We start from the raw sequence: 47,432 nt of genomic DNA, 5'->3' as shown, positions 1-47,432 counted from the left end.
TCAGCCGCAGCGCCTCTTCCACCGAGATCTCGTCGAACGGGTTCATCGACATCTTCACGTTGGCAAGCTCGACACCCGAGCCGTCAGCCTTCACCCGGATCTTGACGTTGTAGTCAACCACCCGCTTGACCGTCACAAGTATTTTCATGGATTCTTCCCTCCAAGAGCTTTCGCAGGAAAATGCGCCTTAACGGAGCCGCCTGATTGTCGGTTGGCGACATCGATACGCGTTTTTTCTCCAATTACAATCACTGTGCATGACGCTAAATCGATATAATCCCGAGAATTGGAATAACGTTTACGTACACGTAAGAAAGTGAGCTGACAAGACCTCTTCGCAGATGCGGCATGACGGTTCTTTCGCGATCATGCGGCGACGATCAAGCCTTTGAAATGGTGACGAAACCGGGGCGCTGGAAATGCCAAGCCGGCGGTTTCAAACGGTTGGTCGACCCCAGGGTGTCGGCGGCTTCCGCGTTTCCGGCGTGGGTTGCGGCGTGACGACGACGGACTCCACCTTATGCTCGACGGCGCGCGGCGTGACGATCGTCCGGTCGAAGAGCGGCACGCCGCGGCGTCGCAAAATGACCACGAGGACAAGCCCGGCAACGATGCCGCCGACATGGGCGCTCCACGAGACGCCGCTGCCCGGATCGACCACCAGCATGAAGAATTGCTGCCCGATCCAGAAGGCGAGCGGAATGGCCGCCGGCAGGGGCAGGGGGATGCGGAAAAACACCAGCACCCAGACGCGCACCTTCGGATGCAACAGGAAATAGGCGGCGACCACGCCGGAGATCGCACCCGATGCGCCGATTAGAGGCGCTTCCGATGCCGGGTCGAACAGGCCATGGGCCAAGGCCCCGGCAGCGGCACAGGCAAGGTAGAACAGCAGAAAGCGAAAGTGCCCGAGCGCATCTTCGACATTGTCGCCGAACACCCAGAGAAACAGCATGTTCATCGCCAGATGCATGAAGCCGCCATGCAGGAAGGAATAGGTGATGAAGGTGAAACCGTCGGGCACGATGATCAGCGACGGATCGAGCTGGGCATAATCGAAGATGAGCGCCGGGATATAGCCGAAGCCCAGAAGCGTCGCGTTGGCGAACTCTTCCGTGGCGATCGGCCCGGTTATCAGCCAAACAACGATGTTGATGACAATCAGGCTGATCGTCACATACTGAACCTTGATGTGCTTCAGGGTGTTCTTATCGTGAAGCGGTATGAACATGCGGTCTCCCGAAGCGTGATTCTACGGCGCCGCGCCTGTCCAGACGCGCAATGGTCGCCGTAACACTTTGTTTTACTGCACAGTCTCACCTTTTAATCGAGCCCGACTTAAGGGTGAGATTGTGCAGTGGGGAAACGTTATCTGTTTTTGCCGGGAATCCAAAGGACGTCGGCATGGCCCTTGTCGTTTGCCCAACGGGCGGCGACGAACAGGAAATCCGACAGCCGGTTGATATATGCGATCGCCTCGCGGCTGACGATTTCGGCTTCGAGCTGGGCAAGTGCCACCATCTGCCGTTCGGCACGCCGGGCGACGGTTCGCGCCACATGCAGTGCGGCCGATGCGGCGCTGCCGGCCGGCAGAACGAAGGAGCGCAGGGGTTCGAGATCGGCGTTCAGCCGATCGATTTCGGTTTCGAGCCAGGTGACTTGGCTTGCGACGATGCGAAGCGGCTCGTATTCCGGCTTCTCGCCGGTGTCGGGTGTCGCGAGATCGGCGCCGAGATCGAAGAGATCGTTCTGGATCCGCATCAAGGTGGCATCGAGATCGGCGACATCGGCGGTGTGTTGCCGGGCAAGCCCGACAAAGGCGTTGGTCTCGTCGACTGCGCCATAGGCATCGACCCTGAGATCGCTCTTCAGGCGGCGCGGACCGGAGACGAGCCCGGTGGTGCCGTTGTCGCCCGTCCGGGTGTAGATCTTGTTGAGCTTGACCATGGTGTCGTCACGTTCCTTAGGCGGGGCGGCCGCCGCCGGTGATCCATAGCGTCAGCATGATCAATACGATCGCGACTGCCTGCAGCAGTACACGGGCCTGCATCAGCTTGTTGGATTTGCTGCTGCTGCCACCCCTCATCATGTTCAAGAGGCCGCGGATCAGAACGATGACGACCAGCCCCATGACGAACAGGGTCAGGCCGGTGACGAAACTGGACATCGAATGCTCCCTTGCGTTTTCACTCAGCCGAGTCGGCCGATAATGCGGTAAAACAATGCTGCCGGCAGGAGCTTCTTCAGGAACGCGCCCTGCTTGGCGGGCCTTGTTACAATATAGTGCGGTTTCGGTCTCTTTGCCGCCAGCGCGTGCTTTAGGACTGCATATACGGCATCCGGTCCAAGCTTGCCCGCGACCGGTTTGCTCTCGCCTTTCAGGCGACGCATCTGCCGCTCGTACTCGGCGCGGTGGACCGAATTCTTCAGGTCGATGAAGCGCTCGATATAGGTCACGGCATTGGCGGTGAATTTCGAGGCGATCGGCCCCGGCTCGATCAGGCTGACCTTGATGCCACTTCCGGCGAGTTCCATTCTCAGGGTCAGCGACAGCGCCTCGATCGCAAACTTCGATGCGTTATAGGCGCCGCGCCAGCGGTAGGGCACAATGCCGAGGATGGAGGAGCATTGCACGATGCGGCCGCTTCCGCGCGCCCGCATGGCGGGGATCACCCGGCGCGTCAGGTCGTGCCAGCCGATGACATTGGTTTCGAGCTGCAGCCGGAGCGCCTCGGTCGGCAGGTCCTCGACCGCGCCGGCTTGGCCGTAGGCGCCGTTGTTGAACAGCGCATCGATGCGCCCGCCCGAGCGCGCCATCACCGCTTCGACCAGGGCGGCGATCGTTTCCGGCTTGGTATAGTCCATCAGGAAGGTCTCGATGCCTTGGCTTTCAAGGGCGCCTCGATCTTCGTCACGGCGCACGGTCGCAAACACCCGCCAGCCGTCCGCATGCAGCGCGTGGGCGCAATGGGCGCCGATCCCGGATGAACAACCGGTGACAATGATTGTGGGACGATCGGACATCCTGTCGATTCCTGTAGCAATCCTGCCCCCGTTTCCCATATTCATCGGCGGGATACAATTGAATTGCGCGAGCCGAAACCCGTGTACGCTGTCGCGGTCGGACGAGCGTCAATGCCATGGAACGGCGCCGCAGGATCCGCATGCGAAGGCACGCGACCGCGGCGCCACTGGGCCGGAGTGGAAATGCCAGCGTTTATTCGCATCACCTGGAAAGTCGTGTTCGATGCGCTATGGCACTTCAGTCTGGACGACGGCTGGGCCATGGCGAGCCATGTGGCGCTTTCGTCCCTGCTTGCTGTCTTCCCCTTCCTGATTTTCGGCACGGCGCTCGGCAGCTTCCTTGGTGCCGATCAGTTTGCCGAGACTGCGGTCCATCTCATTTTCGACGCCTGGCCGGAATCGATCGCTACCCCGATCGCCAACGAGATCGTCCAGGTGTTGACCATTCCGCGTGGCGGCCTGTTGACCGTTTCGGTGCTCGCGGCCGCCTATTTCGCCTCGAATGGGGTCGAGGCCTTGCGGGTCTCGCTCAACCGCGCCTACCGGGTGACGGAAAGCCGCTACTGGTATGTGACGCGCCTTGCCAGCCTCGGGTTTGTGATTGCCGGGGTGCTGATCCTGGCGGCGCTGAGCATCCTGCTCGTCGCCGTGCCGCTGGCGCTTCGTTATGCCGGCGAATGGCTGCCCTGGCTCGACGGCGTGCTGGCAACCGTCGACAACTGGAGTCTGCCACTGGCCCTGGTCGTGGTGACGGGCGGGCTCCTGGTGTCGCATCTCTGGCTACCGGACGGTCACCGCAAAGTGATTGACGTGCTGCCCGGTATTTTCTTGACGCTGCTCTGCTGGACGATCGGCGGCTACACCTTCGCCTATTATCTTTCGACCTTTGCGACCTATGTCTCGACCTATGCCGGTCTCGCTTCGATCATGATCGTACTGGTGTTCCTCTATATGGTCGCGGCGATCTTCATCATCGGCGCAGAGATCAATGCGGCGATCCTCAAATACCGGGTCAAGCGCATGGTGCGGCGCAGCTTCCAGAGCCCCCGCACTACCGAGGACTGAATTCCATCAGAGGACCAAAGCACGGATGTCGGCCGGCGAGCGGCCGGCCTCGCGGAAGGCCGAGATGCCAGTGTCACGATTGCTCTTGGAAAGCTTGCGGCCGTCGGCGCCGAGCAGCAGGCGGTGATGGTGGTAGACCGGCTCCGGCAGGTCCAGCAGCCGCTGCAGCAGGCGGTGCACCGCGGTTGCATGATAAAGGTCGCGGCCGCGCACCACGTGCGTTATGCCTTGCAGTGCATCGTCGACGATAACAGACAGATGGTAGCTCGACGGCGCATCGGAGCGCGACAGGATGATGTCGCCCCAGGCCGCCGGATCCGCCGTTATGAGGCCCGTCTCTCCATCTGGCCCGCTGCCGGTTTCCTGCCAGGTCAGCGGCGGTGCGCCCGCCGCAAGCACCGCCTTTTTCATGTCCAGCCGCCAGGCATGGGGCTTGTCGCCGGCAACGATGGCATTGCGCGCATCGGCCCCCAGATCGCGCTCGCGCTCTGGGTAGAGCGGCGCGCCGTCCGGATCGCGCGGCCAGGCATTGCCGCGGGCTTCGGCATCGGCAACCGCCGCCTTGATCTCGCCGCGTGACAGGACCGAGGGATAGACGAGGCCCATGTCGTTCAGCCGCTGGAGTGCGGACGCATATAGGTCGAGGTGGTCCGATTGCCGGCGCACCGGCTGTTCCCATTCAAGCCCGAGCCAGGCGAGATCGCTAGAGATCGCGGCCTCGAATTGCGGATGGCAGCGCGTCCGGTCGATATCCTCGATGCGCAACAGGAACCGTCCGCCCGACGCTTTTGCCATATCGTGGTTGAGGATTGCCGACAGCGCGTGGCCCAGATGCAAAAGGCCGTTCGGGCTCGGTGCGAAACGGAAAACGGGTTGCGTGGATGACGTGTCTGCCATCGTTTCCCTTTGGCATGGAAGCGGTATAAAAATCATCCGCTTTTTGGAGGCGCCATGCGGATCATCCGAACACATGAGGACATCGAGGCGGGGCTTGCCGGCCTGATGATGCTCGACGCCCGTCTCGAACATGTCGTGGCCAGGGCCGGGCCGGTGCCGCTCAGGCGAACCGACCCAGGCTATCGTGGTATCGCCAGCATCATCGTGTCGCAGATGGTATCGAAGGCAAGCGCTGCGGCGATCTGGAAACGCATGGAAGCCTCGCTCGGCGAGATTACCGCACCTGCCGCCCTGACGCTCAGCGACGAGGATTGCCGGGCGATCGGGCTTTCCCGCGCCAAGGCCGATGCGCTGAGGCGGGTTGCGCAGGTGGTCGTTGCCGGCGAAATCGACCTCGACGCGATCTGCAATGTCGAAGCCCCGGAGGCGATCCGCGAGCTGACGACCATCAAGGGCGTCGGCCGCTGGACGGCGGAGGTCTATCTCTTGTTTTGTGCCGGGCATCCGGATGTCTTTCCATCCGGCGATGTCGCGCTTCAGAACGCGATCGGCCACGGGCTCGGTCTCGAACTGCGCCCGACCGCCCGCGAGATTGATTCGCTGGCCGCGTCCTGGGCGCCTTGGCGCAGCGTCGCGGCACGTCTGTTCTGGGCCTATTACGCCCAAGAAATGCGGCGGGATGCTGTTCCTGTGACACCTTGAAGGAAAAAGCGAATCCGTTGTTCGCTTTTTTCTTTCCGGCTTCACAATCCTGTTGCAACGGGCCTAATATAGAAGGTGCAGATGCCGAATCGATCAGGAGAATACGCTTGACGATTGCAGTCTCACCGCAGGCCTTACCAGCGCTCGTCTTGAACGCTGACTATCGGCCGCTGAGTTATTACCCCTTGTCGCTCTGGTCCTGGCAGGACGCGATCAAGGCCGTCTTCCTTGACCGTGTGATTATCCTTGCGGAATACGAGCATTCGGTCTCCTCGCCCAGCTTCTCGATGCGGTTGCCGAGCGTGGTTTGCCTCAAGAGCTACGTGCAGCCGTCGCGTCATCCGGCGTTCACCCGGTTCAACGTCTTCCTGCGCGACAAGTTCGAATGCCAGTATTGCGGCACGCCCGACGACCTGACCTTCGACCACGTGGTGCCCCGCGCCCATGGTGGCCAGACGACCTGGGAAAACGTCGTTGCGGCCTGCTCGCCCTGCAATTTGCGCAAGGGCAGCAAGCTGCCGAAGCAGGCCGGCATGTTCCCGCACCAGAGGCCCTACCAGCCAACGGTGCAGGACCTGCACAACAATGGCCGGCTTTTCCCGCCGAACCACCTGCATGAAAGCTGGATGGACTATCTCTACTGGGATGTCGAACTGCAGCCCTGAGGCATTTGGACCATTGCTTTCTGGACGAAGTCCGGCCCTGAGCTGGGGCATGGAGCACGCCGCGTGATCCTTCATCATGCGGCGTTACTTTTGGGTCGGCCGTTCCGGCCTCGCAGATCAGGCCTTTGCGGCGCCGCGCAAGGCGATCGCTGCAAAGATCAGGCTGGCAATCACGTTCCAACCGGCAAAGGACAAGCCGAGCACCCGAAGCGCCGCCTCGGTGCAGGACGGGCCGTGCTTGGAATCGAGGTCGCCCAGGAGATCGCCGACATTGGACGATACGCCCTGCGCTGTCGTGGCGCAGGTCGACGGACCTTCCCAGAAGCCCCATTCGGCGCCCGAGTGATAGACGCCCATGCCGGCGCCGACGAGCATCAGGATGCCGATCGCCAGAAGCAGGGTGCGCGTCGTCCAGGTCGGCAGCTTCAAGGCGCTGGTGATAACAGCCAGAATGCCGAGCGGAATGCCGTAGTAGTAGGGATCGCGCTGCAGCAGGCAGAGCGCACAGGGGATATATCCGCCGATATGCTCGAAACCGAGCGCACCGCCGACGGTCGCCGCCATGCCGAGCGTCAGGAGAACGGCGATGAACAGGTGGTGGCGGGTAGCGGTGGAAGCGTCGATCATGCGTACCTCATGCTGGAAAGCATAACGGATCAGTATCCGGCATATGCTGCATTGCAACTGAATAAGGCCTTCTTAGGTGCGACGGCGCGTGCTGTAAATCGCGTCCTCTGCGTCATGTTTGCACGCTTTCGTGATTGTCGCTCCGCCAAGCCGTGTCGCGATCTCTTGGGATCGCTTGCCGCACGTTTGCGTTCCTGCTTTTGTGCATGCCGTAGTCGCAAAACCGGTGCACACTTTTGGGCGACGTGCTTTCGTTGAAATTGATGGTTGACCACGGCAAAAACCTTCGTGTAAATCCCAGCCGCTGATATCTTATATCCCTGAGCCCCATTGGCGGAATTGGTAGACGCGCTCGACTCAAAATCGAGTTCCGAAAGGAGTGCTGGTTCGACCCCGGCATGGGGCACCATCACTCAGTTTTTCCCGCACCGGTCGATCCCGCATCCCATCTTTGACGTCCGTGAGTGGCGAATCTGTCTACTGCCCGCTTGATGCGAGCCACTGCAACAGGGGCGCCATCGGCAACATCCTGCTGACCATCCTCGGGCCTGCAATCGTGGCGCTGACATAGACAGTGAGGTCGCCCTCGTCATGCCGGGTCATTGAACAGAGGCGGGCGAAGATGTTAGGTGCAGTGCAGCAGAAGTCTGTTGCGGCGGGGCCATGTTACCGACAATCGAGAATTACGACGAACTCTACGGCGCTTTCCAGTGGCAGATCCCCGAGAAGTTCAACATCGGCGTTGCGGTGAGCGATGCCTGGGCGGCAAAAGAGCCGGAGCGCATCTGCCTTCAGCATTTCAACCCGGATGGCGGCCATCGAACGCTGACTTACGGCGCCTTCTCCCAGCAATCCTCGGCCTTCGCGCGCGGGCTTGAACGCCAGGGGATCAGGCCGGGGGACCGGGTGGCGATATTGCTGCCACAAGGGTTCGAGGCTGCCATCGCGCACGCCGCCATCTACAAGCTCGGCGCGATCGCCCTGCCGCTGGCCCTGCTGTTTGGAGTAGAGGCGTTGGAGTACCGCCTGCTGGACGCAGGTGCTGCGGCAATCGTCACCAATGCTTTCGGTCATGAGCGGGTCGCGGCCATCCGTGACCGGCTGCCGGATCTACGGCTGGTCGTGCTGGCCGGCGCCGAACGCGTTCCCGGCACGCTCGACTTCACCGACCTTGCCTCAGGCGATGCCGATGGTTTTGTTGCCGCCGATACCACGCCCGACGATGCGGCATTGATGATCTACACCTCAGGGACGACAGGGCCGCCCAAGGGCGCGCTGCATGGCCACCGGGTGCTGCTCGGCCATCTGCCGGGGTTTCAGTTTCACCATCATTTCCTGCCGCAACCGGGTGATCGGATGTGGACGCCTGCGGACTGGGCCTGGGCGGGCGGATTGCTGAACGCGCTCTTGCCTTCGCTGCTGCTCGGCGTCCCCGTCGTCTCGTCACCGGCGCAGAAGTTCGATCCGGACACCGCCTTTCGCATTCTGGAAGAGATGGATGTCCGCAACGCCTTCATTCCGCCGACGGCGCTGCGGCTGATGAAGGCGATCGAAATGCCACGCGAGCGATATCGTCTCAACCTCAGAACCATCGGCTCGGCCGGCGAGGCGCTCGGGCGCGAAACCTTCGAATGGGCCAGGGCCGCGCTCGGCCTCGATGTCAGCGAGTTCTATGGCCAGACGGAGTGCAACATCGTCATTTCGTCCGCCGCTGATCTCGGTGTGGTAAAGCCTGGCTCGATGGGCAAGGCGGCGCCGGGGCATCGCGTGGCGATCATCGATGCCGACGGCCGGGAGTTGCCGGCGGGAGCCGTCGGCCAGGTGGCGATCCGACGGCCGGATCCGGTGATGTTTCTCGGCTACTGGAAGAACGACAAGGCCACCGAAGCAAAGTTCATCGGCGACTGGATGACAACCGGCGACCAGGGCGTGATGGACGGCGAAGGTTATTTCACCTTCTTCGGGCGCGATGACGACGTGATCACCTCTTCGGGCTATCGCATCGGTCCTGGAGAGATCGAGGACTGCCTTGCCGGCCATCCGGATGTGCAGCTGGCCGCGGCCGTCGGAAAGCCCGACGCGCTGCGCACGGAAATCGTCAAGGCCTATGTCGTTCTGAGACCGGGTGTGGCTGGCGACGAAAAGACGGCCCAGTCCGTCCGCGACTGGGTGAAGACGCGGCTGTCGATGCACGAATATCCGCGCGAGATCGCCTTCGTAGACAGCCTGCCGCTGACGACATCGGGCAAGGTCATTCGCCGGTTCCTGCGCGAGCGGGCAGCGGCGGAGCCGCCGCACTCACCCTCGGCCTGAACGAGGTCACCGCCCGGCGAGCGCCTTGATCTTTTCGCGCAGCATCCGCGCCATGTTGCGGGTGTTGCGGTAGAGGTGCAGCTGGGCAGCGACCTGGCGGACGTCGCGGTCGCGCGTCTGCTGCAGGCCGATGACGAGTGTTCCCATCTCTTCGCGTTCCTGCCAGAAGCGGCTCATGATCGGGTGGTCGGGAACGGCGCAGGAATCCGAGCGGGCGATGTTGGCGTCATCGAGGTGCCATTCGGTCAGCTCCGCCAGCAGCAGCTTGCCGGGCGAAAACTTCGCGTAACGTTCGTCGTAGGCCGTCTTCCATGTATAGGCCTCGCCCGACATCAGGAACACCACCATCGAGGCGATCGCCTTGCCGTCGAGATCGAGCGTGTGGATGCGGACGCTGTCTGCTTCGGCGAGGTTGGTGATTGCCTCGCGGGCAAAGGCTGCGCGGAACCGGTCCAGCACCATGGCGCTCCGCTCGCGACCCTTCCAGCCGGACGCTTCCAGCGCAAGGAACTCCTCCATGCGAATGCGGATCTCGCTCGGCTGGCGCGCGACCGAATAGGCAAGCTGCCCGCGTTTTTCCAGCTGATTCCATTGGCGTCGCAATTCGCGGAAATGTGCCGGGCTGATCGATTTCTTCAGATAAGTCGGACCGTCGAGCAGGCTTTCGAGCATCGGCCGGCTGAACGTGTCGGTTACCGTCAGCGGCAGGTTCCGGCCGATGGCGACGGCGCGCGCCAGCTGCGCGAACTTGCCCTTGAGGCGTAGATCCGGCAGCACGAGAACCGGGGGGAGGCTTGCCGACGGATTGGTCAGGGCCTCGAACAGGTTGTCGATGGTTTCGGCGGCGTCTTCGGCATCGAGCAGCGGCACGCCAAGCGGACCGAAGGGATTGGACCAGGCGCGGATGATCGAGGCGCCAATCGAAAAACCGGGCTTCTCGATCGAATACGGCATCAGGAAGCGCATGCGGCTGCGGCGCTCGTCATTGTCCCTTATGATGGCCAGCCGGATCACGCGTTCCTCGAGCCTGGGCATCGCCGGCGCCAGGAAATGGCCGGTGAAGAACACGTTCGGCTCAAGCGCCCGGTTCGACAGGAAGTCGAGCTCACGCTGCAATTCGTAGCCGGCCTTGGCCGGGTAGATCGAAAGATGCCGTCCGGGGCGCCCGACCTCGAGCATGTGCTCGGCCTGCGGATGGGAGTGGCCCATCGGTGCCAGCCCGCCAAGAATGCGAGCAGCCCTATCGTCTGCGTCAGCGGGAAGATTGGTATTGCCGATCATGGATGGATCGCCCCGTTGTTGTCATGGCTCGAACGCCCGCTTGCGAAAGCGAAGAGTGCGAAGCCAAAGGTGCGCCTTACGGCGAAATGAAGCAGCATAGCCTCGACGAACATAGCACCGGCGGTTGCAAATGCAGCACCGGTTAGTCCGAAAAGTGGAATGAGGCACAAGTTTAGCGTGATGTTGGCCACCAGTGCGCCGGCGTAAAGGATCACGCAGAGCATCTGCTGGCCGGCCATCGTCAGCAGGATTTCGGCAGGTCCGATGAAGGCCTTGGCCATGATGCCGGCAAAGAGGATGGCCATCAGCGGCAGCCCGCCGAGGAAAGCGGGACCGAAGAGCGAGAGCAGGAAGGGGCCGGCAAGCAGGACCGCTGCGCCGACCATGAGCGACGGCCAGAATGCCCAGCGCGCGCTTTCGACGGCGATGCCTGCCAATTGCCTGCGGTCGCGTGCGGCCATGGCGCCTGCAATCCGTGGGCCGGCGGCCGCCTTGACTGCGAACATGACGAAGTGCACCAGCGCCATCGTCTTGGCGGCGGCGAAATAGACCGCGACATCGTCGGGCTTGAGATAGACGCCGACGATGACGACGTCGGAATTGGTGAGCAGGAAGCCAAAGCCGTCGATCAGGAAGATCGGCACCGCGACCTTGAGCCATCGTCCCATTTCGATGCGAAGCGGGCCGCTGACATAGCGCGAACGCAGGCGCCAGGTGAGGGCGAGGAATTGGCTGACGGTCGTGACATAGGCGGCGGCCATGGCTGCCGCGATGGCGGTCGGCGCCGTATGCGGCTCGCCCATCGTTGTTGCCAGCACCATGAAACCGAGCACAAGCAGCGGGCGAATGATGAATGTCGGGCTCATTGCCGAAAGCGGCCAGCCATGGGCGCGGGCGGTGCCGTCCATCACATCGCCAAGCGCGATCATCGGCAATGTGAACAGGCCGAGATAGAGCGGAACGAGATAGTAGTCCTCGATCCGGTCGGCGAAGAGCCACAACCCCAGGAAGCCGACGATGGCCAGTGTGCTTGCCGACATCAGCGCAAAGATCCGGGCGGTGGTCGTCAGCCCGCGAATTTCAGCGAGCGCGGAGGTTGCCTGATACTCAGGCAGGAAGCGGATGACGGCGGAATGGAAGCCGACGCAGGACAGGTTGCCGAACAGGATCACCAACACCCAGACGAAGACGAAGATGCCGTATTCGAACTCGCCCATCAGGCGTGCAAGAATGATCTGGGAGAGGAATGCGATTGCGGCGCTGAGGATGCGGATGACGAAGGCGACAAGCGCCATACGTCGCGCCGTATTCTTCGGGTCCTGTTCGGTCAGGGCGGCGACCAGCACGCCGATGAGCGGAGACAGGCGGTGTCGCAGCGCCGACGGCAGCATTCGTCCGGCTGTTTGACATACCGCCATGAACACGAGAACACCCTGAGATTACGCAATACAGGGTTTGGTTGTGCCAGATCAGCGTTAACAAACGGTTCAGTCGGGGTCCTTGCCTCAGGGAAAGGGGCCGATCGGATGCTGCTGGATCGCCGGCCGTGAGCACGATGGTCGAACGGCAAAGCGGGCAACTCTGTGCCTGGCGACAGGGCGGTCTGCGCGCTTTGCGGCCCCACAAACAAAAATGCCGCCCGGAGGCGGCATCTTCAGATCAGGCTTCGTAAATTCCGTGGCAATGCTTGTACTTCTTGCCGGAACCGCACGGGCAGGCTTCGTTGCGCGAGACCTTGCCCCAGGTCGACGGATCGGCCGGGTTGCGGTTTGCCGGTGCGACCGCCAGCAGCGAGTCGGAGCCGCGACCGAAATCGTCTTCGCCGGTCAGAGGGTCGATATGGTGACCTTCCATCAGCGGCGGCGCCGGCTGCGGCGCCTCGGCCGCTTCGCGGACCAATTCGACGCGCATGAGCTGGGCCGTCACGGCCTGGCGCAGGTTGCCGAGCAGGGCCTGGAACAGTTCGAAGGCCTCGGACTTGTATTCCTGCAGCGGGTCGCGCTGGGCATAGCCGCGGAAACCGATGACCGAACGCAGATGGTCGAGATTGACGATGTGTTCGCGCCAGAGGTGGTCGAGTGTCTGCAGGATGACCGAGCGCTCGACATATTGCATGATCTCGGGACCGAAACGCTCGGCACGGTCGGCAACCGCCTTGTCGGTGGCCGCCGTCACACGCTCGAGGATGTCCGCCTCGTCGATGCCTTCTTCGGCTGCCCATTCGGCGATCGGCAGGTCGAGGTTGAGGTACTGCTGCACGTCGGCCTTGAGGCCTTCGACGTCCCACTGCTCGGCATAGGCCCGCTCGGGGATGCGCTTGGAAACGATGTCCTCAATGACTTCGGTGCGCATGTCGGTGACGGTTTCGGTGACGCTCTCGGCATCCATCAGCTCGATGCGCTGCTCGAAGATCACCTTGCGCTGGTCGTTGAGCACGTCGTCGTACTTCAGAAGGTTTTTGCGGATGTCGAAGTTGCGGGCTTCGACCTTCTTCTGCGCACGCTCGAGCGCCTTGTTGATCCAGGGGTGGACGATCGACTCGCCTTCCTTGAGGCCGAGCTTCTGTAGCATGCCGTCCATGCGGTCGGAGCCGAAGATGCGCATCAGGTCGTCCTGAAGCGACAGGTAGAACTTGGACCGGCCGGGGTCGCCCTGACGGCCGGAACGGCCGCGCAGCTGATTGTCGATACGGCGGCTTTCGTGGCGTTCGGTGGCGAGAACATAAAGTCCGCCGGCTGCCAGCGCCTTTTCCTTCAGCTGCTGCACCTCGGCGCGGATCGCCTGTTCGCGGTCGTTGCGCTCGGGGCCGGGCTCGACCTCTGCGAGTTCCTGCTGGATGCGCATGTCGACGTTGCCGCCGAGCTGGATGTCGGTACCGCGACCGGCCATGTTGGTGGCGATCGTCACCGCACCCGGTACACCGGCCTGGGCCACGATGAAGGCTTCCTGCTCGTGATAGCGCGCGTTCAGCACCTGGAAGTTGTCGAACCCGGACTTCTTGAGCAGATCGGCAAGCTGTTCGGACTTCTCGATCGACGTGGTGCCGACCAGCATCGGCTGGCCGCGCTCGTGCGCCGACTTGATCTCGTCGATGATCGCCTTGAGCTTCTCGCCCTGCGTACGATAGACTTCGTCGTCCTCGTCGATACGCTTGATCGGCAGGTTGGTCGGAACTTCAATGACTTCCAGGCCGTAGATGTTGCCGAATTCTTCTGCTTCGGTGGAGGCCGTACCGGTCATGCCGCCGAGCTTGGAATACATGCGGAAATAGTTCTGGAAGGTGATCGAGGCGAGCGTCTGGTTCTCGGGCTGGATCTGCACCTTTTCCTTGGCTTCGAGCGCCTGGTGCTGGCCTTCGGAATAGCGGCGGCCCGGCATCATGCGGCCGGTGAACTCGTCGATGATGACGATCTCGTCGTTGCGTACGATGTAGTCCTTGTCGCGCTGGAACAGCTTGTGGGCCTTGAGCGCGTTGTTGACGTGGTGGACGATCGCAACGTTTTCGATGTCGTAGAGCGATTCACCCTTGAGCAGGCCGGCCTGCTTCAAGAGGTTTTCAAGCTTCTCGGTGCCTTCTTCGGAGAAGTTGGCTGAGCGCTGCTTCTCGTCGATCTCGTAGTCTTCCGGCGAGAGCATCGGAATGAACTCGTTGATCGTGTTGTAGAGATCGGAGCGGTCGTCGAGCGGGCCGGAAATGATCAGCGGCGTGCGCGCTTCGTCGACGAGAATCGAGTCCACTTCGTCGACGATGGCGAAGAAGTGGCCGCGCTGGACCATCTGCGCGCGCTCATACTTCATGTTGTCGCGCAGATAGTCGAAGCCGAGCTCGTTATTGGTTGCGTAGGTGATGTCGCAGGCGTAGGCCGCGTGGCGCTGGTCGTCGGTGAGGCCGTGGACGATCACGCCGGTCGACAGGCCGAGGAAGCTGTAGACGCGGCCCATGGTGGCGGCGTCGCGCTGGGCCAGGTAGTCGTTGACGGTGACAACGTGCACGCCCTTGCTGGCAAGCGCGTTGAGATAGACGGGCAGGGTCGCGACGAGTGTCTTGCCTTCGCCGGTCTTCATTTCGGCAATGGCGCGCTCATGCAGGATCATGCCGCCGACCAGCTGCACATCGAAGGGGCGCAGGCCGAGGACGCGGCGGGCCGCCTCGCGGGCAACGGCAAAAGCCGGTACCAGCAGATCGTCGAGCGTCTTGCCGTCTGCGAACTCTTGGCGGAACTCCACGGTCTTGGCGGCGAGTGCCTCATCCGACAAAGCCTTCATATCGGCTTCAAGAGCGTTGATGGCATCCACTCTGGCCTTGTAGCCACGCACACGGCGTTCGTTGGAGGAGCCAAACAACTTGCGGGCTAGGCCGCCGAGACTGACCATATGAATGGTCCTTTCTTTTTTGTTGCCTTGGGTTCCACTGGCCGCACCGTCAAAACCGCGCAATGCCGTGAAACGCCCGGAAACTGTTCTGGACGCGAGGTTGCGTGACAGATAAGAGGGGGGTCGAATTATGTCAACGCACTTGCGTGGCTGGACGGCTACAGAACCGCCACATTCTGGTGGTGTTCAGCCGCTACGAGCCCAATGCAATCGCGTTGACGGCCAAAGGTGAAAGGTTACGAGCATGTCGAAGTTTAAGACCCTGGCCGCTGCGGCCCTGGTTGCGGCGATCGCCGTTCATGGTGTCGCGCGCGCCGAAGATGCGGACCCTGTCATCGCCACGGTCGGTGGCGAAGAAGTGCGCCAGTCCGAGCTCAACCTCGCCCTTGGTGGTCTCGACCCGCAGCTGCAGCAGATGCCGGAAGACCAGAAGCGCGCCGCAGCACTTTCGGCTGTCATCGACGTCAAGCTTCTGTCGAAGACGGCCGAGAAGGAAGGCCTTCAGGACGACGCGGCCTTCAAGCAGCGTCTGGCCTACCTGACCGAGCGCGAACTGCACAACGCCTTCTTCAAGAAGCACGTCGTCGACGCGATCACCAAGGAAGAGGTGAAGGCACGCTACGACAAGGAAATCGCCGCGGTTCCGGTGCAGGAAGAAATCAAGGCACGTCATATCCTCGTCAAGACCGAGGAAGAGGCCAAGGAAATCATCAAGGAACTCGACGCCGGCAAGAGCTTCGTCGAGCTGGCCAAGGCCAAGTCCTCCGATCCGAACAAGGATGACGGCGGTGACCTCGGCTACTTCACCAAGGGCCGCATGGTTCCTGAATTCGACGCCGTCGTGTTCACGCTCGATAAGGGCGCCTACACCAAGACGCCGGTGAAGACGCAATTCGGCTTCCATGTCATCCTGGTCGAGGACAAGCGTCCGCAGGCCCCGCCGGCGCTGGAGCAGGTCGAGCCGCAGGTTCGTCAGCTTGTCATGCGCGACAAATACGTTGAGCTTCTTACTGCTGCCAAGAAGGACGCCGGTGTCGAGATTTCCGATCCGGCTCTGAAGAAGGCCTACGACGAGGCCAACAAGGCGCAGGAAGCCAAGTAATTTCGACCGGCGGGTTGTGCTTTAGGCAAGGCTCGCCGATCTACGTTTCTTGTCGATGCCCGACGGCCCGAAAGCCGCTCGGGCATTTGTCGCAACGCCACCTTGACCCCACGTTCTTCACGCAGGTTTCCCATGTCCGGTTCCGTCTCTCCGCTCGCTCCGAAAACCTTTGCCGAAATGCCCGCCTTGCGCGGTGTTCGCATGGCAACTGCCGCCGCCGGCATCAAGTACAAGAACCGTACCGACGTGCTGATGATGGTTTTCGACAAGCCTGCGGCTGTTGCCGGCGTGTTCACCCGCTCCAAGTGCCCGTCAGCGCCTGTCGACTTCTGCCGCCAGAGCCTTGGCGGCGGCGTTGCGCGTGCGGTTGTCGTCAATTCCGGCAATGCCAATGCCTTCACCGGCAAGAAGGGCCGCGACGCGACGGAACTGACCGCGAAATCGGCGGCGAAGGCTGCCGGTTGCGCCGAGAGTGAGGTGTTTCTGGCCTCGACCGGCGTCATCGGCGAACCGCTGGACGCGACGAAGTTCGCAGGCGTGCTCGACGATCTCGCCGCTGCCGGCCGCGAAGACTTCTGGTTCGAGGCCGCCAAGGCGATCATGACCACGGACACCTATCCGAAGGTCGCCACCCGCAGCGCAGAGATCGACGGCGTGAAGGTGACGATCAATGGCATCGCCAAGGGTGCTGGCATGATTGCGCCTGACATGGCGACGATGCTCTCCTTCGTCGTTACCGACGCCGACATCGCGCCAGCGGCGCTGCAGGCGCTGCTTTCGGCCGGAGTCGGCCCGACGTTCAATTCGGTTACCGTTGATAGCGACACGTCGACGTCCGACACCCTGATGCTGTTTGCGACCGGTGCTGCTGCCGGCGATGGCCAGCGGAAAGTGACGGATGCTTCCGATGCGAAGCTCGACGCCTTCCGGGCGGCCCTCAACGATCTGTTGCGCGATCTGGCTCTCCAGGTCGTTCGCGACGGCGAAGGTGCGCGCAAGATGGTTGCCGTTACGGTGGAGGGTGCCGAGAACGACGCGGCCGCGAAGCGCATCGCGCTTTCGATCGCCAATTCGCCGCTGGTCAAGACCGCGGTTGCGGGTGAGGACGCCAATTGGGGACGCGTTGTCATGGCCGTCGGCAAGTCCGGCGAGATGGCCGAGCGCGACCGGCTGGCCATCTGGTTCGGCGATGTGCGGGTCGCCGTCGAGGGCGAGCGCGATCCTACCTATTCGGAAGCCGCCGCCACGGCGGTCATGAAGGCGCAGGATATCCCGATCCGCGTCGATATCGGGCTTGGTGCCGGACGTGCGACGGTCTTTACCTGCGACCTCACCAAGGAATATGTCGAGATCAACGGCGACTACAGAAGCTGACGTCTTCGCGCGCAGTCTTTTCCCCGGGGCTTGCAGCTCCCCCGGGGCTTGCAGCTCCCAAAGCTGCTCGCATTGTCGGTAATTGGTTTGGCCTGTTGGGGGTAAGCAGATGACATCGATCGAGACCCAGCCGTCCGCAGGCGATGCCGCGGCTGAAGGCAAGGACAAGCGGATGGTTGATCTTCCGAGCGTACGGCGGCTTGAGGCCGTCGGCTTTCGCGCCTGGCCGGCGGCGTCGGTCCATTATGACGGCAGCTGGCTGATCCGGCTGAATGCTGGCCACGATTCCAAGCGTCTCAATTCGGTCAACCCGCTCGATCCCTCCGATTACCGCGACATCCCTGTTCGATTGGAAAAGGCTGCCAGGCGCTTTGCCGACTACGACCGGCCACTGACCGTGCGACAGACGCCGCTGACGCCGCCGCAACTGATCGCCCACATGGATGCCGAAGGCTGGACCGCCTTCTCCCATAGCACCGTGATGATGGCTGATATCGCCGAGCGCGACTTTGGTGATGGCATTGACCATCTGCCGATCAAGGACGTCGGCCGCTTCGTCGACGCACGCATCCGCATCGGCAAGGAAGACCCCAAGACCAAGGCGGCACTGGCCGAGATCATCAATTCGATCAAGCCGGAGAGCGGGCTGTTCCTGTTCGAGGACGTGGAAAGCGGGCCGACGGCGGTATCGCTCGTCGTTCAGGACAACGATCTCGCGGGCATCATGCTGTTTGCCGTTGATGAGCATTTCCGTCGACAGGGGCTGGGCAAAGCCATGCTCGACGTTTCGTTGCGCTGGGCGCGCCTGCGCGGCGCCAAGAAGGCATGGCTACAGGTCGAGGCAACCAGCGAGGCGGCGTTGGCGCTTTATCGCAGCGCCGGTTTCCGCGATGTCTACAGCTATCTCTACCGCACGCCGAAAGCTTGAATGATGGACGCTATCGGAAAGAAGATCGTTCTCGTCGCGGCTTGCGCCTTGGTGGATTCTGATGGCCGCATCCTGCTGGCGCAGCGTCCTGAGGGCAAATCGCTTGCCGGCCTCTGGGAATTTCCCGGCGGCAAGGTGGAGCCCGGCGAGACGCCGGAGGAAACGCTGATCCGCGAACTGGACGAAGAACTCGGCATCCAGACCAAGGTTGCCTGCCTGGCGCCGCTGACCTTTGCCAGCCATACCTACGACGATTTTCACCTGCTGATGCCGCTCTATGTCTGCCGTCGCTATGAAGGCGTGGCGATTGGGCGGGAGGGCCAGGCGATCAAATGGGTGCGCTCCAAGGCACTGCGCGACTACCCGATGCCTCCTGCCGATGAGCCGCTCATCCCATTTCTTATGGATTTGCTCTGAACCTACCCAAAAACCGACCGATTATTAATCGATCGTTTATCTCCCTCCCGCAAAGATAACTTCAATTCAGTTTCGGTGCGTAACGTTCAGCGAGCGGCGTATCGGTTTCGGACAATGTGGCAAACGAAGCTTGGGAAGGATGCTCCCGTTCGCCGCACCTTCTGCGTTTGTGAGGCTTGGATGGTAGACGACGATTTCTGGAGGACGGTTCAGGAGAAGGACATGGCGACGAGCCAGTCCCGCCGGACAGGCGTGCTCAATCTGTCGCTGCTGTTTGGAACAGCGGTGATTGCACTGACGTTGATCCTGACACCGATGCTGTCCTCGAAGACGGACAAGCGCATGCTGGCGAACACGCCGGTGGACTACGACAATATTTCGACCGGCTCTATCCCCTCGAACGGCACCACCAAGCGCTATACCGTGCGCCGCAGCGTGCTTCAGGAAATGCCGGGTGCGGTCTGCATCATCGATGCCGACGGCAGCAAGAGTGGCTGCTGATCCGGGCGGCGCGTCGGACTGGTTCCTTGCGTGTCTGCCGGTCGGGAAGTGAGTTCCAACCGGGCTGGGGACCTATGGACACGTTGAAGCGCCTTATTCGCGATAGAAGCGCGGCCACAGCGATCGAGTACGGTCTCATCGCAGCGATCATTTCTGTCAGCCTGCTTCTCGGAATGGAGCAGATACAGGCAGCGCTTACGGCCATCTTCGAGCTGTTGACAACGACATTCCAGAACGCAATGAGTTGACGTTGATCGGACCGGACGCTTAGCGCGTTTCCGCTTTGGACGAGGTCGCAGAGCGCGCCACCTCTTTGTTTTTACGCATTTCCTGGCGGAAAACCGCTGGCACTTTTCCTGGAAATGCTCCTAGACCGGTCTTTCCTTCGTCCCAAGAGCCTCCGACAGCCGCTGTTTGGCAGAGCCCGGCTTCAGCGGTTTCTGCTGGCTTTCGTGCGGTGCCCAGCCTGAGAGGTAGACGACGGAGAAGGTCGCGCGGATGCGGCCGTCCGGGTCGGAGAAGCGCTCGGCATAGATTTCCGCAGCCCTCAGGAAAAAGCGCCGGGACACGGGTGTCCGGCTGCGCGCTGTAAGCGGGCTGGTCATGCCCATCGCCCGCAAATCCCGGATCAGCGCGAAGAGCGAATCGTAGCGCACCGTATAGGTCTCTGCGTCCGCCACCGGCAGGGCAAAGCCCGCCCGCTGCAGCAATGCGCCCATGTCGCGAACGTCGGCGAAGGGAACGACGCGCGGGCTTGCGCCCCCGGTCAGCTCGGCCTCGGCGGCAAGCAACGCCTCGCGCAACTCGTTCAGCGTTCCATTGCCGGGAATAGCTGCCAGGAACAACCCGTCCGGCTTCAGCGATCGGCGCGCCTGGATGAAGGCGCCGGGCGTGTCGTTGGTGAGATGCAGCGACAGCGGGGAGACGAGAAGATTGAGTGTCTCGGGCTCGGCCGGGATGCGCTCGAGTGGCGCAATCGCGACCGGCATGGCGGTCGTGCCGAAGCCTGGATCCGTTTCCACCCGCTCGACCGTTCCGACCTTGCCGGTTTCCAGAAGCCGAAGGGCTGTTGCGCCAGTGTAGCCGTGCAATTCCATAGCCCTGTCGAACTGTCGCTCGACGACGCTGACACGGTCGGCCAGCTCCTGTGCGACGATATCGAGGAGGAAGGCTGCCTTGGGGTCGGCATTGCGCAGCGCCCGGCGACGGTGGGCCTCGACAAGGCTCTGGTCAAAGATGATTTCCACGGTACTCTGCTCCGGCAGCATGATTGCTTCCCCGGATCGAAACCGATTAAGGGAGTAAACATGCAGAATTTCAAAGTGCTACAGCGTCCTGCAAAGAAACCCACACGACGGCAAAGTCAACCTCATGAACTGGGAAGAGCGGCAATTTGGCCTGGCGGATTGCCTGGCCTTTCTGCGGCGGATCGGCGTTGATCTCATCGACGTCGTATACCCGCCCGTCTGCTGCGGTTGTGGACGCCTGATGGGTCGTCACCGGGCCGTCTGTGCGCCCTGCTGGTCGACGCTTCAACTGCTCGAGCGGCCCTACTGCGAAATCCTCGGCCTGCCGTTTGCCCATGATCACGGCGAGGGAACGGTGTCGCCCGAGGCGATCGCCGATCCGCCGGTGTTCGACCGCCTGCGCTCCGTTGCGATCCACGAAGGCATCGCGCGTGAACTCGTGCATGGGCTGAAATATCGGGACCGCACCGATCTTGCTCCGATGATGGCGGAATGGATGGTCCGGGCGAGCGATGGTGCCGTCGCCTCCGCGGATGCGATCATCCCGGTGCCGCTGCATGCCTTCAGGCTCTGGGGGCGCAAATACAACCTGGCGGCAGAGCTTGCCCGTTCCGTCGCCGCACTGTCCGGGCGGCCCTACCTGCCGACAACGCTTCGCCGGATCAGGCGCACGACCAAGCAGGTCGGGCTCGGCGCCAAGGCGCGTGAAGACAATGTTCGCGGCGCCTTTGCCGTCACCGAAAGCGGCAAGCAAGGTCTCGTCGGAAAACGCATCGTTCTCGTCGATGATGTCTATACCACCGGCGCCACCGTTTCGGCCGCGACCCGCGCGCTGAAGCGGGCGGGGGCCGGCCACGTCACGGTTTTAACCTTTGCAAGAGCCATGTCCGGTCTTATATGACAAATGGAAGTCCGGCATCGTTGCCGGTGAAGGAGCGGTTAGGAAACATGGCTTCGGTCGTTATTTATACGCGTCAGTTCTGCGGCTATTGCTCGGCTGCCAAAAAGCTTCTGGAAACCAAGGGCGTCTCGTTCCTCGAGCATGATGCAACCTACGATCCGCAGGTGCGCCAGAAGATGATCGAGAAATCGCATGGCGGAACCACATTTCCGCAGATCTTCATCAACGATATCCATGTCGGCGGCTGCGACGATCTGCACGCGCTCGAGCGCGCCGGAAAGCTCGACGAAATGCTCGTCGCCTAGACCGTTGCCGCTTTGGATGGAGTGGCGAAGCGCTCCATCTCATAAGCTTTGCGCATTTCCGACGGAGAGCTGCTTCGTGCCTTTCCGGGAAATGCCCTGAGGAGCCAGACTGCGATGACATTCAAGGCTGCCGCCATCCAGATGTGTTCTGGCGTCGATCCGGCACGAAACGCCGAGACGATGGCACGGCTGGTGCGCGAGGCGGCTGGTCACGGGGCGATCTATGTCCAGACGCCGGAGATGACGGGTGCGCTCCAGCGCGATCGTGCCGGCTTGCGGGCCGTACTCAAGGACGAGGCAAACGATATTATCGTTCGCGAAGCGGCAGCGCTTGCTGGCGAACTCGGCATTCATCTGCATGTGGGCTCGACCGCCATTGCCCTTGCCGACGGCAAGATCGCCAATCGCGGTTTCCTCTTCGGTCCGGATGGGGTGAAAATCTGTGACTACGACAAGATCCACATGTTCGACGTCGATCTCGACAATGGCGAAAGCTGGCGCGAGAGCGCTGCTTACACCCCGGGCAGCACGGCACGCCTTGCCGACCTCGATTTCGGCAAATTGGGCTTTGCCATCTGCTACGATGTTCGCTTCCCCGAGCTGTTCCGCCAGCAGGCGGTTGCAGGCGCAGAGGTGATGTCGGTACCGGCCGCCTTCACCCGGCAGACGGGCGAAGCGCATTGGGAAATCCTGCTGCGCGCCCGTGCCATCGAAAACGGCTTCTTCGTCATCGCCGCTGCACAGGGCGGCGTGCATGAGGACGGGCGTGAGACCTTTGGCCATTCGATGATCGTCGACCCCTGGGGCAAGGTGCTCGCCGCAGCGGGTGCTGCCGGCGAGGGGATCGTGCTGGCTGAAATAGACGTGGCCGCCGTGCATGTGGCCCGCGCCAAGATCCCGAACCTCAGGAATGCCCGCAGCTTTGGGCTGGATCATGTCCTGCCGACCGGAAAAGGAGGCGTTGCCGCTTGATTCGCTACACGCTTTCCTGCGATCAGGGCCACGCTTTCGAGGGCTGGTTCTCGTCGAGTGACGATTTCGACCGCCAGATGGAGCGCAAGCTCGTCTCCTGTCCCACCTGCAATTCCACGTCGGTTGCCAAGCAACTGATGGCACCGTCGGTCGCGACCGCCCGCAAGAAGGAAGCGACGCGGGCATTGGTCATGGACCAGGCGCAGAAGGAAACCGTCGCGAAAATCCGCGAACTCGTCAAGGCGGTGCGCGACAATGCCGAGGATGTCGGTGACCGCTTTCCCGAAGAGGCCCGCAAGATCCACTATGGCGAGACGGATGGACGCGGCCTGATCGGCAAGGCGACCGTGGAAGAGGCTGTCGCGCTTCTCGAAGAGGGCATCGCGATCGCGCCACTGCCGGTGTTGCCCGACGAGGTCAACTGACCTGCAGAGCGCAATGCCTGCTCGCGCCACCGACTTTCAGCGCTCTCAGGCGAAATCTAGCAAACACCCTTTAAAAACAGATCGTTGGTTCCCATTTCCGGATCTTTGTAATCCGGGATTTTGAGCGCTATGGATCTTTCCGACCTTCGCATTTCCACCGACCGCCTGACGATCAGGCATTTTGCGCCTGAGGATTTCGACGGGTTCCATGCCTATCACCGGCTGCCGGAGGTTTACCGCTATCTCTATGCCAATCCGCTTGACGAGGACGGCGCGCGCGCAAAATTCGCCAAGGCGAGCGACCCGCGTCTCGATGCGGATGGCGATGTCGCGGTTTTTGCGGTCGAACGGAGGCAGGATGGCGCGCTTGTCGGCGAGGTGCTGTTGAAGCTCGCCAGCAAGGCGGCGCGGCAGGCTGAAGCCGGCTACATCTTCAATCCGGCATTTTCGGGCAAGGGCTATGCCACCGAAGCGATGCGGGCAGTGCTCGACCTGGGTTTCTTCCAATTGAACTTCCACCGGATCTTTGCCCGTCTCGACCCGCTCAACGCCGGTTCCGTCGGGGTCGTCGAGCGGCTCGGCATGCGCCGTGAGGCGCATCTGATCCAGAACGACCTGTTCAACGGCCAATGGGGGGACGAGTTCATCTACGCGCTGCTTCAGCATGAGTGGCAGGCGCGGCCGAAGGTGGCTTGAGGCGCTACAGCGCCGTGCGTCAAATATGACGCACAAAGGACGCTGTAGCGTTTTAAACTTGCTGCATAATTTTGTCCTTAAAATCGGATCCGATTTAAGGAACTATGCAGTAGCGCTAAAAGCAAAGCCCCCCGGCGAACGGCGTCGGCGGAGGGCTTTGCATAGGATTTGATGCGGATGCGAAGGGCCGGCTGCGTTAGAGCGGGCGCTTGGCGACAATCATGTAATTGACGTCCATGTCCTTCGACAGGTTCCACTGGTTGGACAGCGGATTGAAGAATACGCCGGTGCGTTCGGTCAGTTCCAGGCCGCTTGCCACCAGCGGTTTTTCCAATTCCTCGGGGCGCACGAGCTTTTCATATTGATGCGTGCCGCGCGGCAGCCAGCGCAGAACGTTTTCGGCGGCGAAGATGGCCAATGCCGCCGCCTTCATCGTGCGGTTGATGGTGGCGACGAACATCAGGCCGCCGGGGCGAACCATATGGGCGCAGGTGGTCATGAAGAAATCGACATCGGCGACGTGCTCGACCACTTCCATGTTGAGAACGATGTCGAAGCTTTCGCCCGCTTCCGTGAGGGCTTCGGCCGTCACGGCCCGATAATCGACGTTAACGCCGCTGCCGGCCGCATGGGTCTTGGCAATGCCGATATTCTTTTCCGAAGCGTCCGCGCCGACGACGTCAGCGCCCATGCGGGCCATCGGCTCCGACAGCAGCCCGCCACCGCAACCGATATCGAGCAGGCGCAGGCCCTTCAGCGGCTGCGGGCTCTTCGGATCGCGGCCGAAATGCTCGGCAACCCTGTCGCGGATATAGGCAAGGCGCACCGGATTGAACTTGTGCAGCGGCCGGAACTTTCCCGTCGGATCCCACCACTCGGCGGCCATGGCCGAAAAGCGGTCTACTTCGCTCTGGTCGATCGTCGTGCGCGCTGTCTCGCTCATGCTGCCGTCTCCTTCATTCTGCCTGATGAAGTCGGACGATCGGGCAGGGATGTCAAGAGGCGGACCCTGGCCGCAACAGCGCATCGGGAGCGGCCGCGGGGCGAGCGCCCCGATCAGACATCCGGCTGCGGCTGGTAATGCAGGATGACGACGCCGGACTTGAGCGGTCGCGTGTGGGTGAGCTTGAGGGTGGTGCGCGTCGGCAACGATTTGAACAGAGGCACGCCGCCGCCGAGCAGTACCGGATTGATGCCAAGCCGGTATTCGTCGACAAGGCCCTTTTCCACCAGGCCTGCGGCAAAATCGGCGCTGCCGAAAATGAAGATGGTACCACCCCCAAGCGCCTTCAGGTGTTCGACTTCGGCGACCGCGTCGCCGGTAACGAGCGTGGTGTTGTGCCAGTCGGTGCTTTTGAGGGAGCGGGAGAAGACGTATTTCTCGACGCCGTTCATGAAGGTGGCGATATCGCCTTCGGCTTCGGGCCAGTAAGACGCCATCATCTCATAGGTCACCCGGCCGAAGAGCAGCGTATCGGCCTCAAGCTGGGTCTCGCCGATATAGGCTGCGAGTTCGTCCTCGAAGACGAACCAGCTGATGTCATGGCCTGGTGCTTCGAAGAAGCCGTCGACACTGACCATGTCCCACATGATGACCTTGCGCATAGTCGTTCCTCCCATTCTCCCTTGCCGCTATTTGCGGCACGGTTCGTTGATGAGCGGATCATCGCAAAACTGATTTTATATTGCAAGTGGTTTTATTTTGATATCGGAAAGTCCCGGACGACCATCAAGCCGATCATGGTATCGTCCCGCACTCGACGGCGGGCTTGCGTGAGGAGGGGACATGCACGCGGAAGGCAGAATCGGTTGGGCAGTAGAAATGATCGCACCGCAACCATCGGACTGGCTGCTTGAGATCGGCTGCGGTCACGGTGTCGCAGTTACGGGCGTTTGCGAGAAACTGGCCGATGGGCGGATCGTTGCGATCGATCGCTCTGCGAAGATGATCGCGGCGGCGAAACAACGAAACGCCAGCTATGTCGCGGTCGGCAGGGCAGACTTTGAGGCTATTGAGCTGGCGCGAGCGGATTTTGGCGACGCGCGTTTCGATGCTGCTTTCGCCATCCGTGTCTGTGTCTTTGCAAGGGGCGATCCATCGCGCGAACTGGCGGTACTTGCGCAGGTTCTCAAGCCGGACGGGCGGTTGCTGATCTTTGACGACGAGCCGTCGGGCAGTGCCGAAGACATTTCCAGCCGGATCGAAGCCCGCCTTGCCGATAGCCGATGGAGCGTGGCAAACGTCAGGACCCATCGGGTCGACCGCAGCGACGTCGTTTGCGTGATCGCACGACCGGGTCAATCCGAAAACGGTCGCCTCGGATGAAAGTACTGGACGGCATGGGCAAAGCCCGGGTGCGGTTCCGGCCCGGGCTTCTGTCTGCCCTACCGCTGGGCGTCGACGATCAAAATCATCGGCCGTTCCATCTCTTCGGCGAGATCCGGATTGGCGTCGATCTGCGCCGGCGTCGGGCGCCACTCCTCGACGTGACGGATGGCGAAACCGCCGCGCATCAAGGCGTTGAGCGTGGTGCCGATCGTGCGGTGGTACTTGACCACGCCCTTGGCCAGCCAATCCGTCGTGCGCTGGCCCTCGATGGAATAGTGATCGACCGGCCAGCGCTTCTGCCCGTTTTCCCCGACCTGCCAGCCAGGGTTCAGCGAGGCCATGTAGATCGGGTGCTCGATGGTGAACACCAGGTGCGCGCCCGGCACCAGCGCATCGTAGATTGCCTGGACCAGGCGGTCGAAATTCTCGACATAGTGAAACGCGAGCGAGCTGTAGGCGACGTCAAAGGTGCCGGTTTCGAGCGCAAGATGATCGAGATCGGCGATGCCGTATTCGATCGCCGGATCGGGCGTGTCGCGCCGGGCGCGGGCGATCATGTTTTCCGACAGGTCGAGCCCGAGCACGCGGGCCGCACCCTGCTCGCGCGCGAAACGCGAGAACCAGCCGAAGCCGCAGCCGAGATCGACCACGCGCTTGCCCTGCAAATCCGGCAAGGCGGCGCGGATTGCCGGCCATTCGGCGGCGCCGTCGAGGCCATGGACCGATCGTCCGAGCTGGCTGTAGCCTTCGAAAAATTCCGGTTTGTCGTAGATGTTCTGTGCCATTTCATTCTCCATCAAAAATGCCGATGGACGGCGCACCCGTCAAAAGAAGAACCCCGTCCGTTTCCGGCGAGGCTGCAGGTGCGCGAACGCTCTTTCGTTAGCGTGCTTTATCACCCTGCATCCCGCCTATTGGGATGCCGGCCGAACGCGCAACGATATGGACGTCATGTTCGCACATGGGTCCGATATCGCCCGATCGGGCCGCCTAGTCAAGGTTCTCAAGCAATGCAAAGACCTTAGCGCTGGAGACGGGTTATCAATCGAGATATTCCAACGGATATAACGCTGTGCCATAGTCGCGCCGAACCATCGTCCGCACCTCCATCCCGAGGCTTCACCATGATCAGATCTATCGCCGGTGCCTTCGGCGCCCTTCTTACCCTGATGCCGCTTGCGGTTCAGGCGAAACCCTTCACGGATGCGGCCGGTCGCACGGTCGAGCTTCCCGACCATATTGGCAAGGTGCTGGCGGCCGGTCCGCCGGCCTCGGTGCTGGTCTATGCCATCGCGCCGGAGAAGCTGGCCGGCTGGGTGCGCGAGCCGAAGGAAGACGAAAAGCCCTACCTAATGGAGGCCGTACGCGGTTTACCGACCTATGGCCGCCTGACCGGCAAGGGCGGGACGGCGAATATCGAGGCGGTGCTTGCGGCCAAGCCTGACGTCATCATCGATGTCGGCACGGTGGACGCGACCTATGCCTCGCTTGCCGACAAGGTGCAGAGCCAGACCGGCATTCCCTATGTGCTGATCGACGGTTCGTTCGGCAAAAGTGCCGAGACCTTGCGCAGCCTCGGCGCGATGCTCGGAGCCGAAGAGCGTGCCGGCAAACTTGCCGACTATGCCGACGAAACGCTGAAGGAACTCGGCGAGACGATAGCGGCAGTACCGGCCGACGAGCGGCCCAGGGTCTATTACGGACGTGGCCCCGATGGTCTGGAGACGGGCCTGGCAGGCTCGATCAATCTTGAGATCCTCGAAGCCGCAGGTGCAGTCAATGTCGCGGCCGTTGCCGGCAAGAGCAGTCTCACTCAGGTTTCGCCGGAGCAGCTGCTCGCCTGGAACCCGGAGATGATCATCGCCGCGAGCCCGAAGTTCGCCTCAGCGGTCGCGACAGATCCGGCGTGGAGCAGGGTGCAGGCGGTCGAGAAGGGACAGGTGTTCATCGCGCCGTCGATGCCATTCGGCTGGTTCGATTCGCCGCCCGGCATCAACCGCCTGATCGGGGTCCGCTGGCTTGAGGCACTGCTTTATGGCGGCTTCTACGAGGGTGACCTGAAAGCCGAGACGCGGGAATTCTACAAACTCTTCTACCAAGTGGATCTTGATGACGCGCAGCTCACGAGGCTTGTCAAAGGTGCCCTGCCGGAAACGCAATGACAAAGCAGATCGTTCTGAGGCGAGGGTGGGTCGGTGCACGGTCGCTGGTTGCGATCGCAGGCCTCCTGTCGCTTTCCGCCCTGTCGATGACTGTCGGCAAATTCGACGCGGGCCTGTCCGATCTGATCGGTCAAATCTGGGCAATGGTCGGCGGTACCCCCAGTGATGAGACGGTGGCCACGGTCTTCTGGAACATCCGCTTGCCGCGTGTGCTGGCCGGTCTTGCCGTCGGCGCGGCGCTTGCGGCAGCCGGCGCCACCTACCAAGGCCTGTTCCGCAACCCGCTGGTTTCGCCCGATATTCTCGGGGTTTCCGCCGGCGCCAGCTTCGGCGCCGTTGTCGGCATCTTCCTGTCGTTGCCGGTCGGCGTCATCCAGCTGATGAGTTTTGTCGGCGGGCTGATCGCCGTGCTGTCTGTCTATGCGGTTGCAACAGTGATCCGCAACCGGGATCCGGTGCTCGTTCTCGTTCTGGCAGGCATCGCGGTCGGTGCGCACGTGGGTGCCGGCATCTCGCTGATCAAGATCCTTGCCGATCCCTATGATCAGTTGCCGGCGATCACCTATTGGCTGCTCGGCAGCCTAGCCTCGGTGACATCAGGCGACGTCGTCTCCATTCTTCCCGCGCTTGTCGTCGGCATCATCCCGCTCTTTCTCCTGCGCTGGCGCATGAACGTCATGACGCTTGGCGAGGAAGAAGCGCGTGCGCTCGGCATCGACACCGGCCGGCTGCGCGTCGTGCTGGTGCTGGCGGCAACGCTGATCACCTCGGCTTCCGTCTCGGTCACCGGCATCATCGGCTGGATTGGGCTTGTCATCCCGCATGTGGCGCGCCTCCTCGTCGGACCGGATTTCGTCCGGTTGCTGCCGGTGTCGATGGCGCTCGGCGCCGCCTATCTGCTCGTCGCCGATATGCTGGCGCGCAGCATTGCGATGATCGAGGTACCGCTCGGCATCCTGACGGCGACCGTCGGCGCGCCGTTCTTTCTCTGGCTGCTCGCATCAGGGCGAAAGGGCTGGCAATGAGGCTCGAGGTCGACCAGATCGCCTTTGGCTACGGCAGCCGCCTTGTCGGCCAGGACATCAGCTTCACGCTTGATGAAAACGAGGTACTCGTGCTGTTCGGGCCGAATGGCGCCGGCAAGACGACGCTGTTCAAGACGTTGCTCGGGCTCGTTCCGCTGAGGGCAGGCACGATCCGGCTGGATGGCCAGCCGATCGGCTCCTGGTCCGGCCGCGACCGTGCCTCGCGCATCGCTTATGTGCCGCAGGCGCATGCCGCGCTCTTCCCATTCACGGTCGAGGAACTGGTGCTGATGGGCCGTGCGCCGCATGTGGGCCTGTTTGCAACGCCCGGCCGCCATGACCGCGAGGTGGCCGCCGCCACGCTGGAGCGGCTCGGCATCGACCATCTGGCGAACCGTGCCTATACCGAGATCAGCGGCGGTGAGCGCCTGATCGCCCTGATCGCGCGCGCGCTCGCGCAGGAGCCTTCGATCCTGGTGATGGACGAACCGACGGCAAGCCTCGACTACGGTCATCAGATGCGGGTGCTCGATCGGGTGCGGGAGCTTGCCGGCGAAGGCGTTTCGATCGTTCTGTCTACCCACAATCCCGACCACGCGTTTCGGGTGGCTGACCGCGTGGCGTTGGTGTTCCAATCGCGGATCGTCGCGCTTGGAACACCCGATGCGGTGCTGACCGTGACCGCGCTCAAGCAGCTCTACGACATCGATGTGGTGATCGGCACGCTTGCGGGCAGCGACGCCCGCCTCTGCGCACCACGAAACAACGCCTGAGGAAGGAATACGAGATGGTTCGCGAAAACGAAATCCGGGAAAACGAAGTCTCGATCACGCCGCCGGAGGCAACCGATGCAGGGCTGACCTTCATCGGGCGCATTTCGACGCCCTGGGCGTCAAGGCTCGGCTGCCCGCGACAGGGGCGCCATGACGGGCCGATCTGCCGGATCGAGATCTTTTCGCCCTGGGTCGAGGCGCTGAAGGGCATCGAGCGGTTCGAGCGACTGGAGATCCTCTATTGGCTCGATCGATCGCGCCGCGACCTCGTGTTGCAGAGCCCCGCCAACAATGGCGAGACGCATGGCACCTTCGCCTTGCGCTCGCCAGTGCGGCCGAACCCGATCGGCACATCGATCGTGGCGCTCGAGGCGGTCGAAGACAATGTGCTTCTGGTGCGCGGCCTCGATTGCCTCGCTCATCGACCTGAAGCCCGATCGCACGCTGTTCAAGCCGATTGCACCGCCGCAGCCTGGTGATTTTGAAACCGGCGATGCCGGCACGACCCATTACTGCAAGAAGGCGTGATTGCTCAGTCGATCGCAACCATCACGTCGGAAGCCTTGATGACCCCGTAGGCGTCGCCGCCGACCTTGAGGCCGAGTTCGTCGACGGCTTCGTTGGTGATCGATGCCGTCAGATGGCTCCGCCGCCGAGATCGATGCGCACATGCGCGGTCGTCGCCCCTTTGACGACATCGACGATCTTGCCCTTGAAGCGGTTGCGTGCGCTGATTTTCATGGGTGGCTCCTCCGGTTCGACACGGAGATTAAGGGGGTAAGCACGCCCGTCAAACGGCGACGCGCCACAGCAGTCGCGCGTCGCCTGTCGATCAGGCCACATCGCCTTGTGCGGCCGCGGCGAAGAACGCCTCGGGATCTTCCACTTCGACGAGCCGCCGCTTCTCGATCAACCAGAAACGATTGCCGATGTTGCGCACGAAGCTGCGGTCGTGGGACACCAGCAGGCAGCTGACCTCGTTTTTCATCAACTCGTCTTCCAGCGCTTCCTGGCCCTCGATATCGAGATGGTTCGTCGGCTCGTCGAGCAGGTAGAAGTTGGGCTCGCGCAGGCGGAGCAGCAGCATCGCCAGACGCGCCTTCTGGCCGCCGGAGAGCCGGCCGACCGGTTTGTCCTGCATGTCGATGCCGACACCGGCGCCCGCCAGCAGCGAACGCACCTTCTGATCGCCGAGCGAGAACCGGCGGGAGAGGGCGACAAGCGGCGTTTCCTTGTCCGAAAGACCCGCGAGCGCCTGATCGCTGTAGCCGAGCACCAGGGAAGGCGTGGCTTTCAGCGTTTCGGGTCCGCGCTCCGGCTCCTCGATCGCAGTGCGGATGAGGTTGACCAGCCTTGTCTTGCCGGCGCCGTTTTCGCCGAGCAGGACAATACGGTCGCCCTGGCAGATCCAGCGTTTTCCCGTGCGAAACAGCGGAGTGCCATCGGGCGTTTCCACCTGGATATCATCGAGCGTCACCAGGATTTTTGCGTGGGTGCCGCGATTGGCGAGCCGGATTACACCGGCCGAACGCTCCTGGTGGGCGGGCTTGGCCGCATCCTCCAGCCGGTCGGCGCGCTGACGCAGCTGTTTGGTCTTTATCGTCAGCAGGTCGCTACCGGAGTTGATGCCGATGTTGTTGAGCTTGGCCGCCTGGCGACGCAATTGCTGCGCCACCTTCATGTCGCGCTGGTAGCGCCGCTCTTCCGAGGCGTCGAATTCATCGACGGCCGCACGCGCCTGCGAATAGGGGAGTGTAAAGACGGGCGATTGGTCTGGACGCAGAAACAGCGTGCGGTTGGTGGTAGCGTCGAGAAAGGCGCGGTCGTGGCTGGCGATCAGCACCGGCACGTCGCGCGGAAGCGCGTTCAACCAGGATTCGAGCCGGGCGATCTTGGCAAGGTCGAGATGGTTGGTCGGCTCGTCGAGGAGCAGCGCGTCGGGATCCGTGACCCAGACGCGGGCAAGGAGGGCCAGCCGCTGCCAGCCGCCGCTCAAGTCCGCGACGGCGCGCTCACGAAGGGCTTCGGGCACCTCGAGCGAATCGAGCACGATATCGACGCGCCAGCTTTCGCTGTCCGCCTGCTCGCTCGACAATGCCGAAAGAACCGCCGCATGGAACGACAACGGCAGCAGCTGCGCCGGCACGTTCTGCTCGACATGGCCGATGGTCAGGCCGCGTGAGCGGGTGATCTCGCCAGCCGTCGGCTCGAAGCTGCCGCCGATCGATCGGAGCAGAGTGGACTTGCCGCGCCCGTTGGCGGCGACGATGCCGAGGCGATCGCCGGCCGCGATCGAAAGGTTGAGATTGGAAAACAGCGACGTGCTGAGGGTGACGGCGAGGTTGCGGATATTGATCAAGGCCATGTTCGTTCGTTCTCTGGACTGCGCGAGCGACGGCAAACATCCGCGGGCGGCAATACATCTGCCGGGTTGGGCGGAGTGTCGGACCCGATGCACGATCGTGCAGTGTTCGGGCCGCTTCGGCTCGGTATGGAAAACGGCGCGGGCGTTCAAACCGAAACGGTTTTCAGCCGCACCACACTGGGGCAGACCAGGAGTAAGATTCGCGAGGACGCGAAGCGATTGTACCGGTCAGCCCTGCAAACGCATCTGCAGGGCGTTGACGGGGCCACGCTGGCGGTGGTGCCGGAAAAAAGTCATCACAACGCAGCCCTCCTTTCACAATCGAGTTGCGCGGAGTGTTTACCATCGACGCGAGCAGTTTTCAACGGGGTGACGGCGGCGGAGTGCGATCCAACACGGCTGTCCGCCCTAGATGCAAAGCTGCAACGCTTTTGGTGGGGCCTTCGTTGCGCCAGGCGACGTCGTTCAGCAATATTGTTGCCAGGCGTGCGGTCAGCTCGCTGGAACGGAGGCCTTATTCCTACCTTCTTGCCATTGCGCCTCGCCCCCCGATCCGCTAAGAGACGCCGCGACTTTCCGCTCCCCGAAGCGGTGATTGGCCGATGTCCGAGAAGTCTCCCAAGCTTTTTGATCGTCGGGCGCCGACGGGAGCGCTTTCCTGTCACGCGCGCTCGCGCGCAAACATCGGTACCGGTAGAGGCGAAATGGCACGCATCGTGATGAAATTCGGCGGAACTTCCGTCGCTGATTTGGACCGCATTCACAACGTTGCCCGCCATGTGAAACGTGAAGTCGACGCCGGCCACGAGGTCGCGGTCGTCGTTTCCGCCATGTCCGGCAAGACCAACGAACTGGTCGGCTGGGTACAGAACATGCCCAAGGTCGCCGGCAGCAATGCGCCGTTCTACGACGCGCGCGAATATGACGCCATCGTAGCGTCCGGCGAGCAGGTGACCTCGGGCCTGTTGGCGATCGCGCTGCAGTCGATGGGCATCAATGCGCGCTCCTGGCAGGGCTGGCAGATCCCGATCCGCACCGACAACGCCCATGGCGCCGCCCGCATCCTCGACATCGAGGGCGCCGACATCATCCGCCGCATGGGTGAGGGGCAGGTGGCCGTGGTCGCCGGTTTCCAGGGCCTTGGCCCGGACAACCGCCTGGCGACACTCGGTCGCGGCGGCTCCGACACGTCGGCCGTTGCGATTGCCGCCGCCGTCAAGGCCGACCGTTGCGATATCTATACCGACGTCGATGGCGTCTACACCACCGACCCGCGCATCGAGCCGAAGGCGCGGCGTCTGAAAAAGATCGCGTTCGAGGAAATGCTGGAAATGGCATCGCTCGGCGCCAAGGTGCTGCAGGTGCGCTCCGTCGAGCTCGCCATGGTGCACAAGGTCCGTACCTTCGTGCGCTCGTCTTTCGAGGATCCCGATGCGCCGGGCATGGGTGACCTTCTCAATCCGCCCGGCACGCTGATTTGTGATGAGGAAGAAATCGTGGAACAGGAAGTCGTAACCGGCATTGCCTATGCCAAGGATGAAGCCCAGATTTCGCTGCGCCGTCTTGCCGACCGGCCGGGCGTTTCCGCCGCGATCTTCGGGCCATTGGCCGAAGCCCATATCAATGTCGACATGATCGTCCAGAACATCTCGGAAGATGGTTCGAAGACCGACATGACCTTCACCGTTCCGTCCGGCGATGTCGACAAGGCGCTGAGGGTGCTCGGCGACAACAAGGAAAAGATCGGCTACGACGTGATCCAGTCGGAAGCTGGCCTGGTCAAGGTCTCTGTCATCGGCATCGGCATGCGCAGCCACGCCGGCGTTGCCGCATCGGCATTCCGTGCGCTCGCCGACAAGGGCATCAACATCAAGGCGATCACGACCTCCGAAATCAAGATCTCGATCCTGATCGACGGACCCTATGCCGAATTGGCAGTTCGCACTTTGCATTCCGCCTACGGTCTCGATAAGAGTTAACCCACAGGTGACTGATTTGGGATTCGCGGCCGTTTCGGCTGCGAATTCGTCCGCCGCCGTCGTCTACTCTTTTTCGGGGGACCCCACGCGATGAGAGACCTTTCCGCAGGTCCGCGCGTTCTCCTCAAGCGGTTGCGCGAACTGATGGCGGAACCGCTCGAGCCACAGGAGCGCCTTGACCGGATCGTGCGCCAGATCGCACAGAACATGGTCGCGGAAGTGTGTTCGGTCTATGTGCTGCGTTCCGACGGCGTGCTCGAACTCTACGCGACCGAAGGTCTGAACAAGACCGCCGTCCACCTGGCGCAGTTGAAGATGGGGCAGGGCCTCGTCGGCACGATTGCCGCGTCCGCACGTCCGCTCAACCTGTCCGACGCCCAGGCGCATCCGGCCTTTACCTACCTGCCGGAAACCGGCGAAGAGATCTATCACTCGTTCCTCGGCGTGCCGATCCTGCGCACGGGTCGGGCGCTCGGCGTTCTCGTCGTGCAGAACAAGGCGATGCGCAACTACCGCGAAGACGAGGTCGAGGCGCTGGAAACCACCGCCATGGTTCTCGCCGAGATGGTGGCGACCGGCGAGTTGAAGAAAATCACCAAGCCCGGCCTCGAACTCGATCTGTCCCGGCCGGTCTCGATCGACGGCAACAGCTATGGCGAAGGCATCGGCCTCGGTTATGTCGTGCTGCACGAGCCGAGGATCGTCGTCACCAATCTTCTGAACGAGGATACTGACCAGGAATTGCAGCGGCTTGCCGAGGCTCTGGGGTCATTGCGTATCTCGATCGACGACATGCTATCGCGTCGCGAAGTGTCGATGGAGGGCGAGCACCGAGCGGTGCTTGAGACCTATCGCATGTTTGCCCATGACCGCGGCTGGGTGCGGAAGCTGGAAGAGGCGATCCGCAACGGCCTGACGGCGGAAGCTGCCGTCGAACGGGTGCAGAGCGAGACCAAGGCGCGGATGATCCGGCTGACCGATCCCTATTTGCGCGAGCGCATGCATGATTTCGACGATCTCGCCAACCGGCTGCTGCGCCAGCTTTCGGGCTATGGCGCCAAGCTTTCGGCGAGCGACTTCCCGACCGATGCGGTGATCGTTGCCCGGGCCATGGGTGCCGCCGAACTTCTCGACTATCCGCGCGAAAACGTCCGCGGCCTGGTCCTTGAGGAAGGGGCCGTCACCAGCCACGTGGTCATCGTCGCCCGCGCCATGGGCATTCCGGTCGTCGGACAGGCGGCGGGTGCTGTCGCGCTTGCGGAAAACCGCGATGCCGTCATCATCGATGGCGACGATGCCAAGGTGCATCTGCGGCCGTTGGCCGACCTGCAGCGCGCCTACGAGGAAAAGGTACGGTTCCGCGCCCGCCGGCAGGCTCAGTTCCGCGCGCTCAAGGATGTCGAACCGCTGACCAAGGACGGCAAGCGCATCACCTTGCAGATGAACGCTGGCCTTTTGGTCGACCTGCCGCATCTGAACGAAGCGGGTGCCGAGGGCATCGGCCTTTTCCGCACCGAACTGCAGTTCATGATCGCCTCGACGATGCCGAAGGCGGAAGAGCAGGAAGCCTTCTACCGCAGCGTTCTGAAGCAGACCGGCGGCAAGCCGGTGACTTTCCGCACGCTCGATATTGGCGGCGACAAGGTGGTTCCCTATTTCCGCGCGGCGGAAGAGGAAAATCCGGCACTCGGATGGCGGGCGATCCGCCTTTCGCTGGATCGGCCCGGCCTGCTGCGCACTCAGCTGCGCGCCATGCTGCGTGCGGCTGCCGGTCTCGAGCTGAAATTGATGCTGCCGATGGTGACCGAGGTCTCGGAGCTGAAGGAAGCGCGCGAGCTTTTGCAAAAGGAAATCGAGCGTCAGTCGAAGCTCGGCGAACAGCTGCCGCGCAAGCTGCAGTTCGGCGCCATGCTGGAAGTGCCGGCGCTGCTGTGGCAGCTGGACGAACTGATGAGCGAGGTGGACTTCGTCTCGGTCGGCTCGAACGATCTGTTCCAGTTCGCCATGGCAGTCGATCGCGGCAACGCCCGCGTTTCCGATCGCTTCGACGTGCTTGGCCGGCCCTTCCTCAGGATCCTGCGCGATATCGTGCGCGGCGGCGAGCGACATCAGACGCCGGTGACGCTGTGCGGTGAGATGGCGAGCAAGCCACTGTCCGCCATGGCGCTGCTCGGTCTCGGCTACCGCTCGGTGTCGATGTCGCCGACGGCGGTCGGTCCGATCAAGGCGATGCTCCTGGCCCTCGATGCCGACAAGCTCGGCGAGGTACTGAACGCGGCGCTCGACGACACCCGCGACCCGACGCCTGTTCGCCAGATCCTCATCGACTTCGCCGCGGCAAACGGCATCCCGGTTTAGATAGATTTGAAGCGCTTTTGTCCTCGTCCGGGCTATGATCCGGGCGAGGCGTAGCGCATTTGGAGTGACACTTGGCAAAGCTTCCCATTGAGAAAATGCGCGAACTGGAACGGCGGTTCGGCGAGATCGAGGCCCGCATGTCGGCGGGGCCAGCGGCCGACGTCTATGTGAAGCTGGCGTCGGAATATTCCGAACTGCAGCCGGTGGTGACCAAGATCCGCGCCTATGAGAAGGCGACGGCCGAGCTTGCCGATATCAATGCCATGTTGGCCGACAGGACGACTGACAAGGACATGCGCGACCTGGCCGAGATGGAAAAGCCTGAGGTCGTCGAGGCAATCGAGCAGCTGGAGCAGGAAATCCAGATCCTGCTCTTGCCGAAGGATGCAGCCGACGAAAAGAGCGCTATCCTCGAAATCCGCGCCGGAACCGGCGGTTCGGAGGCAGCGCTGTTTGCCGGCGATCTTTTCCGGATGTACGAGCGTTACGCTGCGGCCAAGGGCTGGCGGGTCGAAGTGCTTTCGGCGAGCGAGGGTGAAGCCGGCGGATTCAAGGAAATCATCGCCACCGTCTCCGGCCGCGGCGTGTTTGCGCGGCTGAAGTTCGAGTCGGGTGTGCACCGCGTTCAGCGCGTGCCGGATACCGAGGCGAGCGGACGCATCCACACCTCGGCGGCAACCGTCGCCGTACTGCCGGAAGCCGAGGAAATCGACATCGAGGTTCGGCCCGAGGACATCCGCATCGACACCATGCGCTCGTCAGGTGCTGGCGGACAGCACGTCAACACGACGGACTCCGCCGTGCGCATCACCCACCTTCCGACCGGCCTCGTCGTCACAAGTTCGGAAAAGTCGCAGCACCAGAACCGCGCCAAGGCGATGCAGGTGCTGCGTTCGCGGCTCTATGACATGGAACGCCAGCGCGCCGACAGCGAGCGTTCGGCCGATCGCAAGAGCCAGGTCGGCTCCGGCGACCGCTCTGAGCGCATTCGCACCTACAATTTTCCGCAGGGGCGCATTACGGATCACCGCATCAACCTGACGCTCTATAAGCTCGACCGGATGATGATGGGCGAAATCGACGAAGTGGTCGATGCGCTGCTGGCCGATTACCAGGCGAGCCAGTTGGCTCTTCTGGGCGAGCAGCGGGGCTGATGGCGATGACGGCCACGCTCGCGCGCCTCGTGGTGGAAAGCCGGGATCGCCTGACGGCCGCCGGCATCGAACACGCTGCGCTCGACGCGCGTCATCTGGTTTCGGGCGTGCTCGGGCTTTCGTTGACCGATGTCGTGACGCGCGGCAGGGACCTGGTCACGGAGGCCGACGTTGCCAGGGTGAGGGCTGCCGTCGAGCGGCGGAGCGCGCGCGAACCCGTCTACCGCATTCTCGGCGAGCGGGAGTTCTTTGGCCTGCCGCTCAAGCTGTCGCGTGAAACGCTGGAGCCGAGGCCGGATACGGAAACGCTCGTCGATCGCATGATCCCGTATCTGCGCCGCACCGTTGCAACGAAGGGCAGCTGCCGGCTCGTCGATCTCGGCACGGGCACCGGGGCGATCTGCCTGGCGTTGCTTGCCACGGTTCTTGAAGCGCGCGGAACGGCTACCGATATATCTGAGGACGCGTTGGCGACGGCGAGCGCAAATGCCGAGGCGCTTGGCCTTTCGGGTCGTTTCGAGGCTGTGCGCAGCAACTGGTTCGACAAGGTGGAGGGTCGCTTCGACGCCATCGTCTCAAATCCGCCTTATATACCGTCCAATGTCGTCGCAGAGCTTGAGCCGGAGGTGCGATTGCACGATCCTGCCGCAGCGCTCGATGGCGGAGACGACGGCCTTGATGCCTATCGTGCCATCGCCCTTCAGGCCGGTCATCATCTTGAGACAAACGGCGTGATAGGCTTGGAAATCGGTTTCGATCAGAAAGAGGCGGTTGCGGCATTGTTTAGTGCCGAGAACTTCCGTTTGCGCGAAGAAGCCAAGGATTTGGGCGGCAACGACCGGGTTCTGATCTTTGAGCGTAGCTTCGACCGTTGAAAAAATGCTGCACTGGCGCATCTTCTTTCTTGCTGACGCAAAGAAAGGGCTTGGAATCCCAGAGGAAGCGGGCTAGTTTGCCCGCGCACTGGGCAGATGGTCATGGACCTAAGATTCGTTCCGGTATGACCTGGCCACGGGGATTGCTCTCAAGAAAGAGTTGCTAGGGTTCAACAGTGCCTTGTGCAGGTACCTGTTAATTTGACGCCAGTCGGCGCCGAAGCCGCCAATGTGCGGGCTCACCGGCGCACGCTCTGTCGGGCGCGGACAGATCCGGCCGGAAGACGAAACCACATGATCATCATTATCAAGAGAATTCGGGTGAATGTACTATGAGGCCAGGACAGCAAAACAAGCGCGGCCGCGGGCGGAATAACAACAATAACAACAACAATAACAACAGTGGAAATAACAACAATCATAACCGCAAGGGATCAAATCCCCTGACGCGGACCTATGATAGTTCTGGTCCGGACGTGAAGATTCGCGGTACCGCGCAGCATATCGCCGAGAAATACTCGGCACTTGCTCGTGATGCGCAGAGCTCCGGCGACCGTGTCATCGCTGAAAACTACCTTCAGCATGCCGAGCATTACAACCGCATCATTGCAGCCGCACAGGCGCAGATGCAGGATCGCTTCCAGCGCGAAGAACGCCAGGATTTCCGCGGGCAGGACGCCAACGACCAGGATCAGGATCAGGATCAGGACGATCTGGATCAGGGCTACGCCGACGAAGCGCCGGTCCACGTTGTAGCCGCTCCCGCTCCTGTCGTTATCGAGCAGCAGCCGGTGATCGACGGTTCGGGCCCGCAGCCCGTCATCGAAGGCACGCCGGCCGAAGTGGCTATGGAAGAAGAAACGCCAGCGGCTTCCGGCCGTGCGGCCTCGCGTCGCCGCAGCGCGCCGCGCCCGCGCCGTCCGCGCCGCACTGCAGCCGATGAAGGCGAAGCGTCAGGCGACGCGCCTCCGGAAGCGCCGGCACTGGCTGAGTCCGAGTAAGTCTTCCTACAGCGCCGCGCGTCTTATTGGATGCGCAAAGGTCGCTGTAGCACTTTGAATGGCTGCATGTTTTGATCGTTAAATCGAATAGGATTTAAGGAAACATGCAGTTGGGCGGCGTATGCGGCGCGGCAGAAGCGAACATCAAAAGCCCGGTCCGCTCTGCGGCCGGGTTTTTTGTTGCCGGAATTTTGCTCGGAAGACTGCGGACGCTGAAGCGCACCATAATCGCTAGGGCTGGCGATCGTCCCGTGCCGCACGCTCCATTGATCGCCGGCTTCTGGCGTTGTCCATCAGCCGACAGCTTTGACAATCAAGGCTGCGAGATTGGTGGCCGCATCGTCCTCGGTCGTTCGCCCCCGGACGAACTCCCGGGCAATCGCCTCCGCAGCACCGGCAATGCCCGCGCAACGCAGGCGCAGATCATCTTCGGTGAGGGTGGAGAAAGGTGCGATGGCTGCGCCGATGAGCGCGACATAGTCATCGGCGAGTTCCTGCTGCACGCGGTCCATCTCGGCATTGCCACGCAGGGCGCCTGACATCGCCTGCCATTCCGAACCGCTTTCGACGGCACATCCGATGTAGACGGCGCTGATGATGCCGGCGACGGATGCAAGATCGGCCGGGGCGTCCAGCAGCGCTTTCTTCAGCTTATCGGTATGGCGCTCCTCGATCTCGCGCGAAAGCGCGATCAGCAGCCCCTCGCGGGTTCCGAAGTGCTCATAGGCGATCGGCTTGCTGACGCCGGCGCGCTCGGCCAGGTGGCCGAGGGTGAGGGCGTCCGCGCCGCATTCCCGCAAAATTTCCTTGGAGGTTTCGATGAGCTGGGCACGCCGTTCGGGCTTGGCTAGTTTCCTGATCGCCGTTTTCTCCATCGGCTGCTCTCCTCGGGTCGTCCACACTGCCGCATGTTTCCTTAAATCCTATTCGATTTAAGGATCAAAGCATGCAGCCATTCAAAGTGCTACAGCGACCTTTGCGCGTCTAATAAGACGCGCGGCGCTCTAGGCGATAAAATATCCCAATCCCTTGACGGGGCGCGTTTGCTACTTATCTACCGATGGTAACTTACTAATCGTAGGTTGGCAAAATGCCACCTTCTTTCCGTCTAGGAGATATGAACATGTCGAGCAAGTTCTCACCCGTGCTGATCATCGGCGGCTCGGGCGTCGTCGGGTCGCAGGCGGCGAAGGCGATCCGCAGGCTGCATCCCGATCTGCCGCTGGCAATCGGCGGTCGTGATCTTTCCCGGGCGCAGGCCGTCGCGAGCGAGGTCGGTGGAGCGACCGGTGTGCGTGTTGATCTCGACCGCGCCGATCTCGGTCTTGACGACAAGGACGCCTTCAGCGCCGTGGTGATCTTCGTCAAGGACGAAAGGCTGACCTCAATGCGATATGCGCAGGGCAGGGGAATACCGTATATCAGCCTCTCCAGCGGAACGTTCGAGATCGGGCCCGAGGTTGCCCAGTATATCCATGCACCGGACAAGGCGCCGATCCTGCTCGCCAGCCATTGGCTTGCCGGGGCTGCGATCTTCCCGGTGCTCGAAGCGCTTTCGTCCTACGAGACCGTTGACGCGATCCGTATCGGCGTCCTGCTCGATGAGGAGGACATGGGCGGGCCAGCGGCACTTGCCGATTACAACCGCATCACCGGCAACGCGCCGGCATCGCTGACGGTCAAGGACGGCAAGCTGCATTGGGCGAGCGGGCAGGAAGCAAGCGCGCGCTACAAAAGTGTCGATGGTGTCGAGCTTGATGCTGCCGCCTATTCGCCCTTCGACGTCATGGCGCTGGCCACACGTACCGGCGCCAGGGAGATCCGGCTGGATCTTGCCTACAGCGTCTCTGCCAGTCGGCGGCGCGGCGAGCCATTTTCGACGGAGATCACGCTCGAGATCGAGGGGCAGTCGAAAGACGGAGAGTGGGTCTCGCGCCGGCATGAGATCGTGCATCCGCAGGGCCAGGCCCCGCTGACAGCGCTCGGCGTCGCGCTTGCGGTCGAGCGCATGCTCGGTCTGTCCGGGGGCGAAGCGCCAAAGGCCGGTCTCTACCTGCCGGAAGTTTTGATCGAGCCCGCTTACTACGTCTCCCGCATGAAGGAGTTCGGCACGTCGTTTGCCGATCGCTGATCTCAGGGCCGCAGCCGCAGCGCGTTCGCCCGACGCGGCACGGCAATGCCCTGCATCCAAAAGCCGACGGCCGCGCATCGTAAAGACGCGTGGCCGTTTTCGTCCTTCGCAAGATTTCCTAATTGCGACATGCAATCAGCCCTTTAATTTCGAAATTCGCTGCCCCATATTCGCTTCGGACGTGTTGATCCCGCGCAAGGTGTGGATCGACGCCCGATGACAGGTTCGCCGAATGCGGGAACCTGATCCTGAAACACCAGCGGGTGCCGCGTGACGGGCCTGGTGGGCTATGGAGGTAAAGTATGAATATCGAGAAATATTCCGAACGCGTGCGCGGTTTCCTGCAATCGGCGCAGACCTATGCGCTGGCGCAGGGACATCAGCAGTTCACGCCCGAGCATGTGCTGAAAGTGCTGCTCGACGACGACCAGGGCATGGCCGCTTCGCTGATCGAGCGGGCTGGCGGCGACGCGCGCGAAGCGCGCGCCGGCAATGATGCTGCACTCGCCAAACTGCCGAAGGTTTCCGGCGGCAACGGTTCCGTCTATCTGTCGCAGCCGCTCGCTCGCGTCTTTTCGAGTGCGGAAGAAGCGGCCAAGAAAGCCGGCGACAGCTTCGTCACCGTTGAACGCCTGCTGGTGGCCTTGGCGATCGAAAGCTCTGCTGCCACGGCCGACGTCCTGAAGAAGGCCGGCGTGACGCCGACCAAGCTCAACCAAGTCATCAACGATATTCGCAAGGGCCGCACCGCCGACAGTTCCAATGCCGAGCAGGGGTTCGACAGCCTGAAGAAATATGCCCGTGACCTGACGGCCGATGCGCGCGAAGGCAAGCTCGACCCGGTGATCGGCCGTGACGACGAAATCCGTCGCACGATTCAGGTGCTGTCGCGCCGGACCAAGAACAATCCGGTCCTGATCGGTGAGCCCGGCGTCGGCAAGACGGCGATTGCCGAGGGCCTCGCCCTGCGCATCGTCAATGGCGACGTCCCGGAGAGCCTGAAGGACAAGCGGCTGATGGCGCTCGACATGGGCGCGTTGATCGCAGGCGCGAAGTTCCGCGGCGAGTTCGAAGAGCGGCTGAAGGCCGTGCTCAACGAAGTGCAGGCGGAAAACGGCGAGATCATCCTGTTCATCGACGAAATGCACACGCTGGTCGGTGCCGGCAAGGCGGAAGGGGCGATGGATGCCTCCAACTTGCTGAAGCCTGCGCTTGCGCGCGGCGAGCTGCATTGCGTCGGCGCGACCACGCTCGACGAATACCGCAAGCACGTCGAGAAGGACGCAGCCCTTGCCCGCCGCTTCCAGCCAGTGATGGTCGAGGAGCCGACAGTCGAGGACACGATCTCGATCCTGCGTGGCCTGAAGGAAAAATACGAGCAGCACCACAAGGTGCGGATTTCCGATTCCGCGCTGGTTGCCGCCGCTACGCTGTCCAACCGCTACATCACCGACCGGTTTCTGCCGGACAAGGCGATCGACCTGATGGACGAGGCGGCCTCGCGTCTGCGCATGCAGGTGGATTCCAAGCCTGAAGAGCTCGACGAACTCGATCGCCGCATCATGCAGCTGAAGATCGAGCGCGAAGCGCTGAAGAAGGAAACCGACACCTCGTCGAAGGACCGGCTGGAAAAGCTCGAGCTCGATCTGGTCTCGCTCGAAGAGCAGGCATCGGCGCTGACGGCCCGTTGGCAGGCGGAAAAGCAGAAGCTTGGCCGCGCCGCCGACCTTAAGAAGCAGCTCGATGAAGCCCGTAACGAACTGGCGATCGTCCAGCGCAAGGGTGAGTTCCAGCGCGCCGGAGAGCTGACCTATGGCGTCATCCCCAAGCTCGAGAAAGAGCTTTCCGACGCCGAAAGCCAGGAGAACGCCAACGCCAATCCGATGGTGCAGGAGGTCGTCACCCCCGACAACATCGCCCATGTGGTTTCGCGTTGGACCGGTATCCCGGTTGACAAGATGCTGGAAGGCGAACGCGACAAGCTGCTGCGGATGGAAGACGAACTGGCGAAATGGGTCGTCGGCCAGGGCGATGCCGTCCAGGCGGTATCGCGTGCCGTTCGCCGTGCCCGTGCCGGCCTGCAGGATCCGAACCGGCCGATCGGCTCGTTCATCTTCCTCGGCCCGACCGGGGTGGGCAAGACCGAGCTGACCAAGGCGCTCGCCCGCTTTCTGTTCGACGACGAGAGCGCGCTGCTGCGTGTCGACATGTCGGAATACATGGAGAAGCACTCCGTTGCCCGGCTGATCGGCGCACCTCCCGGCTATGTCGGTTACGAGGAAGGCGGAGCGCTGACCGAATCCGTCCGCCGCCGGCCCTATCAGGTCGTGCTGTTCGACGAAATTGAGAAGGCGCATCCGGATGTCTTCAACGTGCTGCTGCAGGTGCTCGACGACGGCCGCCTGACCGATGGTCAGGGTCGCACCGTCGACTTCCGCAACACGATGATCATCATGACCTCGAACCTGGGTGCGGAATATCTGACCGGCCTTGGCGAAGACGAGGACAGCGATGTCGTTCGCGACCAGGTGATGGACGTCGTCAAGTCGGCCTTCCGGCCGGAGTTCCTGAACCGCGTCGACGAGATCATCCTGTTCCACAGGCTGCGTCGCTCGGAAATGGGCGCGATCGTCGATATCCAGCTCGCACGGCTGCTCAAGCTGCTTGCCGAGCGCAAGATCACGCTGGAACTGGAAGATGACGCCCGGACGTTCCTGGCCGAAAAGGGCTACGATCCCGCCTATGGCGCTCGGCCCCTGAAGCGGACGATCCAGAGGTATCTTCAGGATCCGCTGGCCGAGAAGATCCTTCAGGGCGAGTTCCCGGATGGATCCACTATCAAGGTTCTTGCCGGCTCCGACCGCCTGAACTTCAAGCGTGGCGCCGGCTCGGAAAGAGAAGCCGCCTAAACCGCAGAAACTTGAAAAGGCCGCCCTTCGGGGCGGCCTTTTTCGTTCATGCCTAGGAATTCTGTTGCTGTGGGGATCGCGGTGACCGCCTCTCGAAGCGTTAGCCGTCGACGAAGGGGGGATCTCACTGGCTACTTGCTGGCCACTTCGCTGCCGTTGCCGTCCTTGTTCAGCAACTCGTCGATGCGGTCGCGTTCCTTCTCGAACTTCGCAAGCGCGTCACCACCCAGTGATTTGCCGCCCGGCAGGCGGATGCGCAGCGGATCGACCTTGTTGCCGTTGACGATCAGCTCGTAGTGCAGATGCGGACCGGTCGAAAGACCTGTCGTGCCGACCCAGCCGATCACCTGGCCCTGAACCACTTTCGCCCCGGCCTTGACGGTCTTGGCGATCGCGCTCTGGTGATTGTAGGAGGAGACGTAACCGTTGGCGTGGCGGATCAGCGTTTGGTTGCCGTATCCGCCGGAATCCCAGCCAGCCTTCTCCACCGTGCCGTTGCCGGCGGCGATGATCGGCGTGCCGCGGGGGGCCGCCCAATCGACGCCGGTGTGCATACGCGAGAAGCCGAGGATCGGGTGGCGGCGCATGCCGAAGCCGGAGCGGAAGTGGCCGTTCGGCACGGGGTTGCGCAGCAGGAACTGGCGGATGCTCTTGCCTTCGCCGTTGAAGTAGTCGATCGAATTGTCGTCCGGATCCTGGAAACGGTAGAAGGTCGTCTCGGCATCGCCGAACTTCGCCTTGACGTAAAGCAGTTCGGAATCCGCCGTCGCCAAGCCGCGATCGTCGGTGACCGAGAAGAAGGCTTCGAGCGAATCCGTCGGCTTCAGCTGCGCCTGGAAGTCGACATTGCTGGCGAGCAGCTTGACGACGAGCCCGACCATGTCGGCGTTCATGCCGTAGGAGAGCGCGGCGCGATAGATACCGTCATAGACGCGCGGCAAATCGTGGGTGCTGGTGATCGTCGGCGTGCCGTTGTCGTCGAAGGCGGTCGCGACCGCGTCGAGCTTGGGCGGTTCGGCGCCGGGAACGAAGCGGCCGTTGTCGTCGACGGCCATCGTCAGCACATGGCGGTTGCGCGAATAGATGGTGGCGCGGACGATGCGGGCTTCTTCGCCCTTCTGGATGATGCCGATGCGCAGGACGTCGCCGTCGTTGAGTTCCTTGGCGCCGAGCGCTTCGCCGATATAGCCGGCAGCATCTTCGGCCTGCGCCTTGGCGTAGCCGGCATTGACCATGGCGGTCGCGATGTCGGTCTTGCGGCGCACCGGAATGATGTCGTCGGCATACTCAGTGCTTTGTTCGTTGATGCTCTCGTAAGCCGCATCGCTCTTGTTTTGCTCGACGATGCGTGCGGTCAGGCCCTGGAGAAGATCGAGACCGTCGCTATCGGAGGCGAAACGCTGCGGGTCAACATAGAAGAGCGAAGCGACCTGGGTGCTGCCCTCGGTCAGGACCGAACCGTTGGTGCGAACATTCTCCTCGACCTCGTCGAGAGACATCGAGTTGTCGAAGGTCAGGCTGGAGCCTTTGATCGGAAAATCGACCGTTTTCAGCGCCACTTCGGAATCGACGTTGGAGCCGTAGAGCGTGCCGGTACGCGCGACCTGCGGTTCGGCATCGGCGTCGTCGGTGGAGAAGATCGCCAGCGGATCGAAGTCCGGATAGCTGTCGGAAACCTGGTGGTTGGCGGCAAGCGCCATCTTGACGTGAACGAAGGGCTGTTTGCGCACCACTTCCTTCTCGCCGTCATGGATCATCGTCGAGACTTCCATGACGGTCTTGTCAGCCGGCTTGGCAACGATGTTGGGCGAAAGGATGCGGCTGCCGCGCTTGGCATTGACTGGGGCGTTGCCGCCGTTCGATGCGTCGAGTGCTGCGTAGGCTTCGGCCGGGATTGCCAGCTGCTGGCGACCGTCAAGCGCTGCAAAAAGCGCGACGCCCATAAGAAGGCTGGAGGTGATGCCGGTCAGGAAGGTGCCGGAAAGCCAGCGCAACGAAATCTCGCGTCTGTCCGGTGCGCGCCGGCCGTCCGCAAGGATCGGCGGTTGGTCGCCGAGCGACCGGACCATTTTCTTGTCGGTGATCATTCCGAGCTGGGGGCCCCTGATTTGTCTTGCCGTATTCTTGCAGGCGATACGTTGCGCGAAGATGTGCATCTTTCGCACACGGGAGTCAAATCCATGAGGGGAGGACAGGTGAGGGGGTGCACACCCTATAATATGTGCATCCGCGTTCCCCAGGCGCCCCCGCGTGACGCACCGATAATTTCGCTTAGATCGGTGGATTGTGAAGAAGTAAGGGCCAAAATGTGTCTCCACAGGCCGTTCGGAGGCGTCCGAAAGTTTTTTCGGAGTGAAAAGCCCGCATTTCCGGGCTTTGTCAGAAAACTGTCATTTATTTTGAAATTGCCTGTTGACGTGTTCGATGTGTGGGGTCTATAAGCCCGATCACTGAACGAGGGCGGCGGCGCTGCTGGCGACGATGTCCTTCGTTTTAAGGTTTCCTTGATTGGCGGATGCTGATTGGTCGGGACGCGAGTTTCGGCGGGAAGTTTT

General features: G+C 62.2%; 42 protein-coding genes, 1 tRNA gene and 2 pseudogenes. 28 read left to right on the top strand and 17 right to left on the bottom strand.

Annotated features, from left to right (window positions below):
- Nucleotides 1–436: 436 nt before the first annotated feature.
- The 4 genes from IB264_RS33140 to IB264_RS33125 all read right to left on the bottom strand — a co-directional run bounded on the left by IB264_RS33140 (nt 437) and on the right by IB264_RS33125 (nt 3,024).
- The gene (locus IB264_RS33140; RefSeq protein WP_025424628.1) at nt 437–1,231 is read right to left on the bottom strand and encodes a rhomboid family intramembrane serine protease; all 795 of its coding nucleotides are present in this window, start codon (nt 1,229–1,231) and stop codon (nt 437–439) included.
- Between the two features lie 137 nt (nt 1,232–1,368).
- Complete coding sequence (locus tag IB264_RS33135) at nt 1,369–1,947, bottom strand: cob(I)yrinic acid a,c-diamide adenosyltransferase (RefSeq protein WP_025424627.1); 579 nt, start codon at nt 1,945–1,947, stop codon at nt 1,369–1,371.
- Nucleotides 1,948–1,963: 16 nt separating this feature from the next.
- Nucleotides 1,964–2,167 carry a twin transmembrane helix small protein gene (locus IB264_RS33130; protein WP_025424626.1) on the bottom strand — a complete coding sequence of 68 codons (204 nt, stop codon included), beginning with the start codon at nt 2,165–2,167 and terminating at the stop codon, nt 1,964–1,966.
- Nucleotides 2,168–2,190: 23 nt separating this feature from the next.
- Complete coding sequence (locus tag IB264_RS33125; RefSeq protein ID WP_025424625.1) at nt 2,191–3,024, bottom strand: SDR family oxidoreductase; 834 nt, start codon at nt 3,022–3,024, stop codon at nt 2,191–2,193.
- Between the two features lie 183 nt (nt 3,025–3,207).
- Between IB264_RS33125 and IB264_RS33120 the strand changes: the two genes are divergently transcribed.
- Complete coding sequence (locus tag IB264_RS33120; RefSeq protein WP_025424624.1) at nt 3,208–4,089, top strand: YihY/virulence factor BrkB family protein; 882 nt, start codon at nt 3,208–3,210, stop codon at nt 4,087–4,089.
- Between the two features lie 6 nt (nt 4,090–4,095).
- Here the strand turns inward: IB264_RS33120 and gluQRS are convergent, their stop codons facing one another.
- Complete coding sequence (gene gluQRS, locus IB264_RS33115; protein ID WP_025424623.1) at nt 4,096–4,986, bottom strand: tRNA glutamyl-Q(34) synthetase GluQRS; 891 nt, start codon at nt 4,984–4,986, stop codon at nt 4,096–4,098.
- Nucleotides 4,987–5,040: 54 nt separating this feature from the next.
- Here gluQRS and IB264_RS33110 point away from each other — a divergent pair, with 54 nt between their 5' ends.
- Together IB264_RS33110 and IB264_RS33105 are read left to right on the top strand one after the other, a co-directional pair.
- On the top strand, nt 5,041–5,688 hold the full coding sequence (locus IB264_RS33110; RefSeq protein WP_025424622.1) for a DNA-3-methyladenine glycosylase: 648 nt from the start codon (nt 5,041–5,043) through the stop codon (nt 5,686–5,688).
- Nucleotides 5,689–5,795: 107 nt separating this feature from the next.
- A complete protein-coding gene (locus IB264_RS33105; RefSeq protein ID WP_025424621.1) occupies nt 5,796–6,353 on the top strand; it encodes an HNH endonuclease in 558 nt (185 codons plus the stop codon).
- Between the two features lie 117 nt (nt 6,354–6,470).
- Here the strand turns inward: IB264_RS33105 and IB264_RS33100 are convergent, their stop codons facing one another.
- Nucleotides 6,471–6,980 carry a disulfide bond formation protein B gene (locus tag IB264_RS33100; protein ID WP_025424620.1) on the bottom strand — a complete coding sequence of 170 codons (510 nt, stop codon included), beginning with the start codon at nt 6,978–6,980 and terminating at the stop codon, nt 6,471–6,473.
- A 324-nt stretch (nt 6,981–7,304) separates the two neighbouring features.
- Between IB264_RS33100 and IB264_RS33095 the strand changes: the two genes are divergently transcribed.
- Both IB264_RS33095 and IB264_RS33090 read left to right on the top strand, forming a co-directional pair.
- Nucleotides 7,305–7,389, top strand: a tRNA-Leu gene (locus tag IB264_RS33095).
- A gap of 254 nt (nt 7,390–7,643) precedes the next feature.
- Nucleotides 7,644–9,293, top strand: coding sequence for an AMP-binding protein (locus IB264_RS33090; RefSeq protein ID WP_057210239.1), 1,650 nt, complete (start codon nt 7,644–7,646; stop codon nt 9,291–9,293).
- A gap of 6 nt (nt 9,294–9,299) precedes the next feature.
- Here the strand turns inward: IB264_RS33090 and IB264_RS33085 are convergent, their stop codons facing one another.
- The 3 genes from IB264_RS33085 to secA all read right to left on the bottom strand — a co-directional run bounded on the left by IB264_RS33085 (nt 9,300) and on the right by secA (nt 14,948).
- A complete protein-coding gene (locus tag IB264_RS33085; RefSeq protein WP_025424563.1) occupies nt 9,300–10,574 on the bottom strand; it encodes a GNAT family N-acetyltransferase in 1,275 nt (424 codons plus the stop codon).
- Nucleotides 10,571–11,992, bottom strand: coding sequence for a lipopolysaccharide biosynthesis protein (locus IB264_RS33080; RefSeq protein ID WP_038575631.1), 1,422 nt, complete (start codon nt 11,990–11,992; stop codon nt 10,571–10,573). Before IB264_RS33080 ends, IB264_RS33085 begins: the two co-directional genes overlap by 4 nt.
- Before the next feature lie 241 nt (nt 11,993–12,233).
- Nucleotides 12,234–14,948, bottom strand: a complete 2,715-nt coding sequence (secA, locus tag IB264_RS33075; RefSeq protein ID WP_025424561.1) for a preprotein translocase subunit SecA — start codon at nt 14,946–14,948, stop codon at nt 12,234–12,236.
- A 244-nt stretch (nt 14,949–15,192) separates the two neighbouring features.
- On the opposite strand from secA, the gene IB264_RS33070 reads away from it, so the two are divergent.
- From IB264_RS33070 to IB264_RS33045, 6 genes are all read left to right on the top strand, one after another.
- Nucleotides 15,193–16,050, top strand: a complete 858-nt coding sequence (locus tag IB264_RS33070) for a peptidylprolyl isomerase (RefSeq protein ID WP_057217353.1) — start codon at nt 15,193–15,195, stop codon at nt 16,048–16,050.
- Between the two features lie 132 nt (nt 16,051–16,182).
- Nucleotides 16,183–17,424: a bifunctional glutamate N-acetyltransferase/amino-acid acetyltransferase ArgJ gene (gene argJ / locus IB264_RS33065; protein WP_025424559.1), complete on the top strand. Its 1,242-nt coding sequence runs from the start codon at nt 16,183–16,185 to the stop codon at nt 17,422–17,424.
- A gap of 109 nt (nt 17,425–17,533) precedes the next feature.
- The gene (locus tag IB264_RS33060) at nt 17,534–18,352 is read left to right on the top strand and encodes an N-acetyltransferase (RefSeq protein WP_057210235.1); all 819 of its coding nucleotides are present in this window, start codon (nt 17,534–17,536) and stop codon (nt 18,350–18,352) included.
- Nucleotides 18,353–18,355: 3 nt separating this feature from the next.
- Entirely contained in the window at nt 18,356–18,769 is a 414-nt protein-coding gene (mutT, locus tag IB264_RS33055) for an 8-oxo-dGTP diphosphatase MutT (RefSeq protein ID WP_025424557.1), read from the top strand.
- A gap of 180 nt (nt 18,770–18,949) precedes the next feature.
- Nucleotides 18,950–19,270 carry a hypothetical protein gene (locus tag IB264_RS33050; RefSeq protein WP_057210232.1) on the top strand — a complete coding sequence of 107 codons (321 nt, stop codon included), beginning with the start codon at nt 18,950–18,952 and terminating at the stop codon, nt 19,268–19,270.
- A 74-nt stretch (nt 19,271–19,344) separates the two neighbouring features.
- Entirely contained in the window at nt 19,345–19,518 is a 174-nt protein-coding gene (locus IB264_RS33045; protein ID WP_063963353.1) for a Flp family type IVb pilin, read from the top strand.
- 120 nt (nt 19,519–19,638) lie between these two features.
- Here the strand turns inward: IB264_RS33045 and IB264_RS33040 are convergent, their stop codons facing one another.
- Nucleotides 19,639–20,517: an SAM-dependent methyltransferase gene (locus IB264_RS33040; RefSeq protein ID WP_025424555.1), complete on the bottom strand. Its 879-nt coding sequence runs from the start codon at nt 20,515–20,517 to the stop codon at nt 19,639–19,641.
- Nucleotides 20,518–20,641: 124 nt separating this feature from the next.
- Here IB264_RS33040 and IB264_RS33035 point away from each other — a divergent pair, with 124 nt between their 5' ends.
- The 5 genes from IB264_RS33035 to IB264_RS33015 all read left to right on the top strand — a co-directional run bounded on the left by IB264_RS33035 (nt 20,642) and on the right by IB264_RS33015 (nt 23,816).
- Nucleotides 20,642–21,418 carry a ComF family protein gene (locus IB264_RS33035; protein WP_057217351.1) on the top strand — a complete coding sequence of 259 codons (777 nt, stop codon included), beginning with the start codon at nt 20,642–20,644 and terminating at the stop codon, nt 21,416–21,418.
- Between the two features lie 47 nt (nt 21,419–21,465).
- Nucleotides 21,466–21,723, top strand: a complete 258-nt coding sequence (gene grxC, locus IB264_RS33030; protein WP_038575627.1) for a glutaredoxin 3 — start codon at nt 21,466–21,468, stop codon at nt 21,721–21,723.
- Between the two features lie 114 nt (nt 21,724–21,837).
- On the top strand, nt 21,838–22,695 hold the full coding sequence (locus IB264_RS33025; RefSeq protein WP_025424552.1) for a carbon-nitrogen hydrolase family protein: 858 nt from the start codon (nt 21,838–21,840) through the stop codon (nt 22,693–22,695).
- Entirely contained in the window at nt 22,692–23,120 is a 429-nt protein-coding gene (locus IB264_RS33020; RefSeq protein ID WP_057217349.1) for a DUF1178 family protein, read from the top strand. The genes IB264_RS33025 and IB264_RS33020 overlap by 4 nt, the downstream gene beginning before the upstream one ends.
- A 129-nt stretch (nt 23,121–23,249) precedes the next feature.
- Nucleotides 23,250–23,816, top strand: a complete 567-nt coding sequence (locus IB264_RS33015; RefSeq protein WP_025424550.1) for a GNAT family N-acetyltransferase — start codon at nt 23,250–23,252, stop codon at nt 23,814–23,816.
- Between the two features lie 196 nt (nt 23,817–24,012).
- Here IB264_RS33015 and ubiG read toward each other — a convergent pair whose 3' ends face one another.
- Nucleotides 24,013–24,759, bottom strand: coding sequence for a bifunctional 2-polyprenyl-6-hydroxyphenol methylase/3-demethylubiquinol 3-O-methyltransferase UbiG (gene ubiG / locus IB264_RS33010; protein WP_025424549.1), 747 nt, complete (start codon nt 24,757–24,759; stop codon nt 24,013–24,015).
- A 113-nt stretch (nt 24,760–24,872) separates the two neighbouring features.
- Nucleotides 24,873–25,421 (bottom strand): dihydrofolate reductase family protein, encoded by a 549-nt coding sequence (locus tag IB264_RS33005; RefSeq protein ID WP_025424548.1) that lies wholly within the window; start codon nt 25,419–25,421, stop codon nt 24,873–24,875.
- A 217-nt stretch (nt 25,422–25,638) separates the two neighbouring features.
- Here IB264_RS33005 and IB264_RS33000 point away from each other — a divergent pair, with 217 nt between their 5' ends.
- A complete protein-coding gene (locus IB264_RS33000) occupies nt 25,639–26,142 on the top strand; it encodes a methyltransferase (RefSeq protein ID WP_158268966.1) in 504 nt (167 codons plus the stop codon).
- Between the two features lie 59 nt (nt 26,143–26,201).
- On the opposite strand, the gene IB264_RS32995 is transcribed toward IB264_RS33000, so the two are convergent.
- Nucleotides 26,202–26,930 (bottom strand): bifunctional 2-polyprenyl-6-hydroxyphenol methylase/3-demethylubiquinol 3-O-methyltransferase UbiG, encoded by a 729-nt coding sequence (locus IB264_RS32995; RefSeq protein ID WP_025424546.1) that lies wholly within the window; start codon nt 26,928–26,930, stop codon nt 26,202–26,204.
- A 339-nt stretch (nt 26,931–27,269) separates the two neighbouring features.
- Between IB264_RS32995 and IB264_RS32990 the strand changes: the two genes are divergently transcribed.
- From IB264_RS32990 to IB264_RS32975, 4 genes and pseudogenes are all read left to right on the top strand, one after another.
- Nucleotides 27,270–28,307, top strand: coding sequence for an iron ABC transporter substrate-binding protein (locus IB264_RS32990; protein WP_025424545.1), 1,038 nt, complete (start codon nt 27,270–27,272; stop codon nt 28,305–28,307).
- Entirely contained in the window at nt 28,304–29,332 is a 1,029-nt protein-coding gene (locus tag IB264_RS32985) for an iron ABC transporter permease (RefSeq protein ID WP_025424544.1), read from the top strand. Before IB264_RS32990 ends, IB264_RS32985 begins: the two co-directional genes overlap by 4 nt.
- A complete protein-coding gene (locus IB264_RS32980) occupies nt 29,329–30,105 on the top strand; it encodes an ABC transporter ATP-binding protein (RefSeq protein ID WP_057217344.1) in 777 nt (258 codons plus the stop codon). The genes IB264_RS32985 and IB264_RS32980 overlap by 4 nt, the downstream gene beginning before the upstream one ends.
- Before the next feature lie 14 nt (nt 30,106–30,119).
- A pseudogene (locus IB264_RS32975) lies at nt 30,120–30,633 on the top strand (SAM-dependent methyltransferase).
- Between the two features lie 4 nt (nt 30,634–30,637).
- Here the strand turns inward: IB264_RS32975 and IB264_RS32970 are convergent.
- Nucleotides 30,638–30,846: pseudogene (locus IB264_RS32970) on the bottom strand (molybdopterin-binding protein).
- Nucleotides 30,847–30,937: 91 nt separating this feature from the next.
- Nucleotides 30,938–32,470: an ABC-F family ATP-binding cassette domain-containing protein gene (locus tag IB264_RS32965; RefSeq protein WP_025424541.1), complete on the bottom strand. Its 1,533-nt coding sequence runs from the start codon at nt 32,468–32,470 to the stop codon at nt 30,938–30,940.
- 704 nt (nt 32,471–33,174) lie between these two features.
- On the opposite strand from IB264_RS32965, the gene IB264_RS32960 reads away from it, so the two are divergent.
- The 5 genes from IB264_RS32960 (at nt 33,175) to IB264_RS32940 (ending at nt 39,837) form a co-directional block, all read left to right on the top strand.
- On the top strand, nt 33,175–34,449 hold the full coding sequence (locus tag IB264_RS32960) for an aspartate kinase (RefSeq protein WP_025424540.1): 1,275 nt from the start codon (nt 33,175–33,177) through the stop codon (nt 34,447–34,449).
- Nucleotides 34,450–34,539: 90 nt separating this feature from the next.
- Nucleotides 34,540–36,807: a phosphoenolpyruvate--protein phosphotransferase gene (gene ptsP, locus IB264_RS32955; RefSeq protein ID WP_025424539.1), complete on the top strand. Its 2,268-nt coding sequence runs from the start codon at nt 34,540–34,542 to the stop codon at nt 36,805–36,807.
- 71 nt (nt 36,808–36,878) lie between these two features.
- The gene (prfA, locus tag IB264_RS32950) at nt 36,879–37,961 is read left to right on the top strand and encodes a peptide chain release factor 1 (protein WP_025424538.1); all 1,083 of its coding nucleotides are present in this window, start codon (nt 36,879–36,881) and stop codon (nt 37,959–37,961) included.
- A gap of 5 nt (nt 37,962–37,966) precedes the next feature.
- The gene (prmC, locus tag IB264_RS32945) at nt 37,967–38,836 is read left to right on the top strand and encodes a peptide chain release factor N(5)-glutamine methyltransferase (RefSeq protein WP_025424537.1); all 870 of its coding nucleotides are present in this window, start codon (nt 37,967–37,969) and stop codon (nt 38,834–38,836) included.
- 332 nt (nt 38,837–39,168) lie between these two features.
- A complete protein-coding gene (locus IB264_RS32940) occupies nt 39,169–39,837 on the top strand; it encodes a DUF4167 domain-containing protein (RefSeq protein ID WP_025424536.1) in 669 nt (222 codons plus the stop codon).
- Nucleotides 39,838–40,130: 293 nt separating this feature from the next.
- Here IB264_RS32940 and IB264_RS32935 read toward each other — a convergent pair whose 3' ends face one another.
- On the bottom strand, nt 40,131–40,712 hold the full coding sequence (locus IB264_RS32935; RefSeq protein ID WP_057210220.1) for a TetR/AcrR family transcriptional regulator: 582 nt from the start codon (nt 40,710–40,712) through the stop codon (nt 40,131–40,133).
- 248 nt (nt 40,713–40,960) lie between these two features.
- Between IB264_RS32935 and IB264_RS32930 the strand changes: the two genes are divergently transcribed.
- Together IB264_RS32930 and clpB are read left to right on the top strand one after the other, a co-directional pair.
- On the top strand, nt 40,961–41,968 hold the full coding sequence (locus tag IB264_RS32930) for a saccharopine dehydrogenase (protein ID WP_025428212.1): 1,008 nt from the start codon (nt 40,961–40,963) through the stop codon (nt 41,966–41,968).
- Nucleotides 41,969–42,270: 302 nt separating this feature from the next.
- Nucleotides 42,271–44,877, top strand: a complete 2,607-nt coding sequence (gene clpB, locus IB264_RS32925; protein ID WP_025428211.1) for an ATP-dependent chaperone ClpB — start codon at nt 42,271–42,273, stop codon at nt 44,875–44,877.
- Nucleotides 44,878–45,008: 131 nt separating this feature from the next.
- Here clpB and IB264_RS32920 read toward each other — a convergent pair whose 3' ends face one another.
- Nucleotides 45,009–46,964, bottom strand: coding sequence for a M23 family metallopeptidase (locus IB264_RS32920; RefSeq protein WP_025428210.1), 1,956 nt, complete (start codon nt 46,962–46,964; stop codon nt 45,009–45,011).
- Nucleotides 46,965–47,432 lie beyond the last annotated feature (468 nt).

Source organism: Ensifer sp. ENS11, assembly GCF_014851895.1.
Taxonomy (GTDB): Bacteria; Pseudomonadota; Alphaproteobacteria; order Rhizobiales; family Rhizobiaceae; genus Ensifer; species Ensifer canadensis.
This window is presented reverse-complemented; position numbering and strand designations above follow the sequence as displayed.

What these genes read in the sequence shown, in the direction of transcription:
- IB264_RS33005 (WP_025424548.1), bottom strand. Translation starts at nt 25,421, where the DNA reads ATGCGCAAGGTCATCATGTGGGACATGGTCAGTGTCGACGGCTTCTTC.
- IB264_RS33025 (WP_025424552.1), top strand. Translation starts at nt 21,838, where the DNA reads ATGACATTCAAGGCTGCCGCCATCCAGATGTGTTCTGGCGTCGATCCG.
- secA (WP_025424561.1), bottom strand. Translation starts at nt 14,948, where the DNA reads ATGGTCAGTCTCGGCGGCCTAGCCCGCAAGTTGTTTGGCTCCTCCAAC.
- argJ (WP_025424559.1), top strand. Translation starts at nt 16,183, where the DNA reads ATGTCCGGTTCCGTCTCTCCGCTCGCTCCGAAAACCTTTGCCGAAATG.
- IB264_RS33125 (WP_025424625.1), bottom strand. Translation starts at nt 3,024, where the DNA reads ATGTCCGATCGTCCCACAATCATTGTCACCGGTTGTTCATCCGGGATC.
- IB264_RS33100 (WP_025424620.1), bottom strand. Translation starts at nt 6,980, where the DNA reads ATGATCGACGCTTCCACCGCTACCCGCCACCACCTGTTCATCGCCGTT.
- IB264_RS33110 (WP_025424622.1), top strand. Translation starts at nt 5,041, where the DNA reads ATGCGGATCATCCGAACACATGAGGACATCGAGGCGGGGCTTGCCGGC.
- IB264_RS33135 (WP_025424627.1), bottom strand. Translation starts at nt 1,947, where the DNA reads ATGGTCAAGCTCAACAAGATCTACACCCGGACGGGCGACAACGGCACC.
- grxC (WP_038575627.1), top strand. Translation starts at nt 21,466, where the DNA reads ATGGCTTCGGTCGTTATTTATACGCGTCAGTTCTGCGGCTATTGCTCG.
- IB264_RS32965 (WP_025424541.1), bottom strand. Translation starts at nt 32,470, where the DNA reads ATGGCCTTGATCAATATCCGCAACCTCGCCGTCACCCTCAGCACGTCG.
- IB264_RS33050 (WP_057210232.1), top strand. Translation starts at nt 18,950, where the DNA reads ATGGTAGACGACGATTTCTGGAGGACGGTTCAGGAGAAGGACATGGCG.
- IB264_RS33015 (WP_025424550.1), top strand. Translation starts at nt 23,250, where the DNA reads ATGGATCTTTCCGACCTTCGCATTTCCACCGACCGCCTGACGATCAGG.
- IB264_RS32995 (WP_025424546.1), bottom strand. Translation starts at nt 26,930, where the DNA reads ATGGCACAGAACATCTACGACAAACCGGAATTTTTCGAAGGCTACAGC.
- ptsP (WP_025424539.1), top strand. Translation starts at nt 34,540, where the DNA reads ATGAGAGACCTTTCCGCAGGTCCGCGCGTTCTCCTCAAGCGGTTGCGC.
- IB264_RS32920 (WP_025428210.1), bottom strand. Translation starts at nt 46,964, where the DNA reads ATGATCACCGACAAGAAAATGGTCCGGTCGCTCGGCGACCAACCGCCG.
- IB264_RS32990 (WP_025424545.1), top strand. Translation starts at nt 27,270, where the DNA reads ATGATCAGATCTATCGCCGGTGCCTTCGGCGCCCTTCTTACCCTGATG.
- IB264_RS32940 (WP_025424536.1), top strand. Translation starts at nt 39,169, where the DNA reads ATGAGGCCAGGACAGCAAAACAAGCGCGGCCGCGGGCGGAATAACAAC.
- IB264_RS32980 (WP_057217344.1), top strand. Translation starts at nt 29,329, where the DNA reads ATGAGGCTCGAGGTCGACCAGATCGCCTTTGGCTACGGCAGCCGCCTT.
- IB264_RS33130 (WP_025424626.1), bottom strand. Translation starts at nt 2,167, where the DNA reads ATGTCCAGTTTCGTCACCGGCCTGACCCTGTTCGTCATGGGGCTGGTC.
- clpB (WP_025428211.1), top strand. Translation starts at nt 42,271, where the DNA reads ATGAATATCGAGAAATATTCCGAACGCGTGCGCGGTTTCCTGCAATCG.
- IB264_RS32985 (WP_025424544.1), top strand. Translation starts at nt 28,304, where the DNA reads ATGACAAAGCAGATCGTTCTGAGGCGAGGGTGGGTCGGTGCACGGTCG.
- IB264_RS32960 (WP_025424540.1), top strand. Translation starts at nt 33,175, where the DNA reads ATGGCACGCATCGTGATGAAATTCGGCGGAACTTCCGTCGCTGATTTG.
- IB264_RS32930 (WP_025428212.1), top strand. Translation starts at nt 40,961, where the DNA reads ATGTCGAGCAAGTTCTCACCCGTGCTGATCATCGGCGGCTCGGGCGTC.
- mutT (WP_025424557.1), top strand. Translation starts at nt 18,356, where the DNA reads ATGGACGCTATCGGAAAGAAGATCGTTCTCGTCGCGGCTTGCGCCTTG.
- IB264_RS32935 (WP_057210220.1), bottom strand. Translation starts at nt 40,712, where the DNA reads ATGGAGAAAACGGCGATCAGGAAACTAGCCAAGCCCGAACGGCGTGCC.
- IB264_RS33060 (WP_057210235.1), top strand. Translation starts at nt 17,534, where the DNA reads ATGACATCGATCGAGACCCAGCCGTCCGCAGGCGATGCCGCGGCTGAA.
- prmC (WP_025424537.1), top strand. Translation starts at nt 37,967, where the DNA reads ATGACGGCCACGCTCGCGCGCCTCGTGGTGGAAAGCCGGGATCGCCTG.
- IB264_RS33070 (WP_057217353.1), top strand. Translation starts at nt 15,193, where the DNA reads ATGTCGAAGTTTAAGACCCTGGCCGCTGCGGCCCTGGTTGCGGCGATC.
- IB264_RS33120 (WP_025424624.1), top strand. Translation starts at nt 3,208, where the DNA reads ATGCCAGCGTTTATTCGCATCACCTGGAAAGTCGTGTTCGATGCGCTA.
- IB264_RS33090 (WP_057210239.1), top strand. Translation starts at nt 7,644, where the DNA reads ATGTTACCGACAATCGAGAATTACGACGAACTCTACGGCGCTTTCCAG.
- IB264_RS33045 (WP_063963353.1), top strand. Translation starts at nt 19,345, where the DNA reads ATGGACACGTTGAAGCGCCTTATTCGCGATAGAAGCGCGGCCACAGCG.
- IB264_RS33000 (WP_158268966.1), top strand. Translation starts at nt 25,639, where the DNA reads ATGATCGCACCGCAACCATCGGACTGGCTGCTTGAGATCGGCTGCGGT.
- IB264_RS33035 (WP_057217351.1), top strand. Translation starts at nt 20,642, where the DNA reads ATGAACTGGGAAGAGCGGCAATTTGGCCTGGCGGATTGCCTGGCCTTT.
- gluQRS (WP_025424623.1), bottom strand. Translation starts at nt 4,986, where the DNA reads ATGGCAGACACGTCATCCACGCAACCCGTTTTCCGTTTCGCACCGAGC.
- IB264_RS33140 (WP_025424628.1), bottom strand. Translation starts at nt 1,231, where the DNA reads ATGTTCATACCGCTTCACGATAAGAACACCCTGAAGCACATCAAGGTT.
- ubiG (WP_025424549.1), bottom strand. Translation starts at nt 24,759, where the DNA reads ATGAGCGAGACAGCGCGCACGACGATCGACCAGAGCGAAGTAGACCGC.
- IB264_RS33085 (WP_025424563.1), bottom strand. Translation starts at nt 10,574, where the DNA reads ATGATCGGCAATACCAATCTTCCCGCTGACGCAGACGATAGGGCTGCT.
- IB264_RS33080 (WP_038575631.1), bottom strand. Translation starts at nt 11,992, where the DNA reads ATGGCGGTATGTCAAACAGCCGGACGAATGCTGCCGTCGGCGCTGCGA.